Origin of the sequence: Acinetobacter sp. HA, from assembly GCF_000264725.1 — a bacterium.
GTDB classification, from domain to species: Bacteria; Pseudomonadota; Gammaproteobacteria; order Pseudomonadales; family Moraxellaceae; genus Acinetobacter; species Acinetobacter schindleri.
On record NZ_AJXD01000094.1, the window covers coordinates 1 to 56,277 of the forward strand.

General features: G+C 44.2%; 58 protein-coding genes and 1 riboswitch. Of the genes, 26 read left to right on the forward strand and 32 right to left on the reverse strand.

Annotation, left to right across the window (positions count from 1 at the left end; translation table 11 throughout):
* The 3 genes from HADU_RS12005 to HADU_RS12015 form a co-directional block, all read right to left on the reverse strand.
* Positions 1-915 (reverse strand): DMT family transporter (locus HADU_RS12005; RefSeq protein ID WP_081399013.1); only part of this gene is annotated, 915 nt, incomplete at its 3' end.
* A 6-nt stretch (positions 916-921) separates the two neighbouring features.
* Positions 922-1,671 (reverse strand): 23S rRNA (guanosine(2251)-2'-O)-methyltransferase RlmB, encoded by a 750-nt coding sequence (gene rlmB, locus HADU_RS12010; protein WP_008306825.1) that lies wholly within the window; start codon positions 1,669-1,671, stop codon positions 922-924.
* A gap of 152 nt (positions 1,672-1,823) precedes the next feature.
* Positions 1,824-2,147 (reverse strand): pyrimidine/purine nucleoside phosphorylase, encoded by a 324-nt coding sequence (locus HADU_RS12015; protein ID WP_004810087.1) that lies wholly within the window; start codon positions 2,145-2,147, stop codon positions 1,824-1,826.
* A gap of 418 nt (positions 2,148-2,565) precedes the next feature.
* Here HADU_RS12015 and recN point away from each other — a divergent pair, with 418 nt between their 5' ends.
* The 3 genes from recN (at position 2,566) to ruvX (ending at position 5,333) form a co-directional block, all read left to right on the forward strand.
* Complete coding sequence (gene recN, locus HADU_RS12020; RefSeq protein WP_008306828.1) at positions 2,566-4,227, forward strand: DNA repair protein RecN; 1,662 nt, start codon at positions 2,566-2,568, stop codon at positions 4,225-4,227.
* A gap of 115 nt (positions 4,228-4,342) precedes the next feature.
* Complete coding sequence (locus HADU_RS12025; RefSeq protein ID WP_004810091.1) at positions 4,343-4,897, forward strand: YqgE/AlgH family protein; 555 nt, start codon at positions 4,343-4,345, stop codon at positions 4,895-4,897.
* A complete protein-coding gene (gene ruvX, locus HADU_RS12030) occupies positions 4,890-5,333 on the forward strand; it encodes a Holliday junction resolvase RuvX (protein ID WP_004810094.1) in 444 nt (147 codons plus the stop codon). Before HADU_RS12025 ends, ruvX begins: the two co-directional genes overlap by 8 nt.
* 94 nt (positions 5,334-5,427) lie before the next feature.
* On the opposite strand, the gene HADU_RS12035 is transcribed toward ruvX, so the two are convergent.
* Positions 5,428-6,051, reverse strand: a complete 624-nt coding sequence (locus HADU_RS12035) for an alpha-ketoglutarate-dependent dioxygenase AlkB family protein (protein WP_008306831.1) — start codon at positions 6,049-6,051, stop codon at positions 5,428-5,430.
* Between the two features lie 150 nt (positions 6,052-6,201).
* Here HADU_RS12035 and HADU_RS12040 point away from each other — a divergent pair, with 150 nt between their 5' ends.
* Complete coding sequence (locus HADU_RS12040; protein ID WP_004810098.1) at positions 6,202-8,004, forward strand: ABC transporter ATP-binding protein; 1,803 nt, start codon at positions 6,202-6,204, stop codon at positions 8,002-8,004.
* A gap of 88 nt (positions 8,005-8,092) precedes the next feature.
* On the opposite strand, the gene HADU_RS16030 is transcribed toward HADU_RS12040, so the two are convergent.
* On the reverse strand, positions 8,093-8,218 hold the full coding sequence (locus tag HADU_RS16030; protein WP_264653529.1) for a hypothetical protein: 126 nt from the start codon (positions 8,216-8,218) through the stop codon (positions 8,093-8,095).
* Between the two features lie 108 nt (positions 8,219-8,326).
* On the opposite strand from HADU_RS16030, the gene HADU_RS15410 reads away from it, so the two are divergent.
* A protein-coding gene (locus HADU_RS15410) for an IS5 family transposase (RefSeq protein ID WP_228156260.1) occupies positions 8,327-9,078 on the forward strand; the annotation gives its coding sequence in 2 pieces (ribosomal slippage) (positions 8,327-8,561 and positions 8,561-9,078; 753 coding nt in all).
* Here the strand turns inward: HADU_RS15410 and HADU_RS12050 are convergent.
* The 5 genes from HADU_RS12050 to HADU_RS12065 all read right to left on the reverse strand — a co-directional run bounded on the left by HADU_RS12050 (position 9,039) and on the right by HADU_RS12065 (position 13,054).
* Positions 9,039-9,932, reverse strand: coding sequence for a hypothetical protein (locus tag HADU_RS12050; protein WP_008306836.1), 894 nt, complete (start codon positions 9,930-9,932; stop codon positions 9,039-9,041). The genes HADU_RS15410 and HADU_RS12050 overlap by 40 nt on opposite strands.
* Positions 9,892-11,025 (reverse strand): glycosyltransferase, encoded by a 1,134-nt coding sequence (locus HADU_RS12055; RefSeq protein ID WP_227499361.1) that lies wholly within the window; start codon positions 11,023-11,025, stop codon positions 9,892-9,894. The genes HADU_RS12050 and HADU_RS12055 overlap by 41 nt, the downstream gene beginning before the upstream one ends.
* A 17-nt stretch (positions 11,026-11,042) precedes the next feature.
* Entirely contained in the window at positions 11,043-11,228 is a 186-nt protein-coding gene (locus tag HADU_RS12060) for a hypothetical protein (RefSeq protein WP_008306839.1), read from the reverse strand.
* Between the two features lie 483 nt (positions 11,229-11,711).
* The gene (locus tag HADU_RS16105; RefSeq protein ID WP_413540699.1) at positions 11,712-11,879 is read right to left on the reverse strand and encodes a hypothetical protein; all 168 of its coding nucleotides are present in this window, start codon (positions 11,877-11,879) and stop codon (positions 11,712-11,714) included.
* A 5-nt stretch (positions 11,880-11,884) separates the two neighbouring features.
* Positions 11,885-13,054 carry a TolC family protein gene (locus tag HADU_RS12065; protein ID WP_413540700.1) on the reverse strand — a complete coding sequence of 390 codons (1,170 nt, stop codon included), beginning with the start codon at positions 13,052-13,054 and terminating at the stop codon, positions 11,885-11,887.
* A 293-nt stretch (positions 13,055-13,347) separates the two neighbouring features.
* Here HADU_RS12065 and HADU_RS12070 point away from each other — a divergent pair, with 293 nt between their 5' ends.
* The 7 genes from HADU_RS12070 to HADU_RS12100 all read left to right on the forward strand — a co-directional run bounded on the left by HADU_RS12070 (position 13,348) and on the right by HADU_RS12100 (position 20,107).
* On the forward strand, positions 13,348-14,388 hold the full coding sequence (locus HADU_RS12070) for a hypothetical protein (RefSeq protein ID WP_004810106.1): 1,041 nt from the start codon (positions 13,348-13,350) through the stop codon (positions 14,386-14,388).
* Positions 14,389-14,479: 91 nt separating this feature from the next.
* Positions 14,480-14,610, forward strand: a riboswitch (TPP riboswitch).
* An 86-nt stretch (positions 14,611-14,696) separates the two neighbouring features.
* Positions 14,697-16,592 (forward strand): phosphomethylpyrimidine synthase ThiC, encoded by a 1,896-nt coding sequence (thiC, locus tag HADU_RS12075; protein ID WP_004810108.1) that lies wholly within the window; start codon positions 14,697-14,699, stop codon positions 16,590-16,592.
* A gap of 75 nt (positions 16,593-16,667) precedes the next feature.
* Positions 16,668-17,291, forward strand: coding sequence for an NUDIX domain-containing protein (locus HADU_RS12080; protein WP_004810110.1), 624 nt, complete (start codon positions 16,668-16,670; stop codon positions 17,289-17,291).
* A gap of 5 nt (positions 17,292-17,296) precedes the next feature.
* Positions 17,297-18,109, forward strand: a complete 813-nt coding sequence (cpdA, locus tag HADU_RS12085; protein ID WP_008306841.1) for a 3',5'-cyclic-AMP phosphodiesterase — start codon at positions 17,297-17,299, stop codon at positions 18,107-18,109.
* 210 nt (positions 18,110-18,319) lie between these two features.
* Positions 18,320-18,847 (forward strand): RNA polymerase-binding protein DksA, encoded by a 528-nt coding sequence (dksA, locus tag HADU_RS12090; protein ID WP_004810113.1) that lies wholly within the window; start codon positions 18,320-18,322, stop codon positions 18,845-18,847.
* A gap of 2 nt (positions 18,848-18,849) precedes the next feature.
* Complete coding sequence (gluQRS, locus tag HADU_RS12095) at positions 18,850-19,797, forward strand: tRNA glutamyl-Q(34) synthetase GluQRS (protein WP_004810116.1); 948 nt, start codon at positions 18,850-18,852, stop codon at positions 19,795-19,797.
* A 49-nt stretch (positions 19,798-19,846) separates the two neighbouring features.
* The gene (locus tag HADU_RS12100) at positions 19,847-20,107 is read left to right on the forward strand and encodes a zinc ribbon domain-containing protein (protein ID WP_004810118.1); all 261 of its coding nucleotides are present in this window, start codon (positions 19,847-19,849) and stop codon (positions 20,105-20,107) included.
* On the opposite strand, the gene ftsW is transcribed toward HADU_RS12100, so the two are convergent.
* From ftsW to HADU_RS12125, 5 genes are all read right to left on the reverse strand, one after another.
* Positions 20,096-21,292 carry a putative lipid II flippase FtsW gene (gene ftsW / locus HADU_RS12105; protein WP_004810120.1) on the reverse strand — a complete coding sequence of 399 codons (1,197 nt, stop codon included), beginning with the start codon at positions 21,290-21,292 and terminating at the stop codon, positions 20,096-20,098. The genes HADU_RS12100 and ftsW overlap by 12 nt on opposite strands.
* Before the next feature lie 20 nt (positions 21,293-21,312).
* Positions 21,313-22,659, reverse strand: coding sequence for a UDP-N-acetylmuramoyl-L-alanine--D-glutamate ligase (gene murD / locus HADU_RS12110; protein WP_008306847.1), 1,347 nt, complete (start codon positions 22,657-22,659; stop codon positions 21,313-21,315).
* 161 nt (positions 22,660-22,820) lie between these two features.
* On the reverse strand, positions 22,821-23,072 hold the full coding sequence (locus tag HADU_RS12115; protein WP_004810124.1) for a DUF6587 family protein: 252 nt from the start codon (positions 23,070-23,072) through the stop codon (positions 22,821-22,823).
* Between the two features lie 36 nt (positions 23,073-23,108).
* Positions 23,109-24,965, reverse strand: a complete 1,857-nt coding sequence (feoB, locus tag HADU_RS12120; protein WP_004810126.1) for a ferrous iron transporter B — start codon at positions 24,963-24,965, stop codon at positions 23,109-23,111.
* Positions 24,962-25,222 (reverse strand): FeoA family protein, encoded by a 261-nt coding sequence (locus tag HADU_RS12125; RefSeq protein ID WP_004810128.1) that lies wholly within the window; start codon positions 25,220-25,222, stop codon positions 24,962-24,964. Before HADU_RS12125 ends, feoB begins: the two co-directional genes overlap by 4 nt.
* 174 nt (positions 25,223-25,396) lie before the next feature.
* Between HADU_RS12125 and xerD the strand changes: the two genes are divergently transcribed.
* The 4 genes from xerD (at position 25,397) to thrC (ending at position 29,855) form a co-directional block, all read left to right on the forward strand.
* Positions 25,397-26,314 carry a site-specific tyrosine recombinase XerD gene (gene xerD, locus HADU_RS12130; RefSeq protein ID WP_004810130.1) on the forward strand — a complete coding sequence of 306 codons (918 nt, stop codon included), beginning with the start codon at positions 25,397-25,399 and terminating at the stop codon, positions 26,312-26,314.
* A gap of 97 nt (positions 26,315-26,411) precedes the next feature.
* Positions 26,412-27,227, forward strand: a complete 816-nt coding sequence (locus HADU_RS12135) for a DsbC family protein (protein WP_004810132.1) — start codon at positions 26,412-26,414, stop codon at positions 27,225-27,227.
* Positions 27,228-27,354: 127 nt separating this feature from the next.
* On the forward strand, positions 27,355-28,659 hold the full coding sequence (locus HADU_RS12140; protein ID WP_004810134.1) for a homoserine dehydrogenase: 1,305 nt from the start codon (positions 27,355-27,357) through the stop codon (positions 28,657-28,659).
* Positions 28,660-28,715: 56 nt separating this feature from the next.
* The gene (gene thrC, locus HADU_RS12145) at positions 28,716-29,855 is read left to right on the forward strand and encodes a threonine synthase (protein ID WP_004810136.1); all 1,140 of its coding nucleotides are present in this window, start codon (positions 28,716-28,718) and stop codon (positions 29,853-29,855) included.
* Between the two features lie 64 nt (positions 29,856-29,919).
* Here the strand turns inward: thrC and HADU_RS12150 are convergent, their stop codons facing one another.
* On the reverse strand, positions 29,920-30,975 hold the full coding sequence (locus HADU_RS12150; RefSeq protein ID WP_026056747.1) for a serine hydrolase: 1,056 nt from the start codon (positions 30,973-30,975) through the stop codon (positions 29,920-29,922).
* A 223-nt stretch (positions 30,976-31,198) separates the two neighbouring features.
* Between HADU_RS12150 and HADU_RS12155 the strand changes: the two genes are divergently transcribed.
* The 3 genes from HADU_RS12155 to HADU_RS12165 are packed head-to-tail and all read left to right on the forward strand — an operon-like array spanning position 31,199 to position 34,892.
* Entirely contained in the window at positions 31,199-31,834 is a 636-nt protein-coding gene (locus tag HADU_RS12155) for a response regulator (protein ID WP_004810139.1), read from the forward strand.
* 49 nt (positions 31,835-31,883) lie between these two features.
* On the forward strand, positions 31,884-33,449 hold the full coding sequence (locus HADU_RS12160; RefSeq protein WP_004810141.1) for a two-component system sensor histidine kinase NtrB: 1,566 nt from the start codon (positions 31,884-31,886) through the stop codon (positions 33,447-33,449).
* A gap of 24 nt (positions 33,450-33,473) precedes the next feature.
* The gene (locus HADU_RS12165) at positions 33,474-34,892 is read left to right on the forward strand and encodes a sigma-54-dependent transcriptional regulator (protein WP_008306852.1); all 1,419 of its coding nucleotides are present in this window, start codon (positions 33,474-33,476) and stop codon (positions 34,890-34,892) included.
* 26 nt (positions 34,893-34,918) lie between these two features.
* Here the strand turns inward: HADU_RS12165 and HADU_RS12170 are convergent, their stop codons facing one another.
* The 4 genes from HADU_RS12170 to lptF form a co-directional block, all read right to left on the reverse strand.
* Positions 34,919-36,091 carry a S41 family peptidase gene (locus tag HADU_RS12170; RefSeq protein WP_008306854.1) on the reverse strand — a complete coding sequence of 391 codons (1,173 nt, stop codon included), beginning with the start codon at positions 36,089-36,091 and terminating at the stop codon, positions 34,919-34,921.
* A 21-nt stretch (positions 36,092-36,112) separates the two neighbouring features.
* Entirely contained in the window at positions 36,113-37,663 is a 1,551-nt protein-coding gene (gpmI, locus tag HADU_RS12175) for a 2,3-bisphosphoglycerate-independent phosphoglycerate mutase (protein ID WP_008306856.1), read from the reverse strand.
* A gap of 124 nt (positions 37,664-37,787) precedes the next feature.
* Positions 37,788-38,858, reverse strand: a complete 1,071-nt coding sequence (gene lptG, locus HADU_RS12180; protein WP_004810149.1) for an LPS export ABC transporter permease LptG — start codon at positions 38,856-38,858, stop codon at positions 37,788-37,790.
* 2 nt (positions 38,859-38,860) lie between these two features.
* Complete coding sequence (gene lptF, locus HADU_RS12185) at positions 38,861-39,961, reverse strand: LPS export ABC transporter permease LptF (protein ID WP_004810151.1); 1,101 nt, start codon at positions 39,959-39,961, stop codon at positions 38,861-38,863.
* A 162-nt stretch (positions 39,962-40,123) separates the two neighbouring features.
* On the opposite strand from lptF, the gene HADU_RS12190 reads away from it, so the two are divergent.
* From HADU_RS12190 to HADU_RS12200, 3 genes are read left to right on the forward strand one after another with little or no spacing between them, the layout of a single operon-like run.
* On the forward strand, positions 40,124-41,572 hold the full coding sequence (locus HADU_RS12190) for a leucyl aminopeptidase (RefSeq protein ID WP_004810153.1): 1,449 nt from the start codon (positions 40,124-40,126) through the stop codon (positions 41,570-41,572).
* On the forward strand, positions 41,565-41,972 hold the full coding sequence (locus HADU_RS12195) for a DNA polymerase III subunit chi (RefSeq protein ID WP_004810155.1): 408 nt from the start codon (positions 41,565-41,567) through the stop codon (positions 41,970-41,972). Before HADU_RS12190 ends, HADU_RS12195 begins: the two co-directional genes overlap by 8 nt.
* Before the next feature lie 29 nt (positions 41,973-42,001).
* Positions 42,002-42,592, forward strand: a complete 591-nt coding sequence (locus HADU_RS12200; protein ID WP_004810157.1) for a hypothetical protein — start codon at positions 42,002-42,004, stop codon at positions 42,590-42,592.
* Between the two features lie 59 nt (positions 42,593-42,651).
* Here the strand turns inward: HADU_RS12200 and HADU_RS12205 are convergent, their stop codons facing one another.
* From HADU_RS12205 to glnK, 7 genes are all read right to left on the reverse strand, one after another.
* Entirely contained in the window at positions 42,652-43,197 is a 546-nt protein-coding gene (locus HADU_RS12205) for a VTT domain-containing protein (RefSeq protein ID WP_004810159.1), read from the reverse strand.
* A gap of 109 nt (positions 43,198-43,306) precedes the next feature.
* Positions 43,307-43,966 carry a riboflavin synthase gene (locus tag HADU_RS12210; RefSeq protein WP_004810161.1) on the reverse strand — a complete coding sequence of 220 codons (660 nt, stop codon included), beginning with the start codon at positions 43,964-43,966 and terminating at the stop codon, positions 43,307-43,309.
* Positions 43,967-43,987: 21 nt separating this feature from the next.
* On the reverse strand, positions 43,988-45,280 hold the full coding sequence (locus tag HADU_RS12215) for a DNA adenine methylase (protein ID WP_004810163.1): 1,293 nt from the start codon (positions 45,278-45,280) through the stop codon (positions 43,988-43,990).
* Complete coding sequence (gene ribD / locus HADU_RS12220) at positions 45,277-46,365, reverse strand: bifunctional diaminohydroxyphosphoribosylaminopyrimidine deaminase/5-amino-6-(5-phosphoribosylamino)uracil reductase RibD (RefSeq protein WP_004810165.1); 1,089 nt, start codon at positions 46,363-46,365, stop codon at positions 45,277-45,279. The genes HADU_RS12215 and ribD overlap by 4 nt, the downstream gene beginning before the upstream one ends.
* A gap of 2 nt (positions 46,366-46,367) precedes the next feature.
* The gene (nrdR, locus tag HADU_RS12225) at positions 46,368-46,835 is read right to left on the reverse strand and encodes a transcriptional regulator NrdR (RefSeq protein ID WP_004810168.1); all 468 of its coding nucleotides are present in this window, start codon (positions 46,833-46,835) and stop codon (positions 46,368-46,370) included.
* Between the two features lie 139 nt (positions 46,836-46,974).
* Complete coding sequence (locus HADU_RS12230; protein WP_004810169.1) at positions 46,975-48,384, reverse strand: ammonium transporter; 1,410 nt, start codon at positions 48,382-48,384, stop codon at positions 46,975-46,977.
* Between the two features lie 59 nt (positions 48,385-48,443).
* Positions 48,444-48,782 (reverse strand): P-II family nitrogen regulator, encoded by a 339-nt coding sequence (glnK, locus tag HADU_RS12235; RefSeq protein WP_004281042.1) that lies wholly within the window; start codon positions 48,780-48,782, stop codon positions 48,444-48,446.
* A gap of 276 nt (positions 48,783-49,058) precedes the next feature.
* Here glnK and HADU_RS12240 point away from each other — a divergent pair, with 276 nt between their 5' ends.
* Complete coding sequence (locus HADU_RS12240; RefSeq protein ID WP_008306863.1) at positions 49,059-49,286, forward strand: accessory factor UbiK family protein; 228 nt, start codon at positions 49,059-49,061, stop codon at positions 49,284-49,286.
* Positions 49,287-49,350: 64 nt separating this feature from the next.
* On the forward strand, positions 49,351-50,838 hold the full coding sequence (locus HADU_RS12245; RefSeq protein WP_004810176.1) for a YifB family Mg chelatase-like AAA ATPase: 1,488 nt from the start codon (positions 49,351-49,353) through the stop codon (positions 50,836-50,838).
* 57 nt (positions 50,839-50,895) lie between these two features.
* On the opposite strand, the gene HADU_RS12250 is transcribed toward HADU_RS12245, so the two are convergent.
* The 3 genes from HADU_RS12250 to HADU_RS12260 form a co-directional block, all read right to left on the reverse strand.
* On the reverse strand, positions 50,896-51,630 hold the full coding sequence (locus tag HADU_RS12250) for a TorF family putative porin (RefSeq protein WP_004810177.1): 735 nt from the start codon (positions 51,628-51,630) through the stop codon (positions 50,896-50,898).
* 372 nt (positions 51,631-52,002) lie between these two features.
* Complete coding sequence (locus HADU_RS12255) at positions 52,003-52,305, reverse strand: hypothetical protein (RefSeq protein ID WP_004810179.1); 303 nt, start codon at positions 52,303-52,305, stop codon at positions 52,003-52,005.
* 143 nt (positions 52,306-52,448) lie between these two features.
* The gene (locus HADU_RS12260) at positions 52,449-52,766 is read right to left on the reverse strand and encodes a TorF family putative porin (protein WP_004810182.1); all 318 of its coding nucleotides are present in this window, start codon (positions 52,764-52,766) and stop codon (positions 52,449-52,451) included.
* Between the two features lie 509 nt (positions 52,767-53,275).
* On the opposite strand from HADU_RS12260, the gene HADU_RS12265 reads away from it, so the two are divergent.
* Positions 53,276-54,601: an OprD family outer membrane porin gene (locus tag HADU_RS12265; RefSeq protein ID WP_004810184.1), complete on the forward strand. Its 1,326-nt coding sequence runs from the start codon at positions 53,276-53,278 to the stop codon at positions 54,599-54,601.
* Positions 54,602-54,700: 99 nt separating this feature from the next.
* Here the strand turns inward: HADU_RS12265 and ppa are convergent, their stop codons facing one another.
* Together ppa and HADU_RS12275 are read right to left on the reverse strand one after the other, a co-directional pair.
* Positions 54,701-55,237, reverse strand: coding sequence for an inorganic diphosphatase (ppa, locus tag HADU_RS12270; RefSeq protein ID WP_004281037.1), 537 nt, complete (start codon positions 55,235-55,237; stop codon positions 54,701-54,703).
* Positions 55,238-55,358: 121 nt separating this feature from the next.
* Complete coding sequence (locus tag HADU_RS12275) at positions 55,359-55,757, reverse strand: MAPEG family protein (RefSeq protein WP_004810187.1); 399 nt, start codon at positions 55,755-55,757, stop codon at positions 55,359-55,361.
* A 99-nt stretch (positions 55,758-55,856) separates the two neighbouring features.
* Here HADU_RS12275 and HADU_RS12280 point away from each other — a divergent pair, with 99 nt between their 5' ends.
* Positions 55,857-56,255, forward strand: a complete 399-nt coding sequence (locus HADU_RS12280; protein WP_004810189.1) for a hypothetical protein — start codon at positions 55,857-55,859, stop codon at positions 56,253-56,255.
* Positions 56,256-56,277 lie beyond the last annotated feature (22 nt).

Genomic DNA, 56,277 nt, shown 5'->3' on the forward strand with positions numbered 1-56,277 from the left:
CTTTTTTTGTTCTTCAAGTTTGATGGCCAAACTGTCCTGATGTTGCAGCCAGCGCCATGGCTGCAAGGCACCGATTGCCATCCCGATCAGACCACAGACCATCGCCAGACTCAGCGTTTCATTCAACAAGGGCACTGCCAGAATAGCCGCAATAAAAGGTGCCAGATTGGTAATACTGCCTGCTTTAAATGCGCCAAGCCGCTTAATCGCTTCCACATAAGTTAGAGTCGCAATAATAACCACAAACACCCCGTGGAAAAGTGTTTGAAATAGTAAATGGTGGGGCTCAGGTACAGTTAAATTTTTAGGTAAGAACAGCAGATAAATTGGTACATACACCACAGCCGACCAAATTGCCACGCCACACATGGCTTGCCAGGCAGACAGTTGATATTTACGTAACAACACCGTAAATATCCCCCATAAAATCGCACTGATGAAAAACAGGACATCCCCTGCCCCAAAGGCCACACCTGTTTCCTGATACATCAGTACGCTCATCAGACACAGCACCCCGATCATAATGCTCAGACTGATCCAGGTATGTTTATCAAAAGCCTGATTCATCAGAAAGTAAGCCATCACTGCGGTACACAACGGTATGCAGCCATTCAAAAAAATGGCGGCATGGGCAGTCGGTGCGTAATGGAATGCGCTATAAGCAAACAGGCAATACACCACTCCACCGATCATAGCCAGGATAAAAGATTCTTTTTTCAGTAAAAAAGAAGCCTCTTTACGATAGATTAAAATCGGCATGAGAATCAGAAAAGCCAGAGAGAAGCGTAGTGCGACGATATCCCAGGCACTGATATGCCAGATTGCATTCAGGCGAGCGGTTAAAGTAAAACCGCCCCAGATACACATGGTCGTTAAGAGGAAAAAATAACCTTGTGCACGTGTGGATAATCTCATCAGGGGTTAAGCATTACGCTGACGGCAGGCTTCATATAAAGCCATACCTGTTGCAACACTTACATTTAAACTTTGCAAGTTGCCTGCCATCGGAATATAAACCGTTTGATCACACTGACTTTGCGTAATTGGACGCAGACCGGTATCTTCCGCCCCCATTACCACGCAGACACCAGTACCAGTAAAATCAAATTGCTGAATTGGTAATGCTTTCTCATCCAGCATAGTCCCCACAACGCGGACATTAAAGTCGTCTTTGATCTGCCCCAGAGTACGTGCCAGATTAGTGACCTGAATAAATTTAACTTTTTCGGCACCACCGGCTGCGACTTTACGCGCTGTCGGTGTCAAACTTGCAGAACGGTCACGTGGCACGATTACAGCCACAACACCCATGGCTGCTGCCGTACGGATACAGGCACCGAGATTATGCGGATCGGTGACTTGGTCAAGCGCTAATAAAAGTGCTTGCGAATCTTGTTTTAAAAGCTCTTCTAAATCTTTTTCATTTAAAATTGGATGCGGACGTACTGCTGCTACCACCCCCTGATGGAACGGTAAACCTGCCAGTTTTTCCAGTTTGTCGCGACTAGCCTGTTGCACACTAATCCCAAACGGTTCAGCAAGCTCTAATACACGCTTTAAGCGCTGATCATCACGACCTTTCAGAGTAAACAGCGTCAGGACGCGTTCAGGCTCAAGCTCCAGTAATGACTCAACTGAATGTACGCCATAAAAATACTCAGGTTTAGCCATGAACGACCTCTAAATTAATTTGGGAAATATGCTGCAAAAGAAAAATCCTGCAAAGCCAGCTTCACAGGATTCCTGTATAAATGAAGTTTAACCGATTCGGCAGAAAATTTCCTGATCAGCTTCAGTCCGGTTAGGGAGATGAAATAATAAAATCAGCCTTCAAAATGACAAACGTAATCTAATACATCATCAGTTTCGATTTTGAAACGGCTATTGCCTGGCACGTAGAAAGACTGGCCAGCACGGAACAGTTCGCTTTCTTCACTATCTGCAATCTGCACACGGCACTCACCGGAAATGATTTCCATACGCTCAGGTACATGTGTTTCAAATGTAAGTGGGGTTTCAGTCGGTAGAATGACTCCCAGGGTTTTTTTCGTACCATCTTCAAACTGAACCACATGGCTGATGCACAGACCGCCAAAATATACATTTGATTTCTTAAGTACTGAAACATGGTCAAACTGAGCTGACATCCGTTTATCTCCAGAGCACGGGTTTTATAATATTGGAATGGCTGTAGTTTAAATGCGCATTCCTAACTAATCAATCGAAGTTTGCCTGGCTCAGCTTAAAATTTTCTGTATATATTTTGTACATATATTCAATAAGCAAATATATAAAATAAAGTGATTTAAAGGAGGATGAACAATTCTGCCATGCAAAATCAAATTTAGTAGGATTCGCTGAACTGTAGGGAGTAATCACTTTTATGGGAAGATTGACCTGCTTTAGTCGTGCATACTGACAATACTACAAAATCTGCTTGTATCATTGACCACAATATAAGATAGAATCAAAGGGTTTCATCCTGATTTATAATGACATACATGATCTGATGCATATCAGATCCTACTTGATTTCAATCAAACTTTTCGCAGCTTGGATGCGTGTATGCTGACACATTTAACTCTGATCAACTTTGCCTTAGCTGACCACCTGGCCATTGATATTCATCAAGGTTTTAACGTGCTCACCGGCGAGACCGGCGCTGGTAAATCTTTGTTGCTGGACGCCCTCTCGGCCTGTCTGGGTGAACGCACCGATACCAACTATGTGCGCTATGGTTCAGAAAAAGCCGATGTGACAGCAACCTTCAGTTATCAGGACAATAGTCCCGAAGCGCTTTGGCTTAAAGAGCATGAACTGGATGATGAGTCGGGTGAAATCCATCTGCGTCGGGTGATTTTTGCTACGGGACGTAGCAAGGCATGGATTAATGGCCGTCCAAGCAGTCTGTCTGAACTGAAAGAAATTGGCCGTTTACTGGTACAACTGTATAGCCAGCACAGCCAGCAACAGCTACTGGAGCCGCCTTACCCAAAACACTGGTTGGACCGTTATTATAATTTTTATGAGCCCGCCCAAGCAGTTCGTGATGCATACAGTACTTGGCATAAAAATATCCGCCAGCATCAGGCAGCACTTGATGCTCAAGCCACCCGTAAACAGCGCATGGAAACACTGGAACTGCAGCTCGAAGAACTTGAAGATGTAGTACAGATTGAGTATCAGGAAATTGAACAGGAATTTGATCGTCTCTCTCATCATGAAGCGATCATGCAGGACTGTGTCTATAGTCTGAATGGCCTGGATGAAGCGGAACAGAATATTAATCAGGAGCTTTCTTCTATCCTGCGTCGTGTAGAATCCCATGCTGGTCGCAGTGAGCAGCTTTCTGAAATCCACACTTCTTTGCTCAATGCGCAGAGTGAAATTGAAGATGCTACAGTCAACCTGCGTCATTTTATGGATCGTCAAAGTTTTGATCCTGAACGTATGGAAGAGCTGAACTCACAACTTGAAGTGTTTCACCGTCTTGCACGTAAATACCGTACCCAACCTGAATTATTAAAGGAAGAGTATGAAACCTGGCAGGCTGAACTAGCGCAATTGCATCAACTCGAAGATCCAGAAACACTGGCGGAACAAGTCGAATTGTCTTATCAGGAGTTTCTGGCCAAAGCACGGCATCTGGATGAGATTCGTCGTGAAGCAGCTGGTCCATTGGCAAAACAACTGACGGAACAGGTCAAACAGCTTGCCCTGCCAGAAGCCTATTTTGAATTTAAATTTGAACCACTTGATGAACCAAACAGTGAAGGCTTGAGCTTTATTCAGCTGCTATTTACTGCCAATAAAGGCATTCCGGCACAGCCGCTGGCACGCGTGGCATCCGGTGGTGAACTGTCCCGTATTGCACTGGTAATGCAAGTGATGAATGCTGAGAAAACTGAAGCTGAAGTCTTGGTCTTTGATGAGATTGATGTCGGCATCAGTGGGGGTACGGCGGAAATTGTGGGACGTCTGTTGGCCGATCTGGCGCAGCATGTACAAATTCTGTGTATCACCCATCAGGCACAGGTCGCAGCACAGTCTGATCAGCATCTGCTGGTGAAAAAGCAGCAAACCGATCCGGCTAGCAGCACAATTCTTGACTTGGAAGAAGATGAACGCATTCAAGAGCTTGCACGAATGACAGGCGGTGTGGAAATTAATGAAACAACACTGCAACACGCGCGTCAATTACGTCAGCTAAAGTTTCAGCATGTTTAAAAATATTACAATGCTCACAAAAAACTGTTGGTGAATTAACAAAGCTCTAGTAAGTTAAAGGTGAAGATCACACGATTTCTTTGCCAAGAAATTGATTTTAAGGAGAAGCTTTTCGGTGAACAAACAATATTTGACACACCGTTGTCTGATTGCTCCACCAGAAATGCGTGACGATTTTTTTGCCAACACGGTCATTTATCTCGCACGACATGACGAAGATGGAGCGCAAGGCATCATTATTAATCGACCTGCAGGCATTCAGATCAAAGAATTATTGAATGATCTTGAAATCGAAGCAGATAATGTCAATCCTCATGAAGTGTTGCAAGGGGGCCCATTGCGACCTGAAGCCGGTTTTGTGCTGCACACCGGTCAGCCTACCTGGCATTCTTCAATTGCCGTTGGTGAAAATGTCTGTATCACGACATCCAAGGACATTCTAGATGCCATCGCCCACAACCAAGGTGTCGGACGTTACCAGATTGCACTTGGCTATGCCAGCTGGGGTAAAGGCCAGTTGGAAAAAGAAATTGCTAAAGGTGAGTGGCTGATTTGTGAATCGGATATGGATTTAATTTTTAATTTACCTTATGACGACCGTTGGGATGCTGCCTATAAAAAGATGGGCGTAGATCGAAACTGGTTGTCTTCTGAGATTGGACATGCCTGATGTAAACGCGCCACAGATGATTATGGCGTTTGACTTTGGTACACAAAAAATGGGCATGGCGGTTGGACAATCCCTGATTGAAAGTGCCAATCCTCTTGCCTTGTTCCCGATGAAAGATGGAATCCCCAACTGGGATACATTACTGAAAATCGTCAAGCAATATCAACCGACTTTATTTTTAGTCGGTCTACCGCTGAATATGGATGATACAGAATCTGAACTTTCTGCGCGTGCACGCAAATTTGCCCGCCGTTTACGTCATCAAACCAATATTGAAACCTTGATGGTCGATGAACGTCTCACTACACGTGAAGCGCGGGATGAATTAGAGAGTTATCAGACTCAAGGTCGAGCTAAAAAGTTAGCTGCTGACAGTATTGCAGCAGCGCTATTTATTGAAAGCTGGTATCGACATCCGGTCGGAGTGAATCCTTAAAATAAAAAGCATCCAGATGGATGCTTTTTTTAATGGATAGGTGAAACAAGAAATCTTAAATAAATACGCATATAATATTGCTCCTTCTATATTTCTAATTTTCGGGATAAAAATAGCGAAAGGTCAGATTGATCCGTGGCGTAATGACCTTTGTGGTCTTGCTAATTTGATGTTTCCAGAACTGCTGGGTTTGCCCACGCATCACAATCAGCTGCCCACTTTGAAGCAGCAACTCTACCAGATTCCCAGTATAGTTATGCTTAAAACGCATTTTGCGGGTAGCACCAAAACTTAAAGAAGCAATGACAGTTTCATGCCGTTTTGACATCAAGCTGGCTTCATTATCACTATGCCAGCCCATGCCCTGCTGACCATGTTCATACAGGTTGGCCAGACAGGAATTAAAGGGATGACCTACCCGCTGTTCAATATGCTGTTTCAATCTCAATAATGCTGGCTGCCAGATATGGGCTTTCTTCAAGCTGCCCGAATAATGATATTGGTAATTTGCATCACCATACCAGGCAATTTTACGGGCAGTAACATGATGCTTGCCAAAGAGAAAAACCTCGTCCTGCTCCCAAGCCAGATGCTGCAAAAAATAGTCGAGATATTTCTGACTTTGCTCTCCATTCAAAATCAGACCATAGTCTTCTACCACCCCGTCACAGGGCAAAAGATTGGTTTGAGACTGAGGTGAAAATAAATCCAGTGTCATGTCAGTTTCATTCTCTTTAGAGCTTTTATCCTGTCAGTTTCGCTTTCTGCACACAACTAAAATTGCACAAATCAATACAAATCAGTTTCTTGTGAATGATCATTCAGGGGCATAAACTTGTTTTAACTTTCACAATAAAAATAATATTGCATGGATCTTTGGCAACTCTTTCACAAGCTGCGTCCCTTTGTCCGTCCTTACCGGCTGCTGGTGATTGCGACCCTGATATTGACCCTGATCGGTTCATTTACCGCTCAGGTCAACGCGATCACTTTGCAATATGCGGTCGACAGTATCAATAAGCTGCTTGAAGCAGGTGAAGGACTGAATGAGGGCTGGCATATCCTGATTACCATTTCAGCGATCTTGCTGGTGAAAGAAGTGATTAATGCTTTTGTGCAGTTTGGACAAAAATTCTATGGGGAAAAGTTGCGAATTTTTGTATCTCAGGATCTGGCACAAGGCATTATTGAAAAGTTTCTGACCTATCGATTGGCTTTTTTTAATCAGGACAATAACCAGGCCGGTAAATTACAAACCCGTATTGACCGTGGCATTGGCTCACTGACGCGTCTGGTGCAGATCTTCTTTATTGATATCCTGCCGCTATTTACCAGCGCAATTGTAGCTTTGGGCCTGATGTACTATGCCAATATTTATGTGGGTATGGTAGCCACGGCAATTGTACCAATTTACTTCTGGCTGACCTACAAACAGGCACAAAAACTGGGCGGCTGGCGCCGTAGTTTAAGAGATGGTCGCGAGAAAAAGAGTCAGGGCATTCTCAGTATTATTAACTCGATAACCGTAATTAAATCCTTTAACCGTGAGTCGATTGAGTCCGAAAAGCAGCTCGGCCTACAGCGTGAACTGACCGATAATCAGATGAAAACCCGTCAAACCAGTTTTCTGTTTGATGGTCTGAAAACCTTTATTGAGCAGATTGGCATCGTCCTTATCATTATTCTGACCGCTTATTTTGTGCTTGCTGGTCAGATGAGTATTGGCATGATCATGTATCACGTGCTGCTGTTTAATAATGTCTCGGCACCGATCCGTTCATTGCACCGGATTTATGATGAAGTCAATGATGCCATGATCTATTCCGAGAGCTTCTTTAATATTCTGGAAGCAGATCATGAAATTGAATCCAGTGGACAGCAGAAACCACCTGTTCAGGGCAAATTTCAGCTGAGCCATGTCGAATTCTATTATCCGAATGGACACCATGCGCTGAAAGATATCAACATGGAAATCCGCCCTAACAAGATCACTGCGCTGGTCGGTTTATCGGGTGCGGGTAAATCCACTTTGATTAGTTTACTGGATAAATTTTATGAACCACAGCAAGGCAAGATCACCTTGGATGGTATTGATCTTCAGGATTATGACACCCAGTATTTACGTGATCATATTGGCTTAGTTCTACAGAAAAATCATATTTTTCAGGGCACGATTTTTGACAATATCCGTTATGGCAAGACCAGTGCCAGTATGCAAGATGTCATTGAGGCCGCACAGAAAGCTTCGATTCATGAACAGATCTTACAGTTGCCCAATGGTTATGATTCCGATGCCTTGCAGCTTTCTGGCGGACAGCAGCAGCGCATTGCCTTGGCACGCATGTTCCTGAAAAATCCGCCGATTATTTTTCTGGATGAACCGACTGCCAGCCTGGATGCCATTGCTGCTGAACAGATCAAGCAGAGTCTGGATCAGATCAAGCAAGGTCGTACCGTGATTATTATCTCGCATAGCCTGTCGCAGATTATTGATGCAGATTATACCTACGTGATGAAAGAAGGCGCGATTGCTGAACATGGCGAGCATGATCAGCTTTATCATCAGGACGGCGTGTATAAGCAAATCTTTGACGCGATGGCAAAGAGCCTCAATATCGAAAAGATTGCCAAGACCTTTGAGGAAGATGCAGAAGAGGAAACACATAGTTAAAAAGCTGAAAAAGTTCTATTCCCTCAAACATAGATCTAAAGAAAAAGCGGCCTAATAGACCGCTATTCAGCAAACCAGTTCACTTTGCCTAAAAGCGTAAAATCCACTCACCTCGAACATAACGATAGTTATAATCTGGCCCATAGAAAGAAGCACTGCGGTTATATCCAGCATTCAGACGCAAAAACTGCTCACCACGTACAGGACTTTGCAAGTTCAATTCAAATAATCGTGTGTTCTGACTAGGGCGTGTCCTCATTTGAAGAATTGGTTTTAAATACTTAAAATCCTCCTTTGAGTTATTTTTATTTCTATATTTTCAATGGCACGTACTCTTCTTACCGATGATATCTGGCAGCAAATTCAAGATACTATGCGATTACATGGTTGCTACCGTTCAAAGAATAGTAGAAATATCATGGAAGCGATCTTATGGAAACTGCGTACAGGCGCCACATGGCGTGATATTCCTCAAGAATTTTGTCCTTGGCAAACTGCTTATAATCGTTTTAATCGTTGGGCAAGCAAGGGATTGTGGAATAAATTTTTTTTAGATTACGAGGCGTCTTGGATCAAGAATGGGTATTCATTGACGGAAGCTACATACGCGTGCATCAACATGCAAGTGGAGCTCGGCATGGTTTCGAAAGAGCAATTGGACAATCACGTGGTGGACGAACAACAAAAATACATCTTGCAACCGATGCGAATGGATTACCGATTGATTTTAAAATCACTGGGGGTGGCGTCCACGACAGTCAAGTTGCAAAACAACTGATTGATACTGTAGGCGAGGCAACTTATCTCATTGCTGATAAGGGGTATGATGCTGAGCACATTAGAATATATGCCCAGAACAAGGATATGATTCCCATCATTCCAATGAGATCAAATAGTAAAAGATCGAATAAGGAGTTTGATAAATATCTATATAAATTAAGACATTTAGTTGAAAATGTGTTTGCGAGATTGAAGCATTTCCGAGCGATTGCAACCCGATTTGATAAGCTTGCACGAAATTACCAGTCTATGATTTACATTGCTTGCATGTTTATTTGGTGTAAAGCCAAATGAGGACACGCCCTAGCATCATCATTAATTTTTTCACGGCCTAGCCCGGCAGTAATACCGGTGGTCCATCCGGAAATACGTTTACGCCAGCCGATAGCAAACATACTTTCTTGATAATCTTTCGGATTGAAGTACTCGCCCCCTACATCCGTCTCACTACTGCGATAAGTGCGATATCGGGCTTGCAATGTCAGGCCTAGGTCAAGTGAAGGCTGATAGATAAGCCTAACTCGGCCATGATCACGGCGGTTATCATCTGAAAAGAGCTGTGAACCCGCTACTCCTACTACGGTGACATGATCTCCCAGACCTTGATCCAGTGCAGCGCCCACAAAAGTAAAATGTGTTCCATGTTCTAAAGCAGCTTGGGTTTCAACCCAATCTCGGTTAGCAAAAACTTCAATAGCTGTCTTTTCTGCAAGAAGCGTACGATAACTACCATCGAAGGCTAATAAAGTATGATCACCTTGCTCGAATAGCCCCGCTTCTAAGACCCAGCCATTAGCGGTAGCAGATTCAATATCACGTCCAATAAATGAGATCTTCTGACCATCTTGTTTCCAGTCATCAGCTCTATATTGATAAGCACTGCCACGTACCCCTAAATAATGATCAGCATCTTCATATTGAGGCAAAAATTCTGCTGATAATTTACGAGTCTGGAAACCTTCGCTATCGTCACTGAAAAAGAATTCAGTTCCAGCCGCATGCTCTTTTCCAATTTTCTCTTCTTGTAATACATCTGCATAATTACTGGTACTCGTCATACTAATGATTAAAGCAACACCATACAGACAGATTTTATAACTTCTCATTTTATTTTGTCCCCCAGGTTTTTCTTGTTCTGAAAACTTCATCCAGATATCCTAAAATACTGGCGGGTTGTAGCAAAAAACTATAGGTCAGCACATACAGTAAGAAACCAACAAAATTTTTTCTTACTTTGAGATCTAAATCTTTAAACATGCTCCGCTCAATCTTGTAATTAAGTAGACCAAGTAGGAATGCCAGTGGCAATAGTGCAAGAGTCATAATCCCAACGATCCAATAGTGTCCAAAGCATGCCAAGATGAGCCCCGGGATAAAGCCAAAAGTAAAAGCAATATCTAACCAGGGAAAAAATAAATTCCAATGAATAAAAAATGTAGACAATCTTGGTTTAATTAAAATAGTGGGATGTTTAATAAAGGCTTCGATCATACCACGTGCCCAACGCTGACGTTGTTTGACAAAGACTTTAAGAGTCATGGGTGCATTGGTAAATAAACAGGCATCCTCACAATGCCCAACACGATAGCCTGCTTTTAATAAAGCCCAGGTCAGCACAATATCCTCACCTACACATTCAGGCCACCCTCCCACCTCAATTAATGCATCACGGTCATAAATAGAAAAAGCACCTTGAGCAACTAGGGTTCCTTGATATAAAGATTGCAAACGTTTAGTAGCAGCGATGCCCAGAAAATAATCCCATTCCTGCACCTTGGTAAGCATATTTTCACGAGAATTACGCACCAGAATCTTGCCAGCCACAGCACGTGTATTAGGGGGATCTAACTTGTAACGCTCAACAATATTAATCAATGCCACTTTATGTAAATAAGAGTCAGCATCAACGGTAATGATAAGAGCATGTTCGGCAATTTTTAAACCTTGATTTAATGCATTGGCTTTACCTGCATTTTTCTTTAAATCCAGCAAGGCTAGCCAAGGATATTTGGCTTCAGCCTGTCGAACAATATCTGCTGTATTATCTTGGGAGCCATCATTGATAACGATTACTTGTAATGGTCCTGGATATTTTTGCAGAGCAATACTGACCAGTGTATCTTTAATTGAGGCAGCTTCATTATAGGCAGCAACCAGCATTGTAATCCCAGGATAAACGGGTAAAGGTTCTCGCTTCGGTCTTCGATCCATCAGCAGACTAAAAGCTGCAAATGAATTCATAAAACCAGGAATAATAGCTATACCATATACGAAAAAATAGCCGCAAATTGACCAATATAATTACTCAGATCATCTATCCAATCTTGAGCGATCCATATTGAAAATCCTGCCCAGAAGCAGGCACCAATAAATGCTACAACGAACTTAAGCTGTACAGTAAAGTAAAGCCCAGACCCTGCTTTTTTATTTTCATCTATGATCATAGATTTTTTCTTCAATGCGTGAATTTGCTTAATAGGATGCCTAAACCATCCTAAATAGAATTGATTATGTGATCAGAAGAAATGCGGGTATTTTTCTTATATAAATATCTGCTGCATTAAATATGCCTGCGTGAATTCAAGAACTACTTCACACTTTCAAGGGAGATTGGATCACATTTCGCACAATTGTACGCTTTTTTGTATTATTTTTTATTAAAAAATATATTTTTTGTAACTTTTACATTGGTTTATTGCTTAAAAATTATTAACATTTAAATGATTCACTATCTTAAACAAATAATTAGGATTTCATTTTTATTAATTTATAATAAAAATTTACTATAAATCGACATCTCATTATAGCTTTATTTACCTAGAAAATTAACGCTGCATCGAACCGTATTAGAGAGAAATCCCCCCTGTCCTAAAGCACTGCAATAATGAAAGTAGGGTGGCAATCTATTCAAAAGAGCTTGCTAGATTTTAGTTATATTCTACTAGCCAGGCATTCATTTCCGCTAGCTGCTGTTCATTGAGCTGCCCTACTGAGGCCTGCAACTGCAGCACATGAATCAGGTAATCATACTTAGCATTCAGATAATCAGTTTTGGCAGAAAAAGCATTACGCTGTGCCAGCAGCACATCCACCATAGCTTTCAGCCCTTCCTGATATTGTGCTCGGGATGCTTGGGAACAATTTCTGCTGATTCCATTGCCGCCTTGCGGGCATTCAGCTTGGCTTCATCTGTTTCCACCTGTAGATAAGACTGTTTCACATCGGTATTGGCTCTACGCATCGCAGCATCCAGCTGGGCATCGCTACGCTGCACCAGCACCCCTGCTTTTTGGATATTCTTGCTGGTACGGCCACCGCTAAACAGATTCCAGTTGACCTCTACTCCGACCTGATCAAAGTCTCCATTAGAAGATAAAACGGTTTCTGGCGTCTGTTTCAAATAACCATAAGTTGCCACTGCTTCAACTTGCGGATAGCGTGCTGCTTCTTCAACACGTTTGGCATCTTCGGAATAACGTTTTTGCAGACGAGCCTGTAGAATTTCCAGGTTCTGGCTTTGTGCCAGTTCGGTCCAGGACTGGATATTGGCTGGTAATGGTTTCTGGAACTGGAAATCATTGCGTAGGACCGCCAGATTATCCTGATAAGGACCAATTAACTGCGCCAGTTGCTCCTGTGCCAACACCAACTGTACTTGGGTAGCGATTCGGTTAGCCTGGGCACTCTGATATTGGGCATTGGCTTCGCTGACATCACTGCGTGCAACCAGACCTTCTTTAAGTTTGGCATTCATCATGCGCAACTGTTCCGCCAGCGCCTGCTCTTCCTGCAAATAGGCACCGGTCAGGGATTGCTGACGTAATACATTAAAATAAGCTTCTGCCACCTGCAGAATATGCTGCTGCTTCTGCAAGCGTAGATTAACTTCGCTCAGTTCTACTGAGGTTTTGACCTGCTTGTATCCCTGCCAGGCATCCCAGCGAAACAAAGGTTGACGCGCAGTCACAGCAATCTGTCGGGTGGTTGTACTTGAACTCTGTAATTCTCCAAATTCCGCAGGCAAGCCTTGTGTTCCAGAATTATCAGTCGACTGGTTTTTTCGGGTCACATTTCCCGACAAGCTTACAGTTGGAAGTAAATTGCCGCCGGCAATTCCAAGATTCAGCTGGTCGGCTTCATATTGCAGCACATTGGCCTGCCAGTTTGGATCATTTTGTTTGGCACGTTCATACGCCTCAACCAAGTCCAGTGCCCATCCGGCAGAACTTGAACACAATAGGCTGGCACTAAGGATGAATTTTATCTTCATTTATAATGTGAATCCCTAACTGCTGTATCGTCATACCTAACAAAATATAGCCAAATGCTTGAATCTTAAAGTGATACAAATATTACTTGTCTATTCCTAAACTTACGTATGATTTTTATTAATTTTTTTAATTCAAATAAGTGAACTTATCCTATATTGATTCACATTTTTGAATCGATGACAACAGCTTAACAAACAGCTTCACAATACTAAACAGTCTGTTGGCACAAGATGTATACAATAGGCGCATTCCCCGCTGTTATTCATTATTTGTATCAGAGCATAGAGTTATAGTGTCTACACGTTTTTCCTCAATTTTAGTTGCCAGCTGCCTTGCCCTGTTGCTGTTGCTGATGCTTGCCTGTCAGCAGCCCAAACAGCCGCAGGTCGAAATTGAGCCTGCTGAAACCAGTGTCAAGAAAAATACTGCAACTCAAGATTTTAGCCTGATGTGCCAGAATATTGAAAAACAGATGGCTGAAATTGATGACCAGCGCACGACTTTTGCGCTTGAGCAGATCAATCAGAATCTTAAAGTGTGTCTGCCACTGTTAGAGCATAAACAGCAAAAAAACCTGATGCGTCATGCCAATGCCATGTATAGCCGTTTCCTGAAAGTTGAAAGAACACCAGCCCAGCAACGTGCATTTGAACAATATGCGCTGGAAATGGCTCAACATCCGACCATTCAGCAAAGTCATTTTGTTGAACTGACTGCCCGTGACCAGTACCTGCTTAAACATAAAGGACAAGCATATGTCGAAGTGGTGGAGCAAGGGCAACAGCAACTGACTTATCGTCGTAGTCCTGAATATTTGGCTCGTATCTTTGCACCTTATCTCCCGGCAGCAGAACGTGCTTTTATTGAAACTTTATCTCAGCAGAATCTTGAACCAGTATTCACGCAACAACGCTTAATGATTGAACCTGCTGAAATTGCTGCGCGTATTCTGGACTGGGAGGATTATCTCAAGCGTTTTCCGCAAAGCCCTTACCAAAAGGATGCTGAATATCTGCTACAGCAATACAGCTACTTCCTGTTTCATGGCATGAATAGTGCGCCAATTTCCCAGGATTACCGGGATCGTTATGCCGTTGATCATAGCCATCTGGAAACCATTATCGGTCTGTCTAAAGGCAATGAAGGTGGCATCACTTCCAAGGCACAACGCTTTCTAGAATTTCTGGATATGAATGAAGAGCAGCGCAAACAGGTGCTTGACAGCGAATATCAGAACCGTTCAACCTGGGAACAGATTGCACATTATTCCGGAATTCAGATGCCAGCCCAAGACTATAAAAAAGACTGTTTCAGGGACGCCATCTGTTTATAACAGCCTTTTTCCCTGAAATCTTTACTGCATATTTCTGCTAGAAAGTAGCGAATCACGTCTACTTTTTATCCCCTAACTATTATATGATCGCCTGAGCTTGACGGAGCGCGAGTAATCACTCGCTGAGATCACCAAAATAGCCTTTTAAAGTGCAATTTGATGGTGAGTACCGTTGAACCTGATCAGGTTAAGACCTGCGTAGGAATCAAGCCTCTAAAAACTTAAAGCCCTCTTTCTATCTATAAGATAGATCCGCCTGCGTTTTTGGTCGTGCTTGATTCGTTGATGTCATTCTAAGGATCATTGCCATGAACCAATTAACGAATCTCTCCACTCCCGCAACTGATGCTCATCATGAGCAGGAAGCTCGAGATCTCACCCGTATTTTACCAGCTTCCCGCAAGGTCTATATTCAAGGTTCACGCCCTGATATTCAGGTGCCAATGCGTGAAATCTCACTGACAGATACGCCGACTGGCCTGGGCGGTGAAAAAAATCTACCTTTAATGGTGTATGACACGTCTGGTGCTTATACCGATCCTGCAATCACGATTGACCTGAACAAAGGTCTGCCGCATGTACGCGAAAGCTGGATTGAACAGCGTGGTGATAGCGAAGTACTAGAAGACTTAAGTTCCGAATTTGGTCGCCAGCGCCTACGCGATATCCGTACTGCCAATATCCGCTTTGCACATATTCAAAAACCTCGTCGTGCTAAACGCGGTCATAATGTCAGCCAGATGCACTATGCCAAGCAAGGCATTATCACACCGGAAATGGAATACATCGCCATTCGTGAAAACCTGCGCCAGCGTGAAGGTGTCGACATGCGCCAGCATGCCGGACAGAACTTTGGTGCGAAAAACCTGACTGAAATCACACCAGAATTCGTGCGTCAGGAAGTTGCAGCGGGCCGTGCCATTATTCCAGCCAATATCAACCACCCTGAATGCGAACCGATGATCATCGGGCGTAATTTCCTGGTCAAGATTAATGCCAACATCGGTAACTCGGCACTGGGTTCATCGATTGAAGAAGAAGTTTCAAAAATGACCTGGGCAACCCGCTGGGGTGCTGACACGATTATGGATTTGTCTACAGGCCAGAATATTCATGAAACCCGCGAATGGATTATCCGTAACTCCCCTGTGCCAATCGGTACTGTGCCAATTTATCAAGCGCTGGAAAAAGTGAATGGCGTAGCCGAAGACCTGACCTGGGAAATCTTTAAAGACACCCTGATTGAACAGGCCGAACAGGGCGTGGATTACTTTACGATTCATGCTGGCGTGTTATTACGCTATGTCCCACTGACTGCGAACCGTCTGACCGGGATTGTATCCCGTGGTGGTTCAATCATGGCGCAGTGGTGTCTGGCCCATCATCAGGAAAACTTCCTGTACACGCACTTTGATGAAATCTGTGAAATCATGAAAGCCTATGATGTCTCATTCAGTCTGGGTGATGGTCTGCGTCCGGGCTGTATTCAGGATGCCAATGATGAAGCGCAATTCTCCGAACTGCGTACCCTAGGCGAACTAACCCATCGTGCCTGGGAACATGATGTACAGGTAATGATTGAAGGTCCGGGACATGTGCCAATGCATATGATCAAGGAAAATATGGATCTGCAACTGGAAGTCTGTAAAGAAGCGCCTTTCTATACATTGGGACCTTTAACCACCGATATCGCTCCGGGATACGACCATATTACTTCAGCCATTGGTGCCGCGATGATCGGCTGGTATGGCACCGCGATGCTGTGTTATGTGACGCCAAAAGAACATTTGGGTCTGCCAAATAAAAAGGATGTCAAAGACGGTATCATCACCTACAAGATTGCCGCACATGCAGCGGATCTGGCCAAAGGCCATCCGGGTGCACAGGCACGTGACAATGCCCTGTCCAAAGCCCGTTTTGAGTTCCGTTGGGAAGATCAGTTTAACCTGAGTCTGGATCCGGATACGGCGCGCAGCATGCATGATGAGACCATGCCGAAAGAGGCACATAAGTCAGCGCATTTCTGTTCGATGTGCGGTCCGAAATTCTGTTCGATGAAGATCACCCAGAATGTGCGGGATTATGCGAATAATCAGAAAAATGCACAGCAGGCAGCAGAACTCGATCCAGAGGTTGAAGCAGGTCTTAACAGCATGAAAACCAGCTTCATTGAAAGTGGTCGAAATTTATATCATAAAGTCTAATTCCCACTGAAAATCAGTTGTTTTTGCTAAAAACTCAGATAGGATGAAATAAATGTTTTCATCCTTTTCTGATTTATGAAGATTATTCAGCAAGCGTCCTATAACTATAATGATGTCGACCTGCAACAGCGCGAATATCTGTATCAAGGATTCGTGAAAGTCGAAAAAGTGCAGCTGAGTCATCGTCTTTTTGAGAGCAATGAATATATTCCTCCGATTCAGCGTGAACTGATTGCGCGGCGCCCTGCAGCTGGGGTGCTGATTTATAATGACCAACAACAAAAATTTGCCCTGATCGAGCAGTTCCGTATTGGTGCACTGGATGATACCGATTCCCCATGGCAGTTGGAAATCATTGCCGGGGTTTTAGATGGTGATGAATCTCCAGAGCACTGCATCCGTCGTGAAGCACTGGAAGAATCTGGCTGTGAAATCCAGGGGCTGCAACATCTGTATAGTTTCTATCCTTCAGCGGGTGCCTGCTCTGAACTGTTCCACCTTTATGTGGCTCAGGCAGAACTGCCTGAACATGGCGGTGTACACGGCATGCCGGATGAAGGGGAAAATATCCAGCTGCATATTTTTGATTATGCCCACCTTCCAGAATTATTCCGTTATAACCGCCTCAAAAATGCGCCCGTCATTATGGCATTACAATGGTTACAGCAACATATCTCAACAGCCTATCCAAAGGAGTAGATCAGATGACACAGACCTCTACTCCTGCATCTGAAAAAGTCTGGACGCTCATCCAGATTTCAGACACGCATCTGATGGACCAGCCTGAGCTTGAATTTGCCCGCATGAATCCGGAGCAAAGCTTTTTAGAGGTCGTACACGACATTCAGCACCGTTTTCCGCATATTGATGCGGTGGTACATACCGGAGATCTGGCCCAGGTTGCAGCAGAATCTACCTATCAACGTTACTTACAATTTATGCAGGCCTGGAATGTGCCGCATTATCAGATTCCGGGTAATCATGATGATTATCTCGCTATTTTCCCTTTTTATAAAAATAGTGATGAAGCGCATGCGATTAGCTTTGGTTGCTGGACGTTAATTCTGCTCAACAGTGCTGTAAAAGGCCGGGTCGATGGCTGGGTAGAACAAAAACAGCTGGATCAGCTGGAACAGTTATTGCTTGAGCATAGCAAGCAGTATGTGATCGTGGCCTGTCATCATCATCCTTTTGCGATGCAATCACACTGGATTGACCAGCATCGGCTGAAAAATTCGGAAGCATTGAAAGATGTGATTGCACGGCATACCAATGTCAAAATGGTGCTATTTGGACATGTGCATCAGGATTCTGAAAATGAATGGCAGGGCGTGCGCTATCTGTCCACTCCTTCAACCAGTGTACAGTTCAAACCCTTGAGCGAAAATTTTGCCTTAGACCAGGCACAGCCCGGCTATCGCGTATTACAATTAAAAGACAATGGTGAGTACCAGACTTACATTCAAAGGGTGGTTTTAAAGCAAGCTAAAATTAATACTGAAATTTCAGGTTATTAACTTTTCAATTTGTTTTTTTTGCTTTACTTTATTGCTCTTAAAGGAAACGTGATATCTACAATCCCGCCATCAAAGACTATCAAAACGCATAAAAAGTCTATATGATGACGACCCCCATAGGAGGATAATCCTTCTTCAGGGTGGATAAAAATTTGCATATCACCATATTTTTTGCGTAGTTACCTACGCATATGATGAGGAATGCCCTAAATGGCGAATGACAACCAAAATCAAGTCTTAGATGAACAAACTGATGTGGTAGATGAAAAAGCTACAAAACGTGTGCGCAAATCTAAGCCAAAAACGACTGAAGGTGGTTCTACTGCTAGCTTATTTGGTATCGAACCTTATCAACCGAAAAAAAATGAAGAATACATGTCTGAAGGTCAGCTTGAGCACTTCCGCCAGATTCTGCTGGCTTGGAAAGCTGAGTTGATGACTGAAGTTGACCGTACGCTGAATACCATGCAAGACGAAAATACGGCACTTCCAGATGTAAACGACCGTGCAACACAAGAAGAAGAATTTGCGATTGAACTACGTACCCGTGATCGTGAACGTAAACTGATCCGCAAAATCGAACAGTCTATCGAAGCAATCAAAAATGATGACTACGGTTTCTGTGAAACTTGTGGTATCGAAATCGGTCTGCGTCGTTTAGAAGCTCGTCCAACTGCGACTTTGTGTATTGACTGTAAGACCCTTGCTGAAATCAAAGAGAAGCAAAATAACGGTTAATCGTGACTGTTGAGAATTCCTCAGCCGAGCACAGCTCCCTTGCGGAGCATGCTCCTCATGCGCAGCGGCGAAACGATGTTTCGCTAACTCGCTACTCAGGTCGGTTCGCGCCATCGCCAACCGGCCCTTTACATTTTGGTTCCCTCATTACTGCAGTCGCCAGCTACTGCGATGCCCGTGCCCATCAGGGTCAATGGCTGGTTCGTATTGAAGATACCGACATTCCCCGCATTTATCCCGGTAGTGAAGATCATATTCTTCGTGCCATGGATGTCTTTGGTTTCGATCCCGATGCCGCAATCATTTTTCAGAAAGACCGCCTGGACATTTATGATGCTGTGATTGAACAGCTACGTCAGCAGGGTCTGGTCTATGCCTGCCAATGTACGCGCAAGATGCTCGGTTCCAATCATATCTATCAGGATACCTGTCGTGATTTAGGCTTAGCTTTCGGACATCAGGCGATTCGCTTAAAAGTTGAAGATGTCGAAATCTGTTTTGATGATCCGTTGCAAGGTCATCATTGCTCTAATCTTAAGCATGATCTGGGAGATTTTGTCCTGAAGCGCCGTGATGGCATCATTAACTATCAGCTGGCAGTCGTGGTGGATGATTATCTGCAAGGCATAACTCATGTGGTACGTGGCGCGGATCTGCTGGATAATACCGAACGTCAGATTTATCTAGGCCAATTGCTCGGCTACCCTCGTCTGCAGTATATGCACCTGCCACTCGCAATGAATGATCAGGGTCAGAAACTCTCTAAACAGAATCTGGCGCAGGCGCTCGATCTGACTCAAGCACCTGAGTTATTGAAAAAGGCCATCCGGGCTTTACACCAAGCTGAAGTTGAACTGGATACTCCGGAAAAAATGCTGAAACAGGCAGTGGCACAATGGAATATCGAACGGATTCCACACACAACTGAGCTACAAGGCTACTATTTATAAAGGGCTGTTTTGGCTTAAGCTAAAGAAAAATTCAGGTGGAAGTTAGTCTATGTTTTTTATTTTTGGTGTTGGACCGAAAACCAAAATCATTGAGAAAAGTCAGTTCTTGTGTCCAGTGTGCCGAACCCGAGCCGGTTACGAACTGAGACAGCAGCGTAATTATTTTTCCTTATTCTTTATTCCCTTGATTCCTCTGTCGAAAGCCAAGGATGCTTTTGTGCGCTGTAATCACTGCGGTACGGTCATGCCAAGCACAGTTCTCGACCATGCCCAGCCTGACTCGAACCGTCAGTCTAATCTAGAAGCTTGATTCCTCACGGCTTGGATTACTTTCACGAGTCGTGGCATCAATCTTGAGAATCAGGCTGATCATCATGGCACACATAATCAGCGAAGAACCACCATAACTGATAAATGGCAGGGTCAAACCCTTGGTTGGCAGCATGCCCATGTTCATGCCTGCATTCACCAAAACCTGTAACAGGAAAATAATACTGATGCCATATGCTAGATAGCCAGCACGCAGGTAATGGTTTTTCAGGGCACGATGACCAATGCGAATACAGCAGACAATCATGCTGAAAGACAGAATCAGAACGATCGCAATGCCCAGAAAACCGAATTCCTCACCCAGAATTGCCAGCATAAAATCGGTATGCGCTTCAGGTAGGTAAGACATTTTCTGAATACTGTGTCCCAAACCGACACCCGTCCATTCTCCACGACCAAAAGCCATGAGCGCATTGGATAGCTGATAACCCGTACCCAGCGGATCTTCCCAAGGATTCGAGAAGGACAGGAAACGCTGCAGACGATATGGCTCAAAAGCAATCGCAGCGATCAACGCACCAATAATGACGCCGAAAGCCAGACCAAACTGGTTCCACGGCGCACCCGCCAGGAAGAACACTCCAAGCATGGTTAGCGTGATGACTACAGTTGCCCCCAAGTCCGGCTCAAGCATGACCAACAGGATGGTTGCCCCCATGATGATACTTAAGCGTCCCAAACCGGAAATCTTGTTACGTACCTCTTCAGCACGACGTACTACGTAGTCTGCGGTGAAGATTGCCATCATTACCTTCGCTACTTCGGAAGCCTGTAAGGTAAAGCCAGCAAGACGAATCCAGCGCTTGGAACCATTGACTTCAGTACCGACCAGCAATACTGCCAATAGCAGCAGAATGGTCACAAACCATAAAAAGAAAGTACTGTTAAACCAGCGATTTAAAGGAATCTTATAAGTAGCATAGGCGACTGCTGCCCCAGCCCCGATCGAGATGGCATGTCGGGTAATGTAGTGAAAGGCATTGCCATTAATTCGTTCTGCATACGGCATCGAAGCGGATGCCACCATGATTGAACCAATACACAGCAAAGCCAATACACAGAAAATCAGCACATTACGTGGATTAACTTCAGCGGGTAACTTAGGTAGCCACTGCTCGTAGATTTGAGTAATTTTATTGATCGCAGTCTGAGCAAACTCAGCCATATCACGAATCCTTGTTGTTCTTAATTAAGTGCGTTGACATACGCAACGAACTGACGACCACGCTCAGGATAGCCTGAGAACATATCAAAACTTGCACATGCCGGAGACAATAGCACGACATCATGTGGCTGGGTATTGCTCTGGCAGATTTCTACTGCTTCCTGCAGGCTTTCCGCATGCACAAGTGTCGTGGTTCCTTCAATTGCTGCTTCAATGATTGGACGATCTACACCAATCAACACTGCTACCTTCGCATATTTAGACAGTGAATTACGTAAAGCAGAGAAGTCCTGGCCTTTGCCCTCGCCACCGAGAATGATTGCCACTTTCCCACCTTGTGCTTCGATCGCCGCACCTAGACCGTCTAAAGCGGCCAGAGTCGCACCGATGTTGGTACCTTTAGAATCGTTATAATAACGCACGCCATTAAATTCTTTGACAAATTCACAGCGATGCTCCAGCCCTTTGAAGGTTTTTAGTGTTTTCAGCATACTATCTACTGGCAAGCCAATCGCTTCACCCAAAGCCAAACAGGCCAAAGCATTCGCGACATTGTGCGTGCCTTGAATATACATCTCAGAACTTTTCAATAAACGTTCGCGTCCACGCGCTAACCAGATCGTGCCATCCGTGTCACGTAACACGCCGTACTGGTTTATATCAGGTGCATTTAAACCAAAGCTTTGCATTGGCGTTACATCCGGAACCAGTGGACGAGTCAGTGAATCATCGCGGTTATACACCACTTTTTTGACACCCTGGAAAATACGGTGTTTTGCTGTGTGGTAGCCCATCATGTCACCATGACGATCCAGATGGTCTTCGCTCATATTCAGCACGACTGCCACTTCAGCATTCAGATTCGACGTGGTTTCCAGCTGAAAACTTGAAAGCTCTAAAATATAAAGTTCAGGATCATCTTTGGTCAGATCCAGCGCAGGACGGCCAAGGTTGCCACCAACGGCCACTTTCTTACCTGCATCTGCGGCCATCAGACCAATTAATGTGGTGACGGTACTTTTGGCATTTGAACCGGTAATCGCAACAATGGGTTTATCGGTAGAACGGCGCAGAATCTGGATTTCACTCACCACCGGAATACCTTTAGCAATCGCTGCCTGAATTTCAGGAAGTTTCGGATCAAGCCCCGGACTGATGACGATTTCTTCTGCTGATAGCAATAATTCCTGGTCAAATTTACCAAAGCTGGTTTGTACTTCGGCAGGAATCTGGTCATGCCCCGGTGGATTTGCCCTGGAGTCTGTTACTGCAACGCGGTAGCCCTTGTCATGTAAGAAATTGACTGCTGCAACACCTGAAATTCCAAGTCCTGCAACGACCTTAAGTCCACCACGTTGTATTAACATTTTTGCCTCATGTTCTGGTCTAATTTGAAACTTTTGAAATGTTAGCACTTTGCCGTTTTGAATGCTTTTTCTGTTTCATCTTTCTGCAGATTTTTTTGTATATTGCATAAAAAAGCCATCATAAAAATGATGGCTTTTTCACTTTTAAGTTTGCTGGAAAATTATTTCCATTTCACTGCTTGCTGAGCAGGCTTTTTCTCTGTTGGCTGCTCGGATGCCGGACAGGCACAATTGCCTCCACAACCACTGGCCATCGCAGGTTTTAACCATTTCGCCAGCTTATGCCAGCCTTGGGCTTCACAAGCATTGGATAGCTTCAGGAAGACCGAGCGTGAAGTATTCGGAAATACCTTCTTAAATACCACCACTGCACTCCAAAGCACCAGTGACGTTACAATCAGAATTTCAATCATTTCAATCTCCCCTTCATTGTACTATTTCAGTCAGTATTAACCGAAATAGTGTGAAGCAATCTGATAAGTCAGGAATGACATGATATATGCCAGACCAAACAGATAAACTGTCATAAAGCCCACAGTTTTCCATGAACCTGTTTCACGTTTTACCGTTGCCAAAGTTGCCAGACAGTGCGGCGCATAGATAAACCAGACCAGTAACGATAAACCGGTTGCCAGTGTCCAGCCTAAGTCACCGCCACCGCTAATCAAAGCTGCAAGCCCTTCAGACATCGCATCTTCATCAACTGCTGACAAGGCATAAACTGTACCCAGTGCAGCCACAACCACTTCACGAGCTGCCATTGCCGGAATCAGCGCAATACAGATCTGCCAGTTAAAGCCCAACGGTGCAAAGATCGGCTGGATAAAATGACCAATCATCCCTGCAAAGGAATAATCAATATCTGGTAACGTGGCCCCTTCAGGCGGTTGTGGGAAGGTACACAGGAACCACAGCAGAATCGACAATGCGAAGATGATGCCACCCACACGCTTCAAGAAGATCTTGCCACGATCCAGCAGACCAATCCAGACGTTCTTGATATCTGGAAAACGATAACTTGGTAGTTCCATTAGCAGCATATGCTCTGATTTGTCTTTGCTGAAAAACTTCAACACAAACGAAACAATCAGCGCACTTAGAATGCCTGCCATATACAGAGCAAACAGCACCAAGCCTTGCAGGTTAAAAATACCCCAGACCGACTGTGATGGAATAAATGCGGCAATCAGCAATGCATATACCGGCAGACGAGCCGAACAGGTCATCAAGGGTGCTACAAAAATTGTGGTCAAACGGTCACGTGGATCACTAATGGTACGTGACGCCATGATGCCCGGAATTGCACAGGCAAAGCTGGACAATAATGGAATAAAGGCACGACCAGAAAGACCGGCTTTGTACATCAATTTATCCAGCAGGAATGCAGCACGTGGCAGATAACCGGATTCTTCCAATACCAGGATAAAGAAGAACAGGATCAGAATCTGTGGCAGGAACACCACAACGCCGCCGGCACCGGCAATAATCCCATCTACGAGCAGACTATTCAGCAAAGGATGGGCAATGTTGTCTCCGACTACCTCACCGAGCCAGCCGAAGAAGGTTTCAATCCCATCCATGAAGGGTGCCGCCCAGGCAAATACCGCCTGGAAGATCACGAACATCATCACCGCTAGGCTAAGCAGACCGAGTACCGGATGCAGGAAAATTTTATCCAGAAAATCGGTGCGCTTGTCTTCCTGATCTACAAAGTTCACCACATCTTTCAGGATGCTTTCAACTTTGTGATGACTGTCACCGCTTAAGCCAGTCATTTCAGTCTCTGGAATAGCATATTTTCCCTGATCCAGTGCATTCATCAGGTTTTCAACACCTGACCTGCGCACTGCAACCGTTTCAACGACAGGTACACCTAAACGCTCGGACAATTTCTGGGTATTGATCTGCATCCCACGACGGCGTGCTTCATCCATCATGTTCAGAACGAGTAACACCGGACGGCCGAGCTGGATCATTTCCAGAACCAGACCGAGATGCAGTTTCAGATTGGTGGCATCGACCACACACAGGAATGCATCCTGCTGTTCTTCATCTGCAATTTTGCCCTGTACAACATCACGGGTAATCGCTTCATCCGGACTGGTAGCATCCAGACTATAAGTCCCCGGCAGATCCAGTACACGCACAGCCTTGCCCGATGGCAAAGTAAAGTGACCGACTTTACGTTCTACTGTCACTCCGGCATAGTTGCCGACTTTTTGACGTGTACCTGTTAAATGGTTGAATAATGAGGTTTTACCACAGTTAGGGTTACCGACAAGGGCAATACGTAAGGCATCACTCATGCCGACACTCCAGCTTCAATTTCAATTTTGGCTGCCTCTGACTTACGCAGGGCAAAACGGGTAAAACCGACCTGAATTAAAATCGGATCCCCACCAAAAATACCTTTGGTAATGACCTGCACTTCTGTGCCAGGCACAAAACCCAACGTTTCCAGGCGACTCGCCACGACATCGTGTTGAGCGCCCTCGCCATCAGTAGTTCGATTAACCTTTCGAATGATAGCTGTTTGCTTCACTTTCAAATCCGACAAACGCACCGCGAAAATTCCTAAACTATTTTGTACAGTATACAAACAAATGAGAATAATTAACAAATAAGATTAATTACAAACCGATTTAGCTTATATCACATCGACACTGTAATAAAATTAAACTACATTGGAGAATATCAATACTCATTATCGCTTTTTTAGATCAGATTCTTTCATCCTATGTTGAATAAAAAACCCCGTATTCCCGCTCCTGTCCAGATTCCAGAAAGTACCCAGTTTCTGCACGGCTATCGTGACTATCTGATTGCACAAACCGTGAGTCCTCATACACGGAATGCCTATTTATCTGATTTAATTCAATGCAGTAGTTGTCTAACTAAAGCCTTACCAGAATGGGATCATGATGATGTCTCGGATGTATTGATTGAGCTGACCAAACAGCAAAAAAGTCCACGTTCAATTGCACGCTGTTTGTCCGCCCTGCGCTCATTTTATAAATTCTTGCGTGAACAAAAGCTGAGAAATGACAATCCGGTTGCTGCACACAAGACACCAAAACTGGGACGTGCCCTGCCCAAAGATCTTTCTGAAGCCGATGTTGAAGCACTAATCAATGCACCGGATATCAATACTGCCTTGGGTTTACGTGACCGGGCGATGCTGGAAGTGCTCTATGCCTGTGGCTTACGTGTGACAGAACTACTCAACCTGCGACTGGAACTGATTAATCTAAAACAGGGCTATCTGCGTATCGTAGGTAAAGGCAACAAAGAACGATTAGTACCCATGGGGCAGGTCGCCTGCGAATGGATCGAGAAATATCTGAATGAAGCACGTCCGCAATTGTACAAGACAGCAACCGACTATCTGTTCCTGACCCAGCATGGTGGCATCATGAGCCGACAGAATTTTTGGTATGCGATCAAGCGTTACGCACTACAGGCCGGTGTTCAGGCAGAGCTTTCTCCCCATACCTTGCGTCATGCCTTTGCCACCCACCTGTTGAATCATGGTGCAGATCTACGTGTCGTGCAGATGCTGTTGGGACATAGTGACCTGTCGACCACCCAAATTTATACCCACGTGGCACAAGTGCGTATGCAACAGCTGCATGCGTCACATCATCCACGGGCCTGAACCTGAACTGACAACGTGTACAGAGAAGTTCAACCTGCAAACTATTTTTTTGTTATGCTAGGCATCTATTTTTATCTAAGAACAAAAAGGGTTATCCATGACATTTGCCCGCTCCAGTCTGTTTATCGCATGTATGCTTGCTGCAGGTTTCAGTCTTACTGCTTGCTCCAACTCTAATCAAAACGATAAAAAGTCAGATACTTTAACTGCAAGTGCACCAGCGACGGGTGAAGCATCTACCGTATCAGAACGTAATGCTCAGCAACGCCTGATCTCAACCCTGGAAGGTCACTTCAAAAAGGCTGGTATTAAGGCAAAAATCACTGGCGTTAAAACCACTGAAGTACCAAATCTGTTCTGGGTCAGCTTGGAAGGCATGTCGTCTGTCTATGCGACCAGTGATGGTAAATACATCATTCAGGGTGATGTGATCCGCCTGGGTGACAAACAGCTGCACAATGTCAGCGAAACCCTGCAATCCGATGTAAACAAGAAAATCTTTGCAGCACTAAAAGCCGAAGACCTGTTGATTTACCCTGCCAAAGGCAACAAAGCCAAGCATATTATCTATGTCTTTACCGATGTTAGCTGCCCGTACTGCCATAAATTCCACGAACAGATGGATGAGATGAACAATAAAGGCATTGAGGTACGTTATATCGCATGGCCACGTGGTGAGCAGCATATGCCAGCCATGGAAGCAATCTGGTGTAGTGCCGACCGTCGTGCTGCCTTTGATACCGCTATTGCCGGTGGATCAATTACACCAGCAACCTGTCAAAATCCTGTGAAAGATCAATATCAAATGGGTCTGAATATCGGTGTGAACGGTACCCCGGGTGTCTATAGTTCAGAGGGTGTTTACCTGGGCGGATACATGTCGACCGCTGAACTTTTGGACCGTCTTAAATAACTCATTTTAATAAGTTATTTTACTTTATGTTATACATAAAGATATTCTGAGATCACCCTAGAGTCAGCGCGTTTTTTTAGCTATGATCTAGGCTCTCGTAAAAAACTGTTTATATTTGGAGTGTGACGTGAAACCAGTTCGTCTGGCAATCCTCGGTCTTGGTACTGTGGGTGGTGGTGCCCTTAAACTATTAAAACAAAATGCTGCTGAGATTAAACGTCGCACCGGTCGTGAAATTCAAATTACTTATGTGGGTACCCGTCGTCCGCGTCCTGACCTGGAACTTGATGACAGCATCAAGCAAAGTGCTGACCTGCTAGAGATCGTACGTCAGCCAGATGTTGATGTTGTGGTTGAAGTGATGGGTGGTATTCATCCTGCCTATGAAGTCATTAAAGAAGCTATCCTGCATGGCAAACAGGTTGTGACTGCGAACAAGGCTTTGCTCGCTGAACACGGTAATGAACTGTTCAAACTTGCTGATGACAACGCTGTGCAAATTGCTTACGAGGCAGCGGTGGCAGGTGGCATCCCGATTATTAAAGTCATGCGTGAAGGCTTGGCTGCCAACAAAATTGATTGGCTGGCGGGCATCATTAACGGTACAGGTAACTTTATCCTGACTGAAATGCGTGACAAAGGCCGTGCTTTTGAAGATGTACTGAAAGAAGCGCAAGAACTGGGTTATGCTGAAGCAGATCCAACCTTTGACGTTGAAGGTATTGATGCCGCACATAAACTAACCTTACTTGCATCGATTGCATTTGGTATCCCGCTGCAATTTGATAAAGTCTTCACCGAAGGCATCAGCAAAATCACGGCTCAAGATGTAAAATATGCTGAAGACTTAGGTTTCCGTATTAAACACCTCGGTATTGCTCGTCGTACAGAAACAGGGATTGAACTTCGTGTTCACCCGACCCTGATTCCTGAGGAGCAACTAATCGCCAATGTAAATGGCGTGAAAAATGCAGTCTTGGTACAAGCCAATGCCGTTGGCCCTACACTGTACTATGGTGCTGGTGCTGGTGCTGGTCCTACAGCATCTGCTGTAGTCGCTGACGTGGTGGATATCGTGCGTGACATCTCTTACACTGAAGATGGCGCAGGTACCATTCCACAACTGGCTTTTGAAAGCTTAAGCGACTTGCCAATTCTTCCTCGTGAAGAAATGACCACAGGCTACTACATCCGTATTAACGCTGAAGATCAAACCGGCGTTCTTGCAGAAGTGACCTCTATTCTGAGCCGTAACGGTATTAGTATCGATGCCATCATGCAGCAATCTCGCTTAAAAGACCTTATTCCTATCGTGATCCTGACTGATCCAGTCAAGGAAGCGAAAATGGATGAAGCGTTAAAGCAAATTCAAGCTCTTCCTGTCATTCATGGCGAAATTGTGCGAATTCGTTTAGAATCGCTTGATAATTAATCGGGTTGAGGGGGTTACTCTCCTCACCAAGCTCTACACACAATTGGAACATCATCATGTCGAATGCCAATCGTTATACTGGTTTAGTTGACCGCTATCGCGACCGTTTACCAGTGTCTGCAACTACCCCTGCTGTTTCTCTAGGCGAAGGTAATACACCACTGATTAAGCTTGCGAATATTCCGCGCATTATTGGCAAAAATGTTGAAATTTATGTGAAGTACGAGGGCTTAAACCCGACTGGTTCATTTAAAGACCGTGGTATGACCATGGCGGTGACCAAAGCCGCTGAAGAAGGCTCAAAAGCCATTATCTGTGCCTCTACAGGTAACACCTCTGCTGCTGCGGCTGCCTATGCTGCACGTGCAGGCATGAAAGCGTTTGTGTTAATTCCTGAAGGCAAAATTGCCATGGGTAAAATGGCACAAGCGATGATGTATGGCGCAATCACCATGCAGATCCGCGGTAACTTCGATGACGGTATGCGTCTGGTGAAAGAAATCGCAGATAAAGCACCAGTGACGATTGTGAACTCAATCAACCCATACCGTTTGCAAGGTCAAAAAACCATTGCTTACGAAATCGTAGATGAGCTGGGCCGTGCACCTGACTACCACTGCCTACCTGTCGGTAACGCAGGTAACATCACTGCACACTGGATGGGTTATACCGAAGCCGTTGCCAACCAACCTGCTGATCAGTTTGAGCAAGTGGTTTATGACCCTGCAACTGATGCGTTCACTGGTCCTAAACCTGAAGGCCTTCCAACAATGGTGGGTTACCAGGCAGCTGGTGCTGCACCATTCCTACGTGGTGCACCAGTAGAAAACCCTGAAACTGTGGCAACTGCAATCCGTATTGGTAATCCACAAAGCTGGAACCATGCCAAAGCGGTTGTTCGTGATTCTCAAGGTTGGTTCGACGAACTGACTGATGCTGAAATTCTTGAAGCACAACGTCTACTTTCCATGTACGAAGGTGTATTCGTAGAACCTGCTTCTGCAGCGTCTATCGGCGGTGCAATTCGTGACATCAAAGCTGGCAAGATTGCTGAAGGCTCAGTAATTGTTTGTACTGTGACAGGTAACGGTCTGAAAGATCCCGATACTGCAATCAAACAATGTTCTGATGCAGTAATGCTGTCGATCGATGCAACATTGGATCAAGTACGCGATTCTATTCTGTCTAATATGTAAGAGACAGAATCAAAAAGCCCTGCATCTGCAGGGCTTTTTTATGACTTAAATATTTTATAAAAGCTTAAACACGCTGTTTCGGCAAACTAGACACCCAAGTCATGAGACGTGTTGCATCATTGGTACGTGCAGCAGATGAATCTGCTCCAAGCAACACTACGACTACTGGACGGTTATTTAAGGTGGTATGCATCACTACACAACGTCCAGCTTCATTGATAAAACCGGTTTTAGAAATATTAATATTCCAGCCACCATTACGTACTAGTGCATTAGTATTATTCGATTTCAACACACGGTAACCCAGATTAAAGTCATAACTTGCTGTGGTTGAGAACTGTCGGATCAAGCCGTATTGCGAAGCGGTGTTTACCAGAATCCCCAAGTCTCTTGCAGATGACTTATTGCCCGGATGCAATCCGGTAGATTCCAGAAATTTACTTGAATTCATACCCAATGCTTTGGCTTTACTATTCATGGCAGAAATAAAAGCACTACGACCACCTGGATAGGTACGTGCCAACGCTGCTGCAGCCGGGTTTTCAGATTTCATCAGTGCAAACAATAAAGCTTCAGCACGATTCATCGTGTCTCCGACACGTAACGTCGAGCTTGAACTCTTACAACCTGAACATGAAAAATCACCCTGTTGTAGTGTGATTTTTTCATTCATGTTTAAACGTGCATCAGAGATCACCACTGCTGTCATCAGCTTGGTAATCGATGCAATCGGCACTGCTGTATTACTGTTCTTGCTATACAGCACTTCACCGGTCTGCGCGTCCATTACCAGCGCTGAACGCGCATTGACAGATGGCTGCGTGCCATAGGTCTTGGTATCCAGAATCTGTACAGTTTTGGCAGGTTCTTGTACTGCTTGACCATTCTGACTACGGATGGTCGTGGTGACTGTCGTAGAGCCAAGCGGAGAAGGCTCATCATCGGCATCCGATCCATCACTCAAGAACTGGTTGGCCTGTTCAGAAGACCAGCTCAGGCTAGACTGAGGGGCCGCTGCTGACGAATTCATGATAATTTCAGCAAAACTCGTCGTCGTACTCATGCTGACTGCCAGCGACAGACCCAGTACATGCATCAAAGACTTATGTGTTTTCTTCACTATTCCTTCACCCAACTTACGAGGTAAGATTGATTTGCGTATTACCTCTAATATGGCTTACATTACATTTACCACAATGCAGAACAATTATTGATCTCTACACTGCGTGATACAGTTCAATATGACATGTCTGTAGGATTGCTAATTTTGTAGTTTCATTGCAAGCTTATTTTGCGTTGTGTAACAAAAAAAATGATTTTTTTTCATCTGAGGGAGAGTATACGTGATCACAGTTTTAGTTGTAGATGACCATGAATTGGTGCGTACTGGCATCTGTAGAATGCTTGAAGACCACACTGATGTTCAGGTCATTGGACAAGCTGAATCTGGTGAAGAAGCAATTACTCTGGTGCGTCAGCATCATCCGAATGTAGTACTCCTGGATGTGAATATGCCGGGTATTGGTGGTGTTGAAACTACGCGTCGACTGCTACAAACAGCCCCTGATACTAAAGTTATCGCTGTCAGTGGTCTTGCCGAAGAACCTTATCCATCGCTGTTACTCAAAGCAGGTGCTAAAGGCTATATCACTAAAGGTGCACCTGTTACCGAGATGGTACGTGCTATTAATAAAGTCATGCAGGGCGGCAAATACTTTAGTGCAGATATTGCCGAGCAATTAGCGAGCTCTTATTTATCTGACACACAGCAATCCCCATTTGATTCCCTGTCCGAACGCGAAATGCAGGTTGCCATGATGGTCGTCAACTGCATTAGTGCCCAGGAAATTGCGGATAAACTTTTTGTGAGTGTTAAGACTGTAAATACCTATCGTTATCGTATTTTTGAAAAACTTAATATCGACAGCGATGTGAAACTGACCCATCTAGCAATGCGCTATGGTCTGATTAAACCTTAATATTTTATGCCCTCTATTTAAGAAAACTTAAAAAAACAAAAAAGGTTCTATGTCGCAGCGATCTTCTTATTCAGAGCTTAACCAATATCTGCTGGGCACTTGGTATGCGGCATACCGCCTGATCATCAGTACTGGTTTACTGCTGATTTTCGTGCTCACTTATCCTGAGCACACCAGCGATTTAGAATATCCCAAGCTGTATCATTATGTACTGAGTAGCTTCATTGCTATCGCCTTGATCCAGCTTTTTGTTCTGAAGTATTTTAAGAAATTTGTTCAGCAACAGCTGACCGGTATTTTTATTGTCGATGTCTGTGCACTCAGCCTGCTGACCTTGGCCACGAATGGCACCAATCTACAGCTCAGTATGCTATTCGTGATTACTATCTTTGCCGCTTCCATTTTACTGAATGCACAAAAAGCGCTGGTGATTACCTTGATTGCGGTCATCAGTGTGATTTACCAGCATTTCATCACCAGCCTGTTTACCCTTTCCTCTGTGGGTAATATCGGCAATAGCGCCATATTGGCTTTCATGTTTTTTGTGGTCTATGGCATCGGGCAAATTGCAGTCCGACGTTTCCAGATCTTGGAAAATGTCAATTTTTCCCAGTCCATGGAACTTTATCGTCTACAAAATATTAACCGTTATATTCTGGAACAGATTGAGACTGGTTATCTGGTTCTCGATGAAAACTGTCATGTGGTGCTGAGTAATCCTGCTGCCTGCCACTTGCTTGGCATCCAGCAAATGTATGCACATGACACGTTTCCATTGTACCAGTCACAACCAGATCTGTTTGAGTTGATCCGCTTTGAAGATCTGGAAAATGGCGAACGCTTTCAGTTTGAATCCCAGCAAAGCCGTTTCAATATTCATGTTCAAGTACAAAAACTGATTGTACCGCATCAAACTTTAATGTTGCTGGTGCTGCAAGATGCGCAAAAACTTAATCAACAAGTCCAGCAATTAAAACTGGCGGCACTCGGGCAACTTTCTGCCAGTATTGCCCATGAGATTCGTAATCCGCTTGCAGCGATTGTTCAAGCTAATGATCTGTTACCTGGTTGTGAACAGGACCAACAGCAGGTGTTGCATGGCATGATCAGCAAGCAGGCAACACGAATCAACCGGATTATTGAAGACACGCTGAATATGGTGAAGAATAAAGAGACTCATCCAGTATCTATTCAGCTGAATGAATTTATTCCACAATGTATCCATGAGGATTTGGCTGATATTGCTGATCAGATTAAGCTGAATATTGATATGCGACTGGACATCCAGTTTGATGAAGCCCAGCTACGTCAAGTATTGGTCAATTTATTGCGTAATGCCGTGCGGCATAACGATCCAGCCGTAGGCTATGTAGAATTAAAAGTTCATCCTTATGAACATAAAGTCTGGATTGATGTACGGGATTTTGGTCAGGGTGTGGCGCCTGCCGATCAGAGTCTGCTGTTTAAACCATTTTTCAGCACTTCAATTAATGGTACAGGACTAGGGCTATATTTATCCCACAGTTTCTGTGAGGCCAATCAGGCCCAGCTGAATTATATACAACAAGAACAGGGTGCCTGCTTCCGGATTAGCTGCCAGCGCATCACTGTTTAATTTTTAAATTTAAGGGGAAAGAGTGTGGAACAACAACCACTGGTACTATTGGTCGATGATGAAGAAGATCTCTGTACGCTCATGCAGATGTCGCTTATGCGTATGGGAATTCGCACGCATATCGCCCATCGTCTGGAGGATGCTAAAAAACGCTTGGCAGATCATCAGTATGACGCTTGCCTTACGGACTTGAATCTGCCTGATGGCAATGGCTTGCAGTTACTGGAATTTATCAGTGAGCATCATCCTTCCCTACCGGTTGCTGTGTTAACTGCCTATGGCAATATGGATATTGCTATTGCTGCACTCAAGGCAGGTGCCTTTGACTTTGTCAGTAAGCCGATTAATCAGAAACATCTGGAACAGTTACTGCAAAAAGCACTAAATAAGCCAGTAGATTACCAATCCAATCAGCAAGATACCCTAGAATATAAAATGCTGATTGGCCAGTCCAAGCCGATTCAGCAATTACGTACTACCTTGCATAAAATTGCCCGCTCTCAAGCCCCTGTATTTATCACCGGTGAATCTGGAACTGGAAAGGAAGTAGTGGCAAATCTGGTCCATCGCCTCAGTAACCGGAGTGAAGGACCCTTTATTGCCATTAACTGTGGCGCAATTCCAGCTGAACTGATGGAAAGTGAGCTGTTCGGGCACAAGAAAGGCAGCTTTACTGGCGCCATGCAGGACAAACAGGGGCTGATCCAGTCTGCACATGGCGGTAGTTTATTTCTGGATGAAATTGCAGAACTTCCACTTAGTATGCAGGTCAAACTGCTACGTGCAGTACAGGAAAAACGGATTCGCCCTTTAGGTTCAGATATCGAAATTGATGTGGATTTTCGCGTCATCAGCGCCAGTCATCAGGACCTGGAAGCACAGGTACAGCAAGGTAAATTCCGTCAGGATTTATTCTTCCGCATTCATGTGATGGATCTGGTGTTGCCACCATTACGTGAGCGTGGTAATGACATTCTGCTGCTGGCTGAACACTTTATTCAGAAGATCTGTCAGGAATGGCAAATCCCTGTGAAACGCCTGACTGAGCGTAGCAAAGAGCAGTTACTGACTCAATACTATCCAGGAAATGTCCGGGAATTGCGTAATATCATCGAGCGAGCAATTACCCTCAGCGATGAAGACACAATTGATATCCAGCATTTGCAAACTGCACCTTTACGTCAGAGTTTTGTGACTTCCGAAATCACATCGAATATAGCATCCGAATCGAGTAACACTACTGATACTTTTATCGTACCAAAAAAACTGCCTGAAGAAGGTCTTGAACTGTATATGGAGAAAATCGAGAAAGAAATTTTGCTAAATGCATTGAATCTGACTCACTGGAACCGTACGCTTGCCGCAAAAAAGTTGGGCATGTCTTTCCGCTCGCTGCGTTATCGTCTGAAAAAATTTGGACTCGATACCGATGAAGAAGAATGATTGATGAGGGGGCTATGCCCCCTTCATTATTTTTGTAAAAGCAATAATTCAGTGATGTGATCCAGATAACTTTCTTCCCTCATCTCAACGCCAAGCGGATAACTGAGGTGAGGCTGCACACCAAGACCCTCAATACGCTGACCACTGGGGCTGAAATATTGCGATACCGTCATCTGTAACGCCGCCCCATTGCTAAGAGGAAACAGTTTCTGCACCACACCTTTACCATAGCTTTTTTCACCGACCACCCAGGCACGGTTATGCTCTTTCAAGGCAGCGGTAAAGACTTCGGCTGCAGAGGCAGAACGGTTATTAATCAAAATTCCAATTTTCAGATTCTGAAATTCAAATCCTGGTAAAGCCTGAAACTGCTGATCCCCTTCTGCCCGGCTTTTGGTCGAGACAATAATGCCCTGATTCAGGAATAGATCCGCAGACTCTACCGCTGCCGAAAGCAGGCCACCTGGATTATTACGTAGATCCAATAACACGGCTTTTAAACGTTGACTGGAATAGCTGTCAATAATTCGTTTAATTTCGTTGGCTGTGTCCTGCTGGAAGACCTTGACCTGCAAGACCAGCACCTGATTATTATGCAAGGTCGATTTAATCTCGGTATCTACTTTAATATTACGAACCAGCGTCACCGGCGTACTTTGCGCAGAAAGCTGAATGCTTAAAGTAGAGCCTATCGCGCCACTGAGCAAATCCCGAACCTGCTCGCGCTTCAGCGTATTTAAGATCTGATCATCAATCTTGTAAACTGTCACGCCATTACGCAGTCCCTGCTTGGCAGAGTCGGCATCCGGACTGAGTCCCTGTACCATCCACTGCTTCAATTGCGGATTAAACTGCAGGTCAAAATCGATACTGGCTAGATCGCCTTCGGTATATTGACGGAGCTGTTTGAAGTCTTCTGGAGAAAGATAACGGGAATAGCGGTCTAAACCACCGACCAGACCACGAATTGCCTGTTGGAATAATACATCGTCATTTTTATCTTGAATATAATTATCTTTGACAATGCCATAAATCTGCACGAATTCCTGAATCGAAGAAACCGGAATTTCGCTATAGGTTTGCTGGTCCATGACCATATCATCGAGTGCTGGACCCTGAGACCCAGCACTCCATGCCGAATGGCTCAAACACATCAGTAAGCTTGCGAGTAAAACTGACTTCTGCTGTGATTTTGCCATTCTTTATCCTATTGATATTTTTTATGAAGCGTTCAGCTCAATTAAGTTACGGCCCTGCATTTCTGCTGGCACCGGAAGTTGCATCAGACTTAACAATGTTGGCGCCACGTCCGCCAGTACACCGCCTTCTGCAATCGTTGCCGAAGTTGGACCCACATAAATAAACGGGACCAGTTCAGTCGTATGTTGGGTATGCACCTGACCACTTTGATAGTCTTGCATCTGCTCAACATTACCATGGTCTGCAGTAATAATCATATGGCCTTTTTGCGCCATCACTGCTTCATAAACACGACCTAAGCAAGTATCCACTGCTTCCACTGCTTTGACTGCTGCATCAAATACGCCGGTATGACCGACCATATCGCCATTGGCATAGTTCACCACCAACAGGTCAAACTCACCTGAGTTGATCGCTGCAACCAGTTCATCGGTCACTTCGTATGCACTCATTTCCGGTTTTAGGTCATAAGTTGCTACATTTGGAGATGGAATCAGGATACGTTTTTCACCTGGATATTCATCTTCACGACCACCGCTGAAGAAGAAAGTCACGTGTGCATATTTCTCAGTTTCTGCGATACGTAATTGGGTTTTGCCCAGGTCTGATAAATATTCGCCAATCGAGTTCACCAGCGCTTCTGGCATATATGCTACAGGCGCATCGATTGTTGCCTGATAACGGGTCAACATCACGTATTTCGCCAGATTTGGCACAACTTTGCGTTCAAAACCAGTAAAATCTTTCTCAACAAAAGCACGTGTTAATTCACGCGCACGATCCGCACGGAAATTCATGAAGACTACGCTGTCACCATCCTGAATCGCAGCCACATCACCGATACGGGTCGCTTTCACGAATTCATCAGACTCATCTGCTGCATATGCCTGTTCCAGGCCTTCTACTGCAGTGGCTGCCGTACGAACTGCTTCACCTTCAGTCAGCAAACGATACGCCTGTTCCACGCGATCCCAACGGTTGTCACGATCCATGGCAAAGTAACGGCCAATCATGGTGGCAATACGGCCTTGACCTGGATATTGAGCAAAAACAGCATCTAATTTTTCCAATGATGGTTGTGCACTTTTCGGCGGCGTATCACGGCCATCCAGGAAAGCATGTAGATAGACTTTGGCACCACGTTTTAATGCCAGCTCTGCCATCGCCACGATATGGTCTTCATGTGAGTGCACTCCACCTTCAGATAACAAGCCCAGAATATGTACGGCACCATTTGACGCTTTGGCTTTTTCTACCGCATCAATCAGTACTTCATGCTCAAAGAACGCACCGGTACGGATATCTTTGGTAATACGGGTGAAGTCCTGATATAACACACGGCCAGCGCCGAGATTCATATGACCGACTTCAGAATTACCCATCTGACCATCAGGCAGACCGACATCTTCACCAGAACCAGAGATCAAACCATGCGGATGCTTTTCCTGCATAGCAGTTAAATGAGGTCGTTTAGCCGCTAAAAACGCATTGTCTTCGACCGCTTCGCGATGACCCACACCATCCATAATTACCAATACGTGAGGGATTTTGCCAGCAGTTGCATCCGTCATAATGAATACTCTTGTTCGTTTACGAATTAATCGTTCTATTTTAACTAATTTTGCAGTGAGAGGCCATGACTACACCATGGTTTAAGCCTCTCACTGCGATTGATTTCTTCTATTTTCTTGTGGCTTAGCGTGCCCGATGCAGTAGATAACCACCAATTGCAAACATGATGATAATTGGAATAAACACAAACCATGCTGGCGACGGTGCATAGACTAAACTCGCATAACCCAAGAAGTCCTGCAGATAGAAGAAGCCTAAACCTGCAAATAATGCAATCACCAGGCGAAAGCCCATGGATTGTTGACGTAGCGGTCCAAAAATAAAGGAACAGGCAATCACCACCAATGCAATCAGAGCAAATGGCGAGCCGACTTTCTGCCAGAAAGCCAGTTCATAGGTCTTTGGTACCTGGCTATACTCATGCATATAGCTCATGAAACTGACCAGTTGACTAGGCGATAGATCCTCCGGGTCAATGGTTACCATATGCACATACTTCGGTTGCAGCGCTAAGGCCAGCGGCTGTTCGGAATGTGTTATCAGCGTGGCATTACCATTCTGCAGAATATTCATTTCCTGCGTATTCTGTAGAGTCCACGCACCATCCTTGATAAAATCACCCTGCTCGGCTTTTAGCGTCCCGCGCAGACGATAATCTTCATCAAAGTCCAGCATCTGTACGTTTTTTAGCTCACCTTTGGCATTAGCATAGTCAATATAGATAAAACGCTGACCTTCACGGGTCCAGTAGCCTTTAACCTCACCAATTTTTACAGGCTTGTTGTAACTCTTCACTGCTTTGGCCTGCTCATTGGTATACGGAATTACCCATTCACTTAAAGCAAAAGATAAAATCACCAGGAGTAATGCCGAACGAATTACCCAGCCGACAATCCGCCACAGGCTGACCCCAACCGAACGCATCACAATCAACTCACTGTTAGAAGCGAGTGTACCTAAGCCGAGAACAGCACCAATCAGTGCAGAGATTGGTAGGATTTCATACAGATAGTTTGGCGCGCCCCACAGCACATATTTCAGTGCCTGCCAGGCGCCATAGCCTTCTTTTAGTGAGCCTAATTCACCCAAGTAAGTAAATAATACCTGTAGACCGGCCAATACGGCTGTTGCACCGAGCATAGCAAGTGCAGTGGTTCCGGTCACATGTTTTGCAACGATACGACGTGCCAGCATGATTAAGACCTCGCTCGTTGAATCTGTTTCTTGATTTTCGGCGCCAGCTTCTGTTTACGTGCAAATAGAGCCGCAGCAATACCATAGAAAATCAGGACCATTGGATAAGCCCAAATCCCCATTTCCTCTTTACTGACGCGCGTTTTTACTGCCATTAAAGCTACAATCAGGCTGGCAAAGATCAAGAGTGCTGGAAAGAGTTTAAGATAACGCCCCTGACGTGGACTCACTTCAGACAAGGCATTGGCCAGCATCAGCGCCGCAATAATCGCAAATGGTACAAATACTCGCCAACCGAGCTCACTGGCGACCACAGGATCCTGACGGTTTTCCCAGAGTTTTGAAGTCGGCAAGGCTTCAACCTCAGCACTTTCAAACTTGGCTTCTTTATCATTTTCCAGACGCAGACGATAAGTCTCGAATTCCGCTTGGGTATATTTCGGCATGCCGGCAAAGATTTCATAACGGCGACCATTGACTAGATCCACCACATTGGCGGTGTCCCCTGCCACTTCTACACGGGTCGCTTCTTGCGCCAGAATCATAACATCTGGTTTGCCTTCACGTTCTGCACGTTGATAGAAAAAGATATCTTTCAGGTTTTTACGGTCTTCCGACAAATCACCTGCATAAATGGTATAGGGTCCCGAGGAAATAAATTCTTTCGGCCGTACCAGATCGAAACCCGTCCGTACTGCCTGCTCATTGGTCAATGCTTCAAACTGACGAATACCCCACGGTGCCGCCCAGAGCATTAAAAATGCCTGAACGACTAGAAATACTAAAGTCATCGGAATGAGTAATCGTGCCAGCTGATTGCGACTGACCCCGCTACCATTCATGACTGCCATTTCATGATCGACATAGAGCCGGCCAAATACCAGCATCAGACCAATAAAGAAACCTAAAGGTAAAATCAGGGTCAGGAATTCAGGCAAACGATAACCAATAATACTGAACAGAATGCCTGCATCCAGACGTCCTTGTGCTGCCACACCGAAGTACTTGATCAGTCGACCACCCATCATGATCAAGGTCAATAAGGCAATCACAACCAAGGATGTTGATACAACTTGCTTGACCAGATAACGCCGAATAATCAAATTAAATCTTCCAGAATACAGGGTAAAAACTTGTCATAGTTTACCCGAATGTTAAGCTTAAAAATATAAAACCGATACTTGAGTTGAACATTGAAACCCTGTTCAGGAAATTGTTTCAATGGTTTAATGGTTGCAAATTTTATAAGGCTTAAATAAACGCATATGAAACTGACAATTAATACGTCATTCCAAGAGAATGCATCCAGCCAATATCTGTTAATTCTTGTAGATTCTGAGCAACTTCAGCAGTCAGCTGCGACTTATCAGATTAACAAGTTCGAAGAAATCACCACAGCGACACAATATAAAGCAGGTCTAAATGAAACCCTGGCATTAGTTGGTAATGTTCCAGCGAGTACTAACGCTTGTCTGGTTGGCTTGGGCAAGACTGCTGAACTACAGCCGGGCAAACTGGCGAAAGTTGCGCAAACTATCATAAAAGCAGCACAGAAAAAATTCCAGCAGATCAGCGTAGACATTTCTGCCCTGCCAGTCCAATTTCATAACATTTTTGCACTATTGCTGACCCAGGCTGCGTACGCTTTTGATGAATTCAAATCCAAGAAAAATGAATTTGTACTTGAGCAAATCAACCTGATTGCGACCGATAGTCCAGTAACTGCAGAACAGCTGCAATTGCTTCAGGCAGTGCAAACCGGCCAAAACTTAGCACGTGACTTGGGTAACCGTCCAGGCAATATTTGTTTCCCGGAATACCTTGCGGAACAGGCACTGGCTTTAGCAGCTGAATATCCAGAACTGCTTAAAGTGAATGTACTGGATGAACAGCAAATGGCTGATCTGGGAATGCACTCTTTTCTGGCAGTGAGCAAAGGTTCAGACCGTCCAGGACGTATCATTACCATCGAATATCATGCAGAACGTAGTGAAGCACCTGTGGTTTTAGTCGGCAAAGGGATTACATTTGATACTGGCGGTATTTCCCTGAAGCCAGGTGCCGGCATGGACGAAATGAAATACGATATGTGTGGTGCAGCTTCCGTGCTGGGTACCATGCGTGCATTATGCGAATCTGGTTTAGATATTCATGTTGTGGGTACCATTGCCGCTGCTGAAAACATGCCATCTGGCAAAGCAACCCGTCCAGGCGATATTGTCACCACGATGAGCGGTCAAACGGTTGAAATTCTGAATACTGATGCAGAAGGTCGTCTGGTACTTTGCGATACTTTAACTTACGTAAAACGCTTTAACCCTGCTCTCGTGATTGATATTGCAACTTTGACCGGGGCCTGTGTGGTTGCACTGGGTTCAGTCCTGACTGGCATGTTCACGCCGGATGATGAATTGGCCGCTGAACTCGAAGCTGCTGGTCAAACTTCATTTGACCGGGTATGGCGTATGCCAGTATTGGATGATTATCAGGAACAGCTGGATTCTCCATTTGCAGATATTGCCAATATTGGTGGTCCTAAGGCCGGCTCTGTGACTGCAGCCTGCTTCCTGCAGCGTTTCACCCATGACTATCGCTGGGCACACCTAGATATCGCAGGTACAGCCTGGAATTCAGGCACCAATAAAGGCGCAACAGGTCGTCCAGTGCCATTATTAATGCAATTCCTGGCGAACCGTGTTCAAAAGAATGGCTAAAGTCAGCTTTTATTTATTTGAAAAAAGCCCTGAACGGCAGGTCGAAAGTACCTGCCGTTTATGCCGCAAGATTCTGCGTCAGCCGGAACGGATCTGGTTACTCTGTGGTGATGTGGACTTGCAGCAACAGCTGGATGAACATCTGTGGACGTTTGATCCTACCGGTTTCATCCCGCATGGTATTGACCAGCCACAGGCCAGTGTCTGTATCTCTGCAAGCTTGCCTGAGCAACAAGACTGGATTATCTTTAATTTTAATCCTGAAGCACTTGAACCTTACGCTAAATTTAGTCACATTATTGAGATTATTGAAAACAACGAAACGGCCAAGCAACTCGGCCGCGAGAAGTTTAAGCAATACCGTCGACTGGGTATTGAGCCGAAAACTTATAAACTGTAGCCCTACTTAAACCTCATAAGGAGATGCCCGTGGCATTAAATGTTGGTCCAGATTTCAAACAGCGCTGGTTAAATGTGCCTGAAGCTGTGCGTCAGACCTTTATTGATGACCTCGCGCGTATCTGCGACGTACTTCAGCCAGAGACGTCATTGCAGGAATGGCTGGCACATGACCAGCAACTGCAAAAAGAATCCGAGCGTAAAATTGAGGAAGCTTATGCACAACGCAAAGCGGAACTGATTGAAGAAGCACGGATTCGCAAACAGCAGGCCCTTGAAAAAGCGCTGGCAGATAAGCGTGCTCAGGAGCAGGCGTATATCGAGCAAATGAAGCTGGATGAAGAACGTAAATATGCAGAACAGACACGTACCCTAGAATTATTACGGGACAGCCTGAATGCTGAAGTCCTGAATTATGCGGCACGTTTTGAGCAAAATCGCATTTTAAATTCCGCCCAAATCAAAATTGATGATACTGAGATTCTGTCAGAGCTGGAAAGTACCCGATTACGTCTGGAACTGGAAGCCGAAACTGCGATCGAGGAAACTTTGGTACAGCTGCGTAACCGCTTACGTGCTGCAGCCCGTGAAGAAATTGATTACATTCTGCAAAAGCGTTAATTGACTTAGAAATAAGCCTAGAAAAGCCCACAAAAGTGGGCTTTTCTATTTATTCACATCTAGAAAAAATCTGCCAGCATAAAGGCGGCATTACCTGCCATATAACCTATGCCCAGTAAGCTTACAATCCACAATACGCCTCCAGCCAGATTGTAAAGCGTAAAAGTCATAAAATTCATATGGCCCGAACCGGCAGCAAATGGAGCAAAAGAACGTACAAAAGGAATGAAACGTGCAATCAAGATGGTTTTGCCGCCATGCTTCATAAAATAATGATTGGTCTTGGTCAAATATTCGGGTTTAAAGAAACGCGAATGTTGATTGAAATATTTTAAGCCTAACACTTTGCCAGTGTAATAATTGACGGTATAGCCCAGCACTGCCGCAGTAAATAGCAGTAATCCCATAGAATGCAGCGTAATCAAATCGCTACTAGAACAGAGCGCACCGACTGCAATTAACAGGCTATCTCCCGGCAGGAAAAAGCAAAATACAGATCCCGTTTCTGCAAAAATCACCAGGAATAAAATGGCATAGATCCACACCCCATATTGCTCAAGCAATATCGGCAAAGACTGTTCCAGGTTTAGTAAGAAATCGAGCATTCGACCTGTCCGCTGGGGTTAAAATCGTAAAGTGAAGTCAGGATTATCCCGAAAAATAAAAAAACAGTCTAATTTTTCAATTAGACTGTTGAGTATTTAGGCAGTTTGGTTATTTTAAAAAGCCATTTTCAGCTAAAAAATCCATACTGATTTTTGACTGTGGTGTGGTTTCAGCTGCCTTGTTACCCAGCAACAAACGCTCGATATAACGTGCTAGCACATCGACTTCCAGATTAACTTTGGTCCCGACTTTCCAGGTGCCAATATTGGTTCGTTCAGCGGTATGCGGAATCAGGTTTAAACTGAGAATATTGCCACGCAGATGGTTAATCGTCAGGCTGATACCATCTACTGTCACTGAACCTTTCTCTGCCAGATACTTGGCAATTTCAGCAGGTGCTGTCACTTCAAAATAGATGGAACGGGCATCAGAACGCACTACCGTGATTTCGCCCACCGCGTCGACATGACCAGAAACAATATGCCCGCCAAAGCGTGTGGTTGGCAGCATGGCTTTTTCAACATTTACAGGTTGACCCGCTTTCCAGTTACCAAGTGTGGTTCGATTTAAACTTTCTCGAGACACGTCTGCTGCATACCAGTTGTCGCCCCAGTCAATTACAGTCAGGCAAATGCCATTGGTGGCAATTGAATCGCCCAGATGGACATCGGTCATATCCAGATCAGTCTGAATACGTAAGCGTACATCACCGCCGACATTTTGCAGGCTTTCGACCTTACCGAGGCTTTCAATAATACCTGTAAACATTTTCTATTCCTTTTTATGCTTTTACCAGAGAGCTAGCTGCGTACTCACACTGGTCGTATCGACACCACCCAGTTCTGCATAATGGTGTAACTGACCCAACAATTGACGGATCGGTGGCCCAGACTTGGCATGCGTGTCGGTAATCACGATAAATTCCAGTACACGTGCACGCTCGGACTGGCGCTGCTTGCTGACACGGTAACGTGGCACATCTTGAGTTAGCAAGGTCACACGGCCACGTTTCAGATTGGCCTGCAACAGATCTGTCGCACTGATATTACCATCGGTTGAATAACTGGTCAGAATAAAACGTGCATTGATGGTTGCCAACAAGGTTTCATAGGCTTCCTTGGCATGCTTGGACGAGTTGTACTGACTTGGACGCTCTTTACGCCAAGCACGGTCGATCCCGCTCTTAAAGCCTTTGGTATCGGGTGTCGGTAGATCCACCTGATCCCAGAGGGTTAAAGCATTCAACACATGATAGTTACTGCTATAAGCATGCTGGTTATATGGTGGATCGAGATAAGCAACATCCACTTCAAAGCCACTCATCTGATTCGCCAGATGCTGGGCATCGACACACCACATTTCAGCTGCAGGACCTTTATGCTTGTTATCTTCACAGAAACGGCTTGGTGTTAACCAAAGCAGCGATTCAATACGTTCCAGCGCGGTCTGGGTTTTACCGCCCCAGCCATGATGGAAGCTCTTAAATACGCCTGAAGTATTGCTGACAAAACTGGCTGAATATAGAAGTGGTGCCAATAAAGCACTCATTTCCACATCATCAATTGCGCCTTGGGCTTGCCAGGTGGCAATCTGCTGGCGTATCGCATCAATACGCATACCATTACGGCGTTTGAAGAATAAACGGTCACGGGTCGGATCATAAATTTCATCATTGCGTGGACACAGGTTATGTGTCACCCAGCCTTTGACTTCTGGTAAACGGTTCAGATAATCAATCGCTTTCTGATAGCCACCGAGCTCTTTAAAGGCAGGTGCTTCGGTACAAGCTAAAACTGCATGATTGAGTGCATGACTATACGGTTCCCAGTCATTGGCAATCACCCGATAGCCATTCTGACGGGCCAGACGTGAAACCACCCCCGAACCTGCAAAAAAATCGGCAAAAATCGGCGCACGGCCATCTTCACGTTTTAGGGTTCCCGTGCTCTCAAGTGCTTCCAGAATTAAGTGTAGTAAACGGCGTTTGTTCCCCAGATAAGGAACCAGCTGATGGAAAAGATATTCATCTGTGGTACGTGCCGCATGGCGACGTTTGTGGTAAACCGTAGACTCTGAATTCATAGTGTCTCTTGAGAAGGAATTAACCTGAAGCGCACGTCATCACCCAAACGGGTCACGTCCTGCAATTTGAATCGAAGTTGTTCTGCCATTTGGCTGAATTCTGCATTAAACATACTACGCGCAGTTTGCCCCAATAGAGTCGGTGCAACATAGCTGATGAGTTCATCCACCAGTTTTTCCTGTAAAAATGCGCTAGATAAAGTCGCTCCTGCTTCCACCAGCACGTCATAAATCTGATGCTGCTGAACCAGGTACTGTAATAATTCTTTTAAAGGCTGAATCTCAAGCTGGATCACACCGAGATCCGCCAGTTCCTGACGATAAGGTCCCATCACCATCACCGTTTCTGGTTGTTCCAAAATCTTAGCAGTGAGTGGCAAACGACCTTGGCGATCCAGAATAATCCGTTTTGGCTGAACAATCCTGCTGATGTCATCAACGCCTTTCAGGCTACGGACATTGAGCTGGCAATCATCGGCCAATACTGTTTCAATCCCGGTAATTACCCCACCAGAAATCGCACGCCAGTGCTGGACATCTTGCCGAGCCTCTATACCGGTAATCCATTTCGATTCACCCGAAGCCATCGCGGTACGACCATCCAGACTTAATGCAATTTTCACACGCACATAAGGCATCCCAGTCGCCATGGCTTTCAGAAAACCATAATTGAGTGGATGTGCTTCATCTTCACAGATGCCCACTTCAACGTTGATACCAGCATCTTTCAGGATCTGTACACCTTTTCCGGCGACCAGTGGATTTGGATCAGGACAAGCCACGACGACTTTAGCTACGCCAGCTTCAACCAGACCTTTGGCACAAGGCGGGGTCCGCCCATAATGCGCACAGGGTTCCAAAGTCACATAAGCGGTTGCACCATGGGCCTGCTCACCGGCCTGACGCATTGCAAAGACTTCAGCATGTGGTTGACCCGCTTTGGGATGAAAACCTTCGCCCACTACTACGCCATCTTTAACTATGACACAGCCAACGTTTGGATTCGGTTTGGTGGAATACTGGCCCTGACGTGCCAGTTCGATGGCACGGCGCATCCAGATTTGATCTTGAGTTATTTCAATCATGCTTATTCTTGTAATTCGCCGCGTTGCTGCATCTGTTCGATCTGACGACGAAAGGCTTCGACATCCTGAAAGTCCTGATACACCGAAGCAAAACGTACATAAGCAACATGATCGAGGGCAAACAAAGACTGCATCACGATTTCACCAATAGTGCGTGACTTGACATCACGTTCACCGAGACGGCGAATCTGCAATTGGATATCGCTAAGCACCGTTTCAATCTGTTCCTGTGTCACAGGACGTTTTTGCAAGGCATGCATAAGAGAACGGCGTAATTTGGCTTCATCAAAGGGTTCATTCTTGCCATCAGACTTGATGACCCGCGGCATTACCACTTCATAACTTTCAAAGGTGGTAAAGCGTTCATTACAACTGACACATTCACGACGACGGCGAATCTGGCAACCTTCGGCGGCCAGGCGTGAATCGATCACTTTACTGTCTGGTGTATTGCAAAATGGGCAATGCATAGCGGTTTAATTGAACAAATCCTGATGATTTCCGAGTGTAGCAAAAATTCTGAACTTTGTAGAGTTTTACGCAATATATAGAAAAAAAACAGCCCTGACGGGCTGTTTCACACAATATATTGATTATTGTTTTAGCAGATTATTCGACACGTTCGCCGTGTTGGCTCAAGTCCAGACCCATGCGCTCATCATCAGAAGAAACACGGATACCAATGATCAGATCGATCACTTTCAGGATAATAAAGGTCAAGATTGCAGAGTAAGCGATTGTTGCCAGTACCCCTTCAATTTGTACCCATAATTGATGCATTACATTGGTTGGTGCACCGTCACCCATGATAAATTCGCTGGCAAAGAATGCAGTCAGAATCGCACCGACAATACCACCTACACCATGCAGACCAAAAGCATCTAGAGAGTCATCAGCCTTAAGCATACGTTTCAGTGCAGTAATACCCCAGAAACATACTACACCACCGATGAGACCCATCGCTAAAGCACCACCTACAGTCACGAAACCAGCTGCTGGAGTAATCACTACCAGACCTGCAACCGCACCCGATGCACCACCTAATACAGATGCTTTACCACGTGCAATTTTTTCAGTAATTAACCAAGAGATCGTTGCTGCTGCTGCTGCCACTTGTGTAACCACGAGTGCATAACCTGCTGAACCGTTTGCACCCAATGCTGAACCACCGTTGAAACCGAACCAGCCCACCCATAGTAAGCTTGCACCGACTACAGTAAGCGTCAGATTGTGTGGTGCCATAGATTCGCGTCCTAGCCCCATGCGCGAACCCAGCATGTAGGCCGCAACCAGACCTGCAACACCTGAGTTAATGTGTACGACTGTACCACCAGCGAAGTCCAATGCACCGTCACTGCCTAACCAGCCGCCGCCCCATACCCAGTGAGTAATTGGCGCATAAACCAGAATCACCCAAAGTGTGATGAATGCGATGAAAGCACCAAACTTCATACGTTCAGCAATAGAACCGCTAATGATGGCAACCGTAATAATCGCAAAAGTCATTTGGAAAATGACGAACAGGATTTCAGGAATGGTACCTGACAGCGCTTCAGTCGTAATACCGGACAGCATAAATTTATCTAGGCTACCAATAAAGGCATTACCTTCACCAAATGCCAGGGTATAACCAATCACGACCCAGACAATGCTGACTACTGCAGCTGCTACAAAGCTATGTGCCATAGTACTCAGTACGTTTTTCTTACGTACCATACCACCATAGAACAGGGCTAAACCTGGAATGGTCATGAGTAGAACTAGGGCTGTTGACGTTAAAATCCAGGCAGAGTCACCTGTATCGAGTGTGGCTTCTTCTTCTGCAGCTGCCGCTTCTTCAACCGGCGCTGTTTCTACTGCTTCCACAGCAGTAACTTCTGTAATATCTGGAGTTGCGGTTGCATCAACTAAAGCAACTTCCTCGGTAGGAACGGCTGCTGATGCGGCTTCTTCAGCCCAGGCAACAGAACCGCCCAAAAGTGCGCTGGACAGACCCAACGCGAGTAGTATTTTTTTCATTCGTATCCCCCAACCAAGTTTTTGTGAGTTATTCGCTACTCAGCAAACTTTGTGCCAAATTAAACAGCGTCTGCACCTGTTTCACCTGTACGAATACGGATGACCTGTTCCAGATTTGTTACGAAAATTTTTCCATCACCAATTTTGCCTGTGCTTGCTACACGCGTAATTGACTCGATTACCGCGTCAACCATTTCGTCGCTGATCGCGATTTCAATTTTGACTTTTGGTAAGAAATCAACAACGTATTCAGCGCCACGATAAAGTTCAGTATGGCCTTTCTGACGACCGAAGCCTTTGACTTCAGTCACAGTGATGCCTTGAACGCCAATTTCAGACAATGCTTCACGCACATCGTCTAATTTGAAAGGTTTTACAATTGCAGTTACGAGCTTCATGTTTGTTTTCCTTCGGCTTATTTCACCAGTAAGGTTTTATGTTCAAATTTCATGCCAAGATTTCTAAGGTCGGGGGAAATTAGAAAGCTCGACATGCGGTTTCCCTGAATATTATTTTATACTTATAAATCTTTTGAATCTTCAAATTTTAGTCATTTTTATGTGGTCTTTTATGATAATAATTATCGATTAATCCCATATTTTGTCTGAAATACTATAGTCTTGATTGCTGCGGTGTTAAACTGTGCGCTTATTTCCATCTCTATGGACCACACAATGATTGAAACTTTATTACAAGCAATCTTGCAGCAGATCGAAGAACCAAAAAAAGATCTAGAACATAATCTTCGGGCTTTATTAAACGAAGCAGTAAGTAAAATGGATCTGGTTTCAAAAGAGGAAATTGAACGTCAGCGTACAGTCTTAAATCAGGCCAATCAGCGTTTAAATGAGTTGCTCAAACAAGTTGAATCACTTGAAGAAAAGATATCGAACAAAAAATAAGCACCAGTGAAGTGCATAAAAGACAAATAACGAACAATAATAACGCACCAAAATGGAACAATAAATGTCTTTTGCTAAAATTCATACCCGGGGATTGCTGGGACTGCATGCCCCTTTAATAGAAGTGGAAGTTCATGTCAGTCAGGGCATGCCTTCCTTAACTATTGTTGGACTGCCCGAAGCGGCGGTTCGGGAAAGTAAGGATCGGGTTCGTTCTGCTATTTTGAATAGTGGCTACCAGTTCCCGACCAAACGCTTAACTATTAACCTGGCTCCTGCTGACCTGCCCAAAGACGGTTCACGTTTAGATCTGCCAATTGCTTTAGGGATTCTGATGGCTTCAGGTCAACTCCCTGAAAACTGTACTGATGGAATGGAATTCATCGGTGAACTTGCTTTAGATGGTCAACTCCGTCCCATCACTGGTACGCTTAGTATTGCGATTGCCTGTCAACAATCGCAGCATGAACTGATTCTACCTAAAGAAAATGCTCAGGAAGCCTGTCAGTTACCTGATTTTCGGGTATTTGCCGCTGCTCATCTAAAAGAAGTTTGTGATCATTTAAATAAACTCGCACCTTTAGTCCAGATGCAGGCCCGACCACAGGTGAATCACTCAGATTCTCGCTTTGATTTAGCCGATGTCAAAGGTCAGCTGCGCCCAAGACGGGCTTTGGAAATTGCTGCTGCAGGTGGACATTCTTTATTATTTAGAGGACCTCCTGGAACCGGTAAAACTTTACTGGCTTCGCGGCTAGCCAGTATCTTGCCGCCCCTCAATACTGAAGAAAATCTTGAAGTCGCCAGTATTTATTCTATTGCCAATAATAGTCATACTTTTGGACAACGTCCTTTCCGTGCGCCACATCATACCGCGTCTGCAGTTGCCCTGGTCGGTGGAGGATCGCATCCTAAACCAGGTGAAATTACGCTGGCACATCTAGGTGTGTTATTTCTCGACGAACTGCCGGAATTTGACAGGAAAGTCCTTGAAGTATTACGTCAACCTTTGGAATCTAAGGAAATTGTAATTTCGCGTGCCTCTCGACAAATTACTTTCCCAGCCAACTTTCAGCTGGTTGCAGCGATGAATCCCTGCCCTTGTGGTTATGCTTTCAATCAGGATATTCGCTGCCAGTGTTCTCCAGAAATGATCAAGCGTTATCAGAACCGGATTTCTGGGCCATTACTGGATCGGATTGACCTGCATATCGATGTGCCTCCTCTGCAAGCTCATGAATTACAATCTACACAACCGGTAGAAGATTCTGCAACCGTTAGGGAGCGTGTGATAACTGCCTACGAACTGCAAATGCAAAGACAGAACAAGCTGAATATGGCATTAAACCCAAAAGAATTAGAGCAATTTGCGCCACTAAATGCTCAGACCAGTAAAATGTTTGAACTTGCCCAACAAAAGTTAAATTTATCTGCCCGTGCTTATCATCGAGTATTACGAGTAGCACGAAGCATAGCTGATTTAGCTGAGAATTCAGAAATTCAGCCTCAGCATTTATCGGAAGCTTTATCTTATCGAGGTCAGCAAAGCTAAGCTATTAGACAATAAAAATAAAAAAGGCGACATTTGTCGCCTTTTTTCTATAAGAGATTAGAAGCTATAACCAAGCCCGAATACCACTTTATTCTTTTGTTTTTCATCAAAACGGTCATAACCACCAATGATGTAGTTCATGCTGGCAGTGACACCTGTATCACCCAGTGGTTTACTTAGACCGATGTCAAAATGGCGGAAGCCAAAACTTTCAGTCGTTCCTTCAATAAAGTCACCTGATTTTTCATAAGCATATAAACCCAGAGCGGTATCTAGACTGAAATCATTCGGCAAGGCGTAGCTATAAGTACCTTTAATATAAGTATCCCCCGCATTCCCCCAAGTCGTATCTTCAAGAAGGGTTTGTGCCGTAACACCTAAATCCTTATAGCTCATACCCAATAACAGCTCAAAACCATTGGATTCCACATCAGATTCATAATAATAATAGTAAGTCGTACCGATGGTTAAACCTAAGTCATCATTTACTGCATGGCTATAGCCTAGATAGAAGTTATTTTCAAAAGCATCACGTCCTTCCTCAGCCAAAGAATAATCCAAGGTAGATCCCCACCAGCCTGCATAGAAACCAGAGGCATGGTTATAATCCAGTCCACCTTGCAAGGTTGCTCCGCTATTTTCAGGCACGTTGGTAATACCACGCAGGTTATAGCTCGATAATACACCGATATTGCCAGATACTGAGTGCGGAGATGTAGGCTCATCTGCAAAAGTAAAACTGGATGCTGAAGCTACTGCTGCAACTGCTAAAGCTTTTAAAGTGAATTTCATTGTTAGATTCCCCCAACCGTCCGCAGACGTTTTTAGTTGTGTTTTTAAACTCAACCTAGGCTTTGCAATAGCTATGCCAACCCATAAAAAGGAAAATCCAAATTAGCTATAAAAGTTTTTTTATTTATATAAATATTTGATTTTAATAATATATATTAAAAATTAAAATTTAAATTGTTTTAGGTTAAAAGATAAAATCAAGAAAAAACTGAAAAATAAAGTACTTGCGCTATTCCACTGTATGTCTAAATATTCGCTTACAACTTGCTACTTTTTGAAGCTATATTTTATATAGATAAATTTTTATGCATAAAAAAGGTGCATAATATTTAATCAATATGACACACCTTGCAATCCCTGTTTCAGCAAAACCTAGAAATTAAAGTTTGCACCTACGACAATATGATTATCGAAATCTATGTCATCACAACCTTTGCCGCCATAGACATAGTCCAGACTTAATTCAATTCGTTTTGCGACTGTTTTACTTAGTCCAATCTGTGTTTCATTAAAACTAAAGCTTTCTGTGGTCTGAATCAGTTGATCATCACCGCTAGCGTTATACAGGGAAGCACCTACTGACGTATTCAGGTTAAAGTTTTGCGGTAATAGATAGCTATAAGCTGCACTGAGATAAACATCTTCTGCATTTGCATAGTTAAGATCTGTCAGCATGACATCTAAACCTAAGCTCAGGTCGTTATAAAACACGTCATTCAGTATCTCAAAATCAGTAGTACGCGCTTATCTGGGCCATCTTTACTATAAACTGTCCCATCATTTTGATAGTAATAAGATACGATCTAGGATTAGTAGCTTCAGTTCTCATTCAGCGCTCGGCCATAACCAATATAAAAGTCATGCTCAAAACCATGATCCTGATTTGCATCAGAAGAATCATAATTTAAGGTTGAGCCCCAATAGCCCAGGAATCTCCCGCTGTTGTGTGTATATTCCAGTCCAAACTGTACCAATGGATCATCATTTTCCTCACCACCACGGTAAATATATTTGTTCATGACACCAATAATTGCGCTAAGTTCACCCCTAGATAGATTTTGGGTATCTTCAGCAAAAGCACCTGAAGTCATGGTAACAAGAAGCACAAGCAAACCGAGTTTTGGCAGTTGAGACATACATGCCCTCATTTACCAGGTTTGAATAAACGGGGGGTTAAGAATATGAAAAACGTGAATAATAAATTTTTACCAAAAGGTTTAAAAATGAAAATGGATGACTGTGAACTAGTCTAAATAGTGAATTGCAGTATAAAGGAAAAATTTAAAGTATTGTTAAAGTGGACAAAACAGCTTATAGAATCTTTTAATCAGTTTTAACCTTACATAACATCAAATTAAAAAAAATCAATATGAGCTCTGAAACATGCCCTTCATTATTAAAAATATTACATTATAAAAACTTTATTTTTATCTTATTGTTTTCAATATTAATTTTACCTTATGGAAAAAAATAATACTAAAAACTATAGCGTGATTGTGAATAATAGGTTAAAAAAACTCAACTTTAGTTTAAAGAATGTCATAAAAACGATATTTTTTATCAGATTAATTATACAATTTGGTTAATTTCTGCGTGTGCTTTAAGCAGATGCAGTACAAAAAAACATATATGAGGCTCTCTCCCCATGTTAAACGCAAAGAAACTTACATTAGCAGTGTTGGTACAAGCTGCTCTGATCTCTACAGCTTATGCAAGCGAACAAAGTGAAGCAAAAGGCTTTGTAGAAGATGCTGAAGGCACAGTTCTATTCCGTACGGGTTACTTAAGCCGTGATAAAAAAAATGGTGTTGATGATACAAGCTCTGCAGCTCAAACAGCAATAATTAATCTAGATTCTGGCTTTACCAAAGGTATTGTTGGTTTTGGTGCAGGTATCATTGGTGATGCTTCATTTAAACTCGGTAAAAATGGGCATACTGGTAACCAAATGATCCCAACGCATAGTCAAGATAATGCCGATGGAACTAAAGATGCCTATGATCATTGGGCACGTGGAGGTGCTTATGTCAAAGCACGCGTATCAAACACAACGGCTAAATATGGTACGCAAGTATCTGAAATTCCAGTAATTGCAAGTAATACTGCTCGTTTAACCCCTGAGTACTACACTGGTCTTTATATTGAAAGTAACGAAATTAAAGACTTGACGTTAATCGGTGGTAAATTCACTAAAAATCAATGGTCTAATGATATCAGCTCAGACCAACAAAATTTGGACAGTGCTATTTTCTGGGGCGCGAAATACAAGTTTAACGACCAAGTTAATGCCTCTTATTATGGGGTAGACGTTAAAGATAAATTAGATCGTCACTATGGGAATGTAAATTACAGCTTTCCTACAGCAAATGGTGCGACCGTAACTTTAGAGGCAATGGGTTACAATACTAAATGGAAAGTTGGAGCAGCAACCACTGATCCACGCAGTGCAACTGAAGAATTGACTAACTCAATTTGGGGTGTATCTGCAAGCTATAACAGAGATGCACACAATTTGATGCTTGCATACCAAGATAATGCGGGCAACATAGGTTACGACTATGCTTACAACGCAGATGGTCTACAAAGCATTTATGTACCAAACTCATACTTATCCGACTTTAAGGGTAACGATGAAAAATCTGTTGGCTTACAGTACAACTATAATTTTAAAAACCATGGTCTTCCAGGTCTAAACTGGACAACAGCATTCGTTTATGGTTGGGATATTGATGTAGCCGAAATAAATAATCCAGCACAAATTATCGACCAAGCTGAAGAACATGAATTCTTTAACCAAGTGAAATATACGGTTCAATCTGGTGCATTCAAAGATGCAAACTTACGCTTACGTCACTCATACTTGCGCGCAAGTGATACTTACAATAATGCTTCTGGCAACTATGTAAGTAATGCTATCAGCTCAACAAATGAATGGCGTATCTGGTTAGACATCCCGGTGAAATTATTCTAATGTCCTGACGATGCTTTAAATCAAAAAAACCTGCACATTGTGCAGGTTTTTTTATTTAAGCTTTAAAAGTTTAAAGACTTAAATGGAAAAGCAAAGCAATTATTTGTTTGCTTCTGCATAAGCAGCAATTGAGTCTAGTACTTCTTGTTTCGCAACATCTGCACCTTCCCAACCACTTAACTTAACCCATTTACCTGGTTCCAAGTCTTTGTAGTGCTGGAAGAAGTGTTCGATCTGGCTGATCAATAATGGAGGAAGATCAGTATATTCCTGAACATCTTTATAGATCGGTGTCAATTTGTCGTGTGGAACTGCAACCAGTTTCGCATCAACACCACCGTCATCTTCCATGTTCAGTTTGCCCACAGGACGGCAGCGAATAACAGAACCCGGCTCTACTGGGTGTGGTGTCACAACCAATACGTCTAGAGGGTCACCATCTAGAGATAAAGTGTTTGGAACATAACCATAGTTTGCTGGGTAGAACATTGCTGTACCCATGAAACGGTCTACAAATAGCGCATCAGAATCTTTGTCGATTTCGTATTTGATTGGTGCTGCGTTTGCAGGAATTTCAATAATTACATAGATGTCATTTGGTGCATCTTTACCCGCTGGGATATTGCTGTAGCTCATAGCATCACTCTTTAACAAGTTAAATCTTTTAAAAACCGCGACAATTATAACGGTTTTTTGCAGATTTTTTTCGGTTTAAAAATATCGAACAATTAATCAGGCGATTGATGGCTGGACTGACCTAAATTAGTTTGATGATCAGTAGCAATAACGCAATCGGACATAACATGGAAAGCAACCACATGATGGAACGCAATGTCGCCCAGTTTGCCAGATAGCAAATACCGTACAGCACCCGGAAAATCAGATAACCAATACCAAAAGTCATAATCAGACTTTGCGGCATGACCAGATATTCAGCCATCAGGACAGCTGCAATAAACAGCGGCAAGCTTTCAAAACTGTTCTGCTGAACAGCATGAGCACGTTTTGCAACACCGGTAGACTGTTCTAAAAAATCACGCGGATTCTGGTTATCTTTAGCCTTAAAGCCTCCAGCTTTTTTAGCAATCATGGTAAACACATAAGGTAGCAGACAAGCCGCTAAAATGAGATAAATGATCCCACTAATGCTCTGCATCTGATTTTTCTCATGAAAATTTTATCTGTATCATAGCATGGCATTTCGTGAATAAATTTTGTTAAATAGGGTGTTTTAGCAACCACATAAGGATTCACGATGGTCAGTCCCGATCAAAAAGAAATGTTGGATGTACTGGAACGCCAGCGTCAACATCAGCTGCAAGTGGATCGCGTCCTGAAAATTGTATTGCCGATCGTGGCATTTTTACTCAGTGTCATCGCCGCCAATATGAATATCTGGTCAGCTCTGTTCACCTTTGTGATGTTATGGATTGCCTTTTATGCAGTGGGCATCAAGCGCTATACCCTGTGGCATTGGCTGACGATTATTTTAGTATATTGCCTGATTGATAATGTGCTCAGCTATGGCGAGTTCTACCGCCCTGGTTTCAACCGTCACTTCATTAGCCTGTTTATCTTCGTCGGGATTGTAGGCGTTGGTCGTCGCTACTTCGACCGCTGGTGGATGGAAAAGAATAAATCTGCCCAACTTTAAAAAGATTCCATAAAAAAAGACG

Bases quoted from the DNA above. Each gene is read 5' to 3' on its own strand.
- HADU_RS12215 (WP_004810163.1), bottom strand. From the start codon at position 45,280: ATGAATTCAGAGTCTACGGTTTACCACAAACGTCGCCATGCGGCACGT.
- HADU_RS12265 (WP_004810184.1), top strand. From the start codon at position 53,276: ATGTTAAACGCAAAGAAACTTACATTAGCAGTGTTGGTACAAGCTGCT.
- HADU_RS12240 (WP_008306863.1), top strand. From the start codon at position 49,059: ATGATTGAAACTTTATTACAAGCAATCTTGCAGCAGATCGAAGAACCA.
- HADU_RS12205 (WP_004810159.1), bottom strand. From the start codon at position 43,197: ATGCTCGATTTCTTACTAAACCTGGAACAGTCTTTGCCGATATTGCTT.
- HADU_RS12190 (WP_004810153.1), top strand. From the start codon at position 40,124: ATGAAACTGACAATTAATACGTCATTCCAAGAGAATGCATCCAGCCAA.
- HADU_RS12260 (WP_004810182.1), bottom strand. From the start codon at position 52,766: ATGTCTCAACTGCCAAAACTCGGTTTGCTTGTGCTTCTTGTTACCATG.
- ribD (WP_004810165.1), bottom strand. From the start codon at position 46,365: ATGATTGAAATAACTCAAGATCAAATCTGGATGCGCCGTGCCATCGAA.
- HADU_RS12100 (WP_004810118.1), top strand. From the start codon at position 19,847: ATGTTTTTTATTTTTGGTGTTGGACCGAAAACCAAAATCATTGAGAAA.
- dksA (WP_004810113.1), top strand. From the start codon at position 18,320: ATGGCGAATGACAACCAAAATCAAGTCTTAGATGAACAAACTGATGTG.
- HADU_RS12210 (WP_004810161.1), bottom strand. From the start codon at position 43,966: ATGTTTACAGGTATTATTGAAAGCCTCGGTAAGGTCGAAAGCCTGCAA.
- HADU_RS12160 (WP_004810141.1), top strand. From the start codon at position 31,884: ATGTCGCAGCGATCTTCTTATTCAGAGCTTAACCAATATCTGCTGGGC.
- ppa (WP_004281037.1), bottom strand. From the start codon at position 55,237: ATGAGCTACAGCAATATCCCAGCGGGTAAAGATGCACCAAATGACATC.
- HADU_RS12135 (WP_004810132.1), top strand. From the start codon at position 26,412: ATGACATTTGCCCGCTCCAGTCTGTTTATCGCATGTATGCTTGCTGCA.
- HADU_RS12230 (WP_004810169.1), bottom strand. From the start codon at position 48,384: ATGAAAAAAATACTACTCGCGTTGGGTCTGTCCAGCGCACTTTTGGGC.
- thiC (WP_004810108.1), top strand. From the start codon at position 14,697: ATGAACCAATTAACGAATCTCTCCACTCCCGCAACTGATGCTCATCAT.
- recN (WP_008306828.1), top strand. From the start codon at position 2,566: ATGCTGACACATTTAACTCTGATCAACTTTGCCTTAGCTGACCACCTG.
- HADU_RS12255 (WP_004810179.1), bottom strand. From the start codon at position 52,305: ATGCTGACAGATCTTAACTATGCAAATGCAGAAGATGTTTATCTCAGT.
- thrC (WP_004810136.1), top strand. From the start codon at position 28,716: ATGTCGAATGCCAATCGTTATACTGGTTTAGTTGACCGCTATCGCGAC.
- ruvX (WP_004810094.1), top strand. From the start codon at position 4,890: ATGCCTGATGTAAACGCGCCACAGATGATTATGGCGTTTGACTTTGGT.
- HADU_RS12035 (WP_008306831.1), bottom strand. From the start codon at position 6,051: ATGACACTGGATTTATTTTCACCTCAGTCTCAAACCAATCTTTTGCCC.
- HADU_RS12250 (WP_004810177.1), bottom strand. From the start codon at position 51,630: ATGAAATTCACTTTAAAAGCTTTAGCAGTTGCAGCAGTAGCTTCAGCA.
- cpdA (WP_008306841.1), top strand. From the start codon at position 17,297: ATGACACAGACCTCTACTCCTGCATCTGAAAAAGTCTGGACGCTCATC.
- HADU_RS12060 (WP_008306839.1), bottom strand. From the start codon at position 11,228: ATGATCATAGATGAAAATAAAAAAGCAGGGTCTGGGCTTTACTTTACT.
- HADU_RS12040 (WP_004810098.1), top strand. From the start codon at position 6,202: ATGGATCTTTGGCAACTCTTTCACAAGCTGCGTCCCTTTGTCCGTCCT.
- HADU_RS16105 (WP_413540699.1), bottom strand. From the start codon at position 11,879: ATGGTGGATGTGCTGCTGGCACAGCGTAATGCTTTTTCTGCCAAAACT.
- HADU_RS12245 (WP_004810176.1), top strand. From the start codon at position 49,351: ATGTCTTTTGCTAAAATTCATACCCGGGGATTGCTGGGACTGCATGCC.
- HADU_RS12195 (WP_004810155.1), top strand. From the start codon at position 41,565: ATGGCTAAAGTCAGCTTTTATTTATTTGAAAAAAGCCCTGAACGGCAG.
- nrdR (WP_004810168.1), bottom strand. From the start codon at position 46,835: ATGCATTGCCCATTTTGCAATACACCAGACAGTAAAGTGATCGATTCA.
- HADU_RS12080 (WP_004810110.1), top strand. From the start codon at position 16,668: ATGAAGATTATTCAGCAAGCGTCCTATAACTATAATGATGTCGACCTG.
- HADU_RS12055 (WP_227499361.1), bottom strand. From the start codon at position 11,025: ATGAATTCATTTGCAGCTTTTAGTCTGCTGATGGATCGAAGACCGAAG.
- HADU_RS12275 (WP_004810187.1), bottom strand. From the start codon at position 55,757: ATGCAGAGCATTAGTGGGATCATTTATCTCATTTTAGCGGCTTGTCTG.
- glnK (WP_004281042.1), bottom strand. From the start codon at position 48,782: ATGAAGCTCGTAACTGCAATTGTAAAACCTTTCAAATTAGACGATGTG.
- HADU_RS12280 (WP_004810189.1), top strand. From the start codon at position 55,857: ATGGTCAGTCCCGATCAAAAAGAAATGTTGGATGTACTGGAACGCCAG.
- feoB (WP_004810126.1), bottom strand. From the start codon at position 24,965: ATGAGTGATGCCTTACGTATTGCCCTTGTCGGTAACCCTAACTGTGGT.
- ftsW (WP_004810120.1), bottom strand. From the start codon at position 21,292: ATGGCTGAGTTTGCTCAGACTGCGATCAATAAAATTACTCAAATCTAC.
- HADU_RS12015 (WP_004810087.1), bottom strand. From the start codon at position 2,147: ATGTCAGCTCAGTTTGACCATGTTTCAGTACTTAAGAAATCAAATGTA.
- murD (WP_008306847.1), bottom strand. From the start codon at position 22,659: ATGTTAATACAACGTGGTGGACTTAAGGTCGTTGCAGGACTTGGAATT.
- xerD (WP_004810130.1), top strand. From the start codon at position 25,397: ATGTTGAATAAAAAACCCCGTATTCCCGCTCCTGTCCAGATTCCAGAA.
- gpmI (WP_008306856.1), bottom strand. From the start codon at position 37,663: ATGACGGATGCAACTGCTGGCAAAATCCCTCACGTATTGGTAATTATG.
- HADU_RS12170 (WP_008306854.1), bottom strand. From the start codon at position 36,091: ATGGCAAAATCACAGCAGAAGTCAGTTTTACTCGCAAGCTTACTGATG.
- HADU_RS12115 (WP_004810124.1), bottom strand. From the start codon at position 23,072: ATGATTGAAATTCTGATTGTAACGTCACTGGTGCTTTGGAGTGCAGTG.
- HADU_RS12050 (WP_008306836.1), bottom strand. From the start codon at position 9,932: ATGAAGTTTTCAGAACAAGAAAAACCTGGGGGACAAAATAAAATGAGA.
- HADU_RS12065 (WP_413540700.1), bottom strand. From the start codon at position 13,054: ATGAAGATAAAATTCATCCTTAGTGCCAGCCTATTGTGTTCAAGTTCT.
- lptG (WP_004810149.1), bottom strand. From the start codon at position 38,858: ATGCTGGCACGTCGTATCGTTGCAAAACATGTGACCGGAACCACTGCA.
- rlmB (WP_008306825.1), bottom strand. From the start codon at position 1,671: ATGGCTAAACCTGAGTATTTTTATGGCGTACATTCAGTTGAGTCATTA.